This is a genomic window from candidate division WOR-3 bacterium, assembly GCA_016926475.1.
In the GTDB taxonomy this organism is placed as follows: Bacteria; SDB-A; SDB-A; order SDB-A; family SDB-A; genus JAFGIG01.
The window spans coordinates 1-44,634 of sequence record JAFGON010000014.1; the positions used below are offsets into that span (position 1 = coordinate 1).

Here is a 44,634-nt window from a genome sequence, read left to right on the forward strand (position 1 = left end):
AAATTCAATTGTCAAGGTCGAGTAAAGAATTGTTGAAATATATTCGACGATGATATAGAATCTATCACCTAAAAAGATGGAAATATGGATGAAAATGTAATTTCAAGACTTTTGGCGAACAAATTTTTCAGAGGGATAGAAAAGAAAGACATCAAAAGAATACCAAGCGACTATTTTGTTCTGAAAGATTTCAAACCCAATGAAATAATCATTCAAGAGAACTCCAAAGCGGGAAATCTATATCTCATTTTGCAAGGAAGCGTGAAAATAACGAAATCTATGTTGGATAAGGAAGAAATCCATTTAGCTCATAGAGACGAAGGAGAAATTTTTGGAGAACTTGGCGTTTTGGGGGACGACAAAATTACTTCGGCTAATGTCTATGCTGTAAAAGACTCGCAAATAGCGATTTTAAAGCCGGATTATTTGTCGAAAATTTTCGAAGCTTTACCCAAGACGTATTCGAACATTGTCGAAGACATAATAAACAAACTGAAAAGATCAGACGGTGTCAGTGTTATGACCCTGGGGTATTTAAAAAACATAAAAGAGCTTAATAAAAGACTTGAGGGAGCGAAACAAGAACTGGAAAAAAAGAACAAGGATTTGGTAGATATAAACGAAAAGATTGAACATTTGAATTCGGAGCTTCAGAAGAAAAATTCCGAACTTTACAGGACTTCCATCACGGACAGGCTGACAGGGATCCACAACAGAGCTTTCGTAATGGATACGCTTGAAAAGGAATTCAGCAAGGCGAAAAGGCATAATTTGCATTTTTCGTGCGTCATGGTGGATATTGACGATTTCAAAAAATGCAACGACACTTATGGACACCTCGTTGGAGACGAGGTGTTAAAAAGGGTTGCGGGAATAATTTTCGACAACATTAGAAAAGAGGACACAGTAGGCAGATTTGGAGGAGAAGAGTTTCTGATCCTCTTTCCGAGCACCGAAGAAAAAAGCGCAAAGGTAATTGCCGAAAAAATCAGGGAGAAGATAAAAGACATAGAATTCAGCGTCGGTAAAATTAAATTTATGAAAACCATAAGCCTCGGAGTAGCTGAATTATCAAACTCCAAAGGGATAAAAAATGAAGATGAATTGTTGTTTTTCGCCGATAAAGCTATGTACGAAGCCAAAAGACAGGGTAAAAATCGAACTGTCTTGTTCTCAGAAATCAACTGATAATTTGAAATGGAGAAAATACTGGTAGAGTTCACAAATCAAGAAATCCGTTCTATTGTCTCAATCGCTCTTCAGGAGGATATTGGAACAGGCGATTTGACGACCGACGCCGTGATAAACGAAGACTTTCCAGCATACTCGGTCATAGTGACTCGAGAAAATGGAGTTGTTGCCGGCTTGGAATTTGCCAAGGAGGCTTTCAGAATTCTCGATCCGCTTTGTTCTTTTGAAGACATGAAAACAGACGGCGATAAAATAAAAAAAGGAGATGTTTTAATCGGAATCAGAGGGAAAATTAAAGCTATTTTAAAAGGTGAGAGAGTTGCGCTGAACTATCTCCAGAGGATGTCAGGAATAGCGTCTGTCACCGCGGAATTCGTTGAATTGACTTCAGGAAAGACGAAAATTCTCGACACAAGAAAAACTTATCCCGGTATGAGAAAAATTGAGAAATACAGCGTCCTTAAAGGAGGGGGAGAAAATCACAGATCGGGTCTTTACGATCAGGTGATTATAAAAGACAACCACATAGCTGCATGCGGATCCGACCTTTCAAAAGCGATCGAAAGGGTGAAAAATCTTTATCCCATGAAGTTTGTCGAAGTTGAAGTAGTCGGTTTTGAGCAGATCCCGATCGCTTTAAAAGCCGGTGTAAACAGGATTATGCTGGACAATATGGAATTGGGGGATATCGAAAAAGCCGTGAAAATTATTGACGGCAAATGCGAAATAGAAGTCTCGGGTAATATGGACGAGAATAAAATAGCCGCGGTCTCGGCTTTAGGAGTGGATTATATTTCCGTGGGCAAGCTGACTCATTCCTATAAATCGCTTGATATAGCCCTCGATATTGTGAAAAAAGGAGCAAAAAATGGATGAAACCAAGAGAAAGGGCCCTGGATCGAGAGGATCCGCCCACGACGTAGAAGTAAAGACAGAAAATTTCACGACTGTGGAGAAAAGGGAAGAGAATTATTCAAAGAAAGAATCGCAAAACAAACAAGCGTTTCCCGCAAACGCGACAGATGATAAAAACATCACAGAAAAAAAAGAACACACGATATCCATAGAAAACAGGGACAGAACCAACAGAAATTTCAACAAAAACTTTTCAAAAAACGGAGATGGAAAATATAAAAGACAGGACAGCAGAAAAGATTCTTTTCAGTTTAAAAAAAACAGAAAGGATTTTGTAAGAAGTTCCGACAGATTCAAAGGACAGCAGAACTATGAAGCCGGAAAAAAACAAAACGCCAACGACATAAACAGGGAAATTGAAACACTGAAGAGGAAATTTTTAGAACAACAGAATTTGATTTCCGACATTGCGAAACAGAAAAATGACGTCAAACCGCTTATAGCTTCAATTGTTGCCCTTATCGTCTCCATCGTGGCGGTTTTCTTGTCAATATTTCCCGTTATAAAGCATTAAAGGTTCATAGGGGTCAATGCGGCTTAGAATTTCAGTCCTGTTTTCAGGAAGAGGTTCGAACATGCTCGCGATAAAAAACGCGTGTGATTCCTGTTCTATTGATGGAATGATACTCTGCGCGATATCCAATAGAATTGAAGCAAAGGGGATAATTTCAGCCCAGGAAAAGGGTTTGCCGGTTTTTGTTTTCTCAAAAGAGAAATTCCCGAGAAGGCGATATACTCGAATTTCCAGGCTTTTGCTAGATTTGGGCGTGAACATTGTCATTCTCGCGGGTTACGACGAACTGGTAAAAAAACCTCTTTTGTCGGATTTCAAGGGCAGGATTCTGAATATTCATCCCGCCCCCCTACCTCGGTTCGGAGGCAAGGGAATGTACCGCATGGAGGTTCACAAAAAAGTTTTGGAAAGCGGCGTAAAATTTTCAGGTCCCACGATTCATGTTGTCGATGAGAATTACGATTCTGGGAAAATAATTGCCCATGAAAAAGTTACAGTTGTCGATGGTGATACCCCGGAATCTCTGGCTGAAAGGATTTTGGCTGTGGAACACAACCTCTACCCGAAGACCTTGGCGAAAATCAGCAGGGGGGAGATACAACTCTTTTAGAAAGCTAATGGATTTAACTTTCAACCTTCATATTCACACCGACTGCTCTGATGGAGCATATAGCCCCGAAGAGACCGTCGTCAAAGCTCATAAAATTGGATTAAAGACTATATCAATCACTGACCACGACAGCGTCGCCGGAGTTTTACCGGCTCAGAACAAGGCAAAAGAGGTTGGCGTTGAGGTCTTAAGCGGGTTGGAACTCAGCCTTGAAGTTGGAGACCTGGCTACATGCCATTTATTGGGTTACTTAATAGACGTAAACAACAATGTTCTGATAAGCGCTTTGAAAATGATATCCGACTCGAGGAAGGACAGAAATATAAAAATCCTGCGCAAACTTGAAGATTCCGGGTTTTACCTCGATTATGCAGAGTTGAAGGGCTACGCCGGGAAAGAAGAGAATATCGGAAGGCTTCATATAGCGTCTGCTCTCGCGGGAAAAGGTTTTGTTAAGAATCATCATGAAGCTTTCAGCAAGTTTTTAGCTAAAGGCAAAAAAGCCTATTTTGAAAGATACAGGCTTTCAATCGAGCAAGGTATAAACTTGATACACGATGCCGGAGGAATAGCGGTTCTCGCCCATCCTGGAGAAGGATATCCATCAAGAAATATTTACGATAAGATTTTTTTTGAACTGGTCGATAAAGGATTAGACGGCGTGGAAGTATTTTATCCCTCTCACACTCATGAGCAGCGTTTTTTTTTCGCCAGACAGGCAAAGGAATTCGGTCTGATTATGACAGCAGGCACTGATTACCATGGGATCCCGGGAAGAGATATGTTGAAATTAACCTTTGAAGTTGATTATAATGTTTTGGATGAACTCAAAAAAAGAGGAGGACTCTATGCTCATGCCTAATCTGAGAAAAACACTAGTCATGACAAAGACTTCCAAAATTGTCGGTTGGATTGATGAGAATTTCGTCAGGAGCATAGACAAAGGATTTATGTTCAACGGTTCTAATGTCGGTTACAAAGACTACCTGAATTTTTACGGTTCTCCTAACGGTGGGGATGTAGAGGTCGTAGAAATAGTTGTAGAAGGTGAAAACAAATGGGAAAAACCGGTAAAAAGGATTTTCTCAAGCTACCAAATTCCAGCCTCTTCAATACTGTTTCTGTTCGACCTTAAACCAATGATGCCTACAGGCAATAAACCAGAAAAAAGGCTTGTAGAAGAAAGGTCTCAGCTCGCTTCGGTCATGGTGAGATTGGATGATTTCGGAGTGACCATCAAAGGGAAAACGTATCTGCATAAAAGAGCTTACGATCAGAGGATAATCAAGATTGAGGCGAAGGACAACAAATGGTTTATACTCCAATTTCCGGAATTTCCGGACGGATACTCAAACAAATTCAATAAAACTTTGGGACTCACGAAAATAGCCGAAGCAGAAGGTTATCATCTCGACCATATATTGTTCAACATGAGTAACGTAATCGTTTCGATATAGACGGTGATAATCGTGATAATGCTGTTGTTTTCTATACTGATGTTCTCTCTCGAAATACCGGAAAATGCCACCTTAACAGGTTTATCTGTTTTTGAGGGGACAAGAATCGACACTTTCGAGTTGACTTACTTGACGACTGTGAATTCTGGCAGAATCTCAGGTAAAACAATCATCGCAAGATGCGAAGGTGAATTTATGAGAAAAACAGGAGTCCTGTACGGCATGAGCGGGAGCCCTGTTTATTACAACGGAGAACTGATAGGAGCGCTTTCATCAACTTGGTCGGACAGCAAGGAACCGATCGCCGGTATTACTCCCATAGATGAAATGCTGGAAGACGTGAAATACGGCCTTTCTGGTTTTGTTGAGGCTGACGATGATATAAAAAAATACGAAGTATGCCTATCTGGTTCCGGACTCGCTTCGATAGCGGCAAATATTCTCGACAACCATCTGCCTGTTAATTTCCTTTTGACAGACGGTTCAAAACAATCTTTTGACACCACTGAATTCACGCCCGGAAGCGTCTTGAGCGTTGTTCTCGCGGGTGGCGACGCGACCTTAGCAGCGACCGGAACTGTCACTTTCGTCAAGGGGGACACAGTTGTAGGGTTTGGGCATCCATTTTTGGGCGAAGGCGCATGCAGTTATCCTATGGCGGGAGGTTTTGTAAACACAGTTATGCCTCTCACTACTCTCGGTTTCAAGTTGACGACTCCAACTGCTGTTGTCGGAACCATAACAAGTGATGTAAACACAGGAGTCTCCGGAATAATCGGAAAGATACCGGAAACTATACCTGTTAAAGTCGATATATCATCCGAGGGCGTTTTGAAGTCATTTGATTTTTGGGTCTGTAAAAGCGCTGTTTTCACTCCTGTCCTGATTCCGGTGCTTTCCCTGAGCGCCTTCCAGTCAAGCGCTCTTTTTACCGCTACAGGGTATTGTGAAATAAAGACGGATATCTTTCTGTCAAACCAGGAGGAGGTTTCATTTTTTAATTCTTACAACGGGATCGGATCCGTCGGAGAGGCTTGGGCAGGAGATATAATGCTCGCTTTGAACTCGGTTGTTTCAAACACATACGAAAGGACTTATCCAGATTCAATACACGTAGAAATAACATCTTTTAGGGAACCGAGGGTATCTATAATCAAAGATCTGGTTTTAAGCAGATCGAGAATAAATGAGGGCGAGAACTTCACTGTGACTATAATTCTCTCCCAAGAAGGCTCCGGAACTTCGGCTGTCAGCGTCGATGTGACGACTTCAGGAATTTCGGCGCCCGACACTCTCGGGATAATCGCTTGTGACGCCTATAATCTTTCTCTTTTTCTCTTCATGGAGAATCCTCTTTGGTCAAATTACGGAAGCTACGAGGAATTGTTGAATGTTTTGAAAAAGATTCCCTCCAATAATCGCATCTACCTCGTGCTCTACGAGAGAGGAGCGAACCTTACTTCCGGCTCCCGCATACTCGGCAGGACTCCTTTATCGGTGATGAGCGTCATGAAGTACGGTGACATAAACACAGTTCCAAATTTCACCTCGCTAAGGGTGCTCAGGACACAGGAAATTGATTTGAACTCAGTCGTCAGCGGGGCAGTGGTAAACAGAATTGTAGTGGAGGAAAGATGAGAAAGATATTGTCTTCAGTGTTTATTTTCGTTGCCTTTTTAGATTTATCTGCCGGAAAGACAAACAATTTCGTCCTGGATTCTTATTCGGATTTTTACGCCGGCAAATTTGAAAATGTCATGTTGAGCTACACTGGAACTATTGAAGTCTCCAGAGAAATAATCAAGATTATGCAGTCTGACATAACCCACACTATGAAAATGGCGGAATGCGAAGGTAGGTATTATTTCGCTTCGGTTTCTCCGGCGGGAATTTACAGCTGCGATGTCGGGGAAGATGACATAGATACTGTCGCCGCTTTTGAAGACGGCGGAGTATTCGCGCTGGCGACTGACGGCAGGGATGTTTTCGCGGCGGTTTCTCCGAAAGGAGATTTGCTGAAGATCAGCCGAAGTGAAAGAGAAATAATATTTCACAGAGATTCACTTTCTGTCTGGGATATGATTTATATTGGCAACGGCAGAATTGCCTTGGGTACTTCTGATCAAGGAAAAGTTTATATTTTGTCTGTGGAAGGCGAATTTCTGGACAGCTTCGAAACGGGCGATGAATCGGTTGTCAGTCTTGCTTCAAGAGGAGATACTGTTTACGCCGGAACTTCCGGGAAAGGCCTTCTCGTCTCATATTCGATCTCAGGCAAAAAAGTTTATATAGCTGACGATCCGGAAGGTTCCGAGGTCAACAGCATTTTCGCCGGAAAAGATATCCTTGTATATTCCTCAATTTCCGGAGACATTGACCTTACGGGACTGTCTTCGTTGAGGTTCACGGTAGATCCCTACTTTCACATACCCGCATCGTCGTCAGAGATAACTTCAAGAGTTTATAAATACCAAGAGGGTAAATCCGAATTGCTTTTCGTCTCTCCCAACCCGCCGGTCACGTCTCTTTTCATGACATCGGAAAGAGAAGTTTTAGCAATTGGATCTCCGGACGGATCTGTTTTTGTCTATAATCTCGAAAAAGAAGACTTGGAGGTTTTTAAAGCTCCCGAGGAAAAAATACTGACTTCTTGGGTTTTTTCTCCGGATGGCGCTGTGGATGTCCTCGCGGCTAACCCGCTGACCCTTTTTCGAATAAGTCCGAGAAAAGCTGAGGAAGCTTTATTTACAACAAATTGCATATTCGGCGGACAAAATCCGGTCTGGGGTGAGATTTATCTTTCGGGTGAAGGGAGTTGGAGGATACAAGCGAGGACTGGCAACACGTCCTCGCCGGGGGATCTATGGTCGAACTGGTCGAGAGAATTTTCGATTTTTTCTGAAGTAAAAAATGATTTACCTCCGGGCAAAAACATACAGTTCAGGATTTCCTTTGACGGCAGTATAGAAAAAATTGAATTTTTGTTTTCGTCTGAGAACCAAAAGCCCGAAATTGACAGAATCGAAGTTTTCGCTCCCGGTTCGGCTTTTTACGGAGTTTCACAAGTTTTACCGGATTTGAAGACGACATCTTTTTCCGATACTCAAAGAAGAATGCTTTTGGTAGGAGGTTGGAGGATTCCGGAAAACCCTATCGCGATCCAAAACTCTCATCAGGGAATTTACATAGAAGCTTCGGATCCAGAAGACGACAGCCTGGTCTATGATTTTTTCTTGAAAGAGAAAACAAGAACAGAATGGATTAGAATAGGTTGGGTGATAAAAGCCAAAAGTTACGCGTTCAACAGACGATTTTTTTCCGACGGTGAATACCAGATAATGGCAATTGTATCCGACAGCATATCGAATCCTGCTGATAATTTTCTCTCGGACACCGCGTACTCGGAGGATTTTACAATCGACAACACTCCTCCCACTGTGTCAGATTTTAGCGGTTCCAACACTGTCTCGTCTTTCACGGTAAGAGATTCAAGATCGAGGATTATTTCAGCTTCTTACAGTTTTGACGGGATAAACTGGACGAGTATGGAGCCGAAGGACGGGGTCTTTGACTCAAAATCCGAAAGTTTTGATGTTCAAAATATCACAGTTGGCAGTGAATTAATCATGATAAGGGCGGAAGATTCTCATCTAAACCAATCCTACTCATATTTCAGCCTGTGAGAGTCCTCGTCTGCCCCGGTAGTTTCAAAGGTTCTTTGAGCGCGGTAAAAGCCAGCAGAATAATTTCATCACAGTTCAAAAAGCATTTTTTAACTGAGCAATTGCCTCTTGCAGACGGGGGGGACGGTTCACTTGAAGTTTTCAAATATTTCATGGGAGGAATGGAAAAAAAAACGAAAACGGTCGACCCTTTAGGTAAGCCGATTTGGACGCGTTATCTCTGGATTGATTCGAAAACCGCGTTAATCGATCTTTCGCTTTCATCGGCTTTGAAATTGGTAGATGCTTCGTCTAAACCCGCTCTTTTTGGCAATACATACGGCACTGGAGTTGTTATAAAGAAAGCTGTAGAGGAAGGAGCTAAAAAAATCATTCTCTGTCTGGGTGGATCCGCAACTGTTGACGGAGGAACGGGAATTTTACAAGCTCTTGGAGCAATATTCCTCGACGGCCGAGGAAAAAAAATCAACCCGATGGGAGCCAACATATCAAGAATTGGAAAAGTTGACATCGGCGGAATAAACCCCGAAACAACGAGAGTCAAATTTATGCTTTTATCGGATGTAAAAAATCCATTGCTTGGAAAAAATAGCGGCATAAAGCAATTTTCAGCTCAGAAAGGCGCGGATCCAGAAGAAACGAAATCTCTTGTGAATTCATTTAGTAATTACAGGGATGTTTTATTCGGAATTACCGGAAAAGACGTGGGAAATAAAGAGTTTTTAGGTTCGGCGGGAGGCGCGGCGTCCTCGATTTACGCTTTTTTTGACACTGAAATTGAAAGCGGCTCCGATTACGTGGCAAAAATCGCTGGTTTTGAAGTGAAACTCAGGAACAGCGACCTTGCTGTGACGGGTGAAGGTAAAGTGGATTTGACTTCAGGACAAGGAAAAATAACCGGTTTTGTTGCCGAAAAAGCTGCCCAGGCAGGTATTCCATCCATTGTACTGACGGGTTGTTCGTCGAGTAAATTAAAAGGAGCTTCGGTTTTGCCTATTATCCTGAAGCCTATGCTATTCGATGAAGCCTTGGAATCAGCTGAAAACAACCTTCGATACGTCTCTGATCAAATCGCTTTGTTGATCTATCAAATACTTAAAAGAAGGCAATGCAATGTTTGAAAATTTATCCAGAAATTTTTCTGATGTGTTCGGGAAATTGAAGAGAAGAGGGCATCTTACCGAAAAAGATGTCGACGAGGCGTTGCGGGAAATTCGTAAAATCCTTCTCGAAGCGGATGTGAATTACTTAATAGCCAAAAATTTTTGCGAAAATGTAAAAGAAAAGGCTGTTGGAGAAAAGGTTTTAAAAAGCCTTTCACCAGGGGATGTTGTCTCGAAAATCGTCTTTGATGAAATGAAAATACTGTTGGGAAGTTCAAAAAGCGATATCCGCCTGAGCGGGAATCCGTCTGTAATCATGCTCGCCGGTCTGCAGGGAAGCGGCAAGACGACGACATGCGCAAAACTCGGTGTTTTTTTGAAAAATAAAGGGATAGACCCTGTTTTGTCGGCTTGTGACGTGAAAAGACCCGCGGCTTCAAAGCAACTGCAACTACTTTGCGAAAAATATGGTCTTTCATTCTCACCGGTCAATTCGGACAGCGCTGTAAAAAGCGTAGAAGACGCCATGGTCAAGGCGAGAAAAGAAATGAAAGATGCGGTGATTCTGGACACGGCTGGAAGACTTCACATAGACAGTGAGATGATAGAAGAGCTCAAAGAAATAAAAGAGAAATACAAACCAAATGAAATCCTACTTGTAGTGGACGCTATGACGGGTCAAGATGCCTGGGCTGTGTCAAAATCCTTTAAAGAAAACATTGATATAACAGGAATAGTCTTGACAAAAATGGACGGAGACGCGCGCGGAGGAGCGGCGTTGAGCATGAGAGTCATAACGGGAATGCCCGTAAAGTTTGTTGGGACAGGTGAAAAGGCTGAAGATTTTTCAGAGTTCTATCCTGACAGAATGGCTTCGAGAATTACAGGATTCGGGGACATAGTTTCCCTCGTGGAAAAAGTGAAAGAAGCCGCTGACGCCGAAGAAACCAAAAAAATGGCGAAAAAAATGGAGGATTTCTCGTTCACTCTTGAAGATTTTCTGTCTCAGCTTAAAACAATAAAAAAAATGGGACCTCTTGAAAACATTCTGTCCATGATGCCAGGGAATATAGGTCAAAACGTCAAGATAGACGAAAATGAGATTTCGAAAATTGAAGCGATAATATTTTCAATGACCCCGCAGGAGAGAAAAAAACCCGAAATCATAAACGCGAGCAGAAAAAAAAGAATAGCCATGGGCAGCGGAACAAAAGTTGGGGATGTCGCTCAACTCATAAAGCAGTTTGAAACCTCAAAAAAAATGCTCAAGCAGCTGTCCGGAAGAGGAATCTTTTCTAAAATGCCGATGACAAAGAACTTGACAAAGAAAAGCAAGAAAAGATAATATTGAAAATTCATTCGATTATATAATATCACCAACAGGAGGTAGTGAAACTTTGTCAGTCAGAATTCACCTTGCGAGATTTGGGAAAAGAAGTTCGCCTTTTTACCACATAGTCGTCGCGGACAAGAGGCATAGAAGGGACGGAAAATGCCTTGAAAAACTTGGTTATTACGATCCAAGAAGACCGAGCGATTTCAACCTGGATATTGAAAAAATAAACAAATGGATCCAGAAAGGAGCCTCTGTTACCGAAACTGTTTCTTCCTTGATACGCAGACACAAAAAAGAACAACCTCAGTAAGGAGCAGAAAATGAACAATTCAAATCAGACGGTTCAGGACTTGGTAGAGTTCATTGCGAAAAAGCTCGTCGACAATCCCGGCGATGTGAAAGTTACATCGACAGACCATCAGAAAACTGTGTATCTTGAACTGAAAGTCGGCTCGGGCGATCTTGGAAAGATTATTGGTAAAGAGGGAAGAACGGCCAAAGCTCTTAGGCATATAGTTTCAGCGGCTGCTATGAAAACAGGCAAAAGAGCAATTCTCGAGATATTGGACTGACGCCAGACATGTCGCCGGGTTTACGCCTGGCGACTTTTCAAAAAATGAGGATCGATATAGTGACGATATTTCCTAACGCCGTTATGCCGTATTCCGAATACGGGGTTCTTTCGAGGGCGCGAGAAAAGAAGCTCGCGTGTTTGAACTTCGTCAATCTAAGGGACTACACCAAAGATCCCCATGGAAAAGTTGACGACTATCCTTTTGGAGGAGGACCAGGTATGGTTTTTATGGTGCAACCCCTCGCGGACGCGATCGAGTCGCTAAAAACGGATAATACATGGACAATTTTGACCTCACCCCAGGGTTCAGTTTTCGACATGAAAAAAGCGCGAGAACTTTCTGTGAAAGAGCACTTGGTAATTGTCTGCGGAAGGTACAGAGGGGTTGATCAGAGGTTTATTGACAAATACGTGAATGAAGAAATATCGATCGGCGATTATATCCTATCTGGGGGTGAACTCCCCTCTCTTGTGATAGCTGAATCGGTAATTCGGCTATTGCCAGGAGTTCTCAACAATGACGAAAGCCTGGAATTAGATTCATTTTCCGGAGCGGAAGGCCAGCTTGAAGAGGAGCTCTACACAAGACCTTCGGACTATAACGGCATGAAGGTTCCGGATGTTCTTTTGTCAGGAGATCATGGTAAAATTAAAAACTGGCGTAAATCGAGAAGAATAGAGAAGACCGATAAAAAAAAGAAAGGGAAATAAGGTGATATAATGGAAAAGATTAAAACCATTGAAGCGTCTCAAATGACCAATGAAGTACCGCAGTTTTCTGTTGGAGACACTGTCGCGGTAAGAATAAAGATCAAAGAAGGCGATAAGACCTTGATAAGGCTTTTCAAGGGAGCTGTTATTGCCATGAAAAACGGGAAAGGCGCCAGAGGAACTTTTACTGTGAGAAAAATATCCGACGGCGTGGGAGTTGAAAGAGTATTTCCATTGCATTCACCTGTTATTTCGAGCATCAAAGTTTTAAAAAAAGGAAAAGTCAGAAGAGCTAAGCTTTACTATTTAAGACAAAGAACAGGTAAAGCGACCAAGATAAAAGAAAGGCGATAAATTGCCGAACCTCTTCTTTGAGAAAGAAGCGCTGAAAGAAGGGGCTACGATTGTTTGCGGTGTTGACGAAGCGGGGAGAGGTCCAGTAGCCGGACCTGTAGTCGCTGTTGCTTGCGTTATGCCTTTTAGAAGAATTATTAAAGACGTCAAAGACTCCAAGATGCTTTCAAAAAATAAAAGAGAGGAGTTGTTTGACAGGATCAACTGCGTCGCTCATGAAATCGGAGTGGGCTATGTCATGCCAGAAAAGATTGATTTGGTGAACATTTTAAACGCCACGCTCGAAGCGATGAGAAATGCGATTTTAGCCCTTCCAATTTTACCAGATTTTATTCTTGTTGACGGAACTTTTGAAATACCGGTAAACGGAATATTTCAGAAAACTGTGGTAAAAGGAGATTCCAAAAGCTATTCGATTGCGGCGGCTTCAATAATCGCAAAAGTTACGAGAGACAGAATGATGGAAATGTATGATGTTTTGTATCCGGGCTACGATTTTTCCAAAAATGCCGGATACCTTTCAAAAAAACACCTAAAAGCCATAGAAGCGATAGGGCCTTCTCCGATTCACAGGATGAGTTTCAGGCCTTTAAGAAAATAACGGTTTGCAAAAAAGGCATCATAAAATTACTACCGGTTTATTCGGTGAAAATATCGCCGTTGAATATCTCAAAAAAAAAGGCTACAATGTCATAAAACGCAACTTCAGGCAAGGGAAGGCCGAAATAGACATTATCGCGCGCCGCAAGAAGACTGCTGTTTTCGTTGAAGTTAAAACAAGAAGTGGCGAGAGTTGGGACAAAGACCTTGAGGCTTGGAGAGGAAAGCAAAAAATGACTTTTTTACATGCCGTAAAAGCTTATTTGGTGGAAAACAAGCTCTGGGGCAAGGTAGACGTGAGGTTGGATCTTATATGCGTTGACCTCGAATCCGGCAATTTGACTCATATTGAAAACGCGTTATCGGACTGGGCATGACGTTATTAACAGCAATCTTGGTTTCTTTTTTGAATCTGACTGTCCCGTCAGACCTTTTAAAAGCTCAAAAAGAACTCTACGAAGCTTTTGAGACATCCTCCATTGACAGCGTGATGAAAATACCGGGAAGTGAAATTGAAAACCTGCTTCTTGAAGCAGAAAAAAACAATGTATTCAGGGTTTTTGTTTTGGAGGAAAACAGCGAAAAAAAAGCCGATAGCATGGCTTCGAACAATCTTTTTTTGCATTTTTATTTTTTTCAACTTGCAAAAACTGATCAAGTGAAAGACGAAGAACTGCAGTGGATAAGGGATATACTGGCTTCCAAAGGGCTTCGCGGATCGAAACATTTGGGTTCATACTTTTATAAAATATCTCTCCAAGAAGCATCAGAAGAGCAGCAGCTTGTTTTGTTGAACCTTTCGAGAAGTTTTGACCAAGACGAAGATGTAGCAAAAAAAATAATAACAATTCTATGGAAGAAAAGGCGTTTTTCAGAGTTATTTCCTGAAATACTATCTTATTTATACATGTTGAAAAATCCGTGGAGGTTAATCCAATTTGTTTCCTCTCCTCTATACTTCCTCGCCGTGTTTTTCCTTTTCTTCGGTTTCTACATTATTATTTGCGCTTTTTTCAAGAACGCTGCCTATATCTGGCATGCGATTTATCATTTTTCCAGAAAATTTCTGCGCCTTGAATTGTCTTCAAAATTTTCTTCTTCGTTGATACTTGCCTCATTTTTCATTTTAGCGGGAAAACCTTTCTACCTCGGTTCTCTTCTTTTTGGCTTATCTTTTCCTCTCATGAAAAAAAAGGAAAAGGTGATTTTGACTTTTACGGGGATTGGAGCTTTTCTCCTCTCGATTTTATCTGTAGAAATCAGCGCGACTTTGCGCGGTTATGCAGTCCATTCAGATGAGATGGCAGTGTATGAACGTATTCACTGCTTTGAGGGGGGGGGCAATCCTTCCCCGGGAGACAGCGCTTCTGCCGAAGAAGTTTTCGCAAATGCGATTTTGTGCAGAAGAGACAGAGATTTCAACTCTGCCCAGGAACTCTATTCCCGAATAGCAGATTCATTTCCCCGGGAAATGATCCTCAACAACAGGGGCTGTCTATTTTTCGACATGGGGCTGAAAGATTCGGCTTATCAATGTTTTCAGAGCGCGTGGAGAATCGACAGCTTTGAACCGGCGATAAACTACAACCTCTACGTTTATCATTTAAAAAACTTTCAAAGGGAGAGTTCTGAATACTTCAAAACTACTCTTGAAAGAATATCCCCGGATTTCCTCGAAGAAAAAAGTTTTGGGAGACTTTCCCTTCTGCCTACTTCCGAGTTTTTGACGGTGGATATTATTCCTGAGATAAAGCCTAGATATTCGGAATTGATGTCTCAAAAACCTGTATACGATACAAAGTATTCTGCATTTTTCGTCCCGGGTTTGAAGAAAACAGTTTTTTGGATTTTGATTTTTCTCGCTTTGGGTTTTTTTCTTAATTTCCTGGCGTTTAGAAAAATTTCCATAGAATTTTGCAGTCTCTGCGGGATGCCTGTCTGCAATTTGTGCAAAAGGAATCATAAAGGAACCGTTCTATGTTCGACCTGCATCGCGCGAATCGAAAAGTTGGGTAAACTTGCTGATGAAAAACAGCTTGTCAACGAAATTTCCGAATCTTTGCAAAACAAAAGGAAAAAACTGTTTTTTGCCTATTCAATGCTTCTCCCCGGTTTTTTCCATAATTTAAAAGGAAAAGGATTCAGATTTGATTTCGCAGTTTTGACTGCTCTCATCGTGACTTTGTTCTATGTGATTTTTGTTAAATCAAACGGCTTTGAGGGTTCCAAGCCTGTCATTTTTATAGGCGCTTTTGCTCTGATATATATACTTTTCGGATTGTCTTCATATTTAATTTCGAAGGAATGAAAATGAGCATGATACACGACATGATGACAAAAATGAGTAAAGAAGAAAGAAGCGGCATATTGACTATAATCACAGATAAAGGAGACAACATATATCTCGGCCTTTCATCCGGAAAAATAAAAGCCGCTATTTGGCAGACAAAAGAAGGGAAAGCTGTACCCCTATGGTTTTATCTGCAGACGAACAGCGAACTCATAAACGACGAAGAATTCGACGGCCTTGACAAATTGTCGCAGGAAAAGGGACTCAGCCCAGGCGAATTGCTTTCAGGATCGTATAACCTTTCACCCGATAGAAGGATTAAATTCATAAAAGGTAAAATTCGTGAAATAGCTTTCAATGTTTTTTCTCTTAAGGACGAAGAGGTGACAGGAACGACTTTCGCTGAAAACGAATTGCTGTATCCTAGGTCTGATCTTGAATTTGAAGAGGATCTAGATTCTCTTTGGAACGATTATTTGAAATACGTCGAAAACATGGAATTGATAGTTGAGTCTATCGGCGATGAAGAGACTTTGATTTCAGTCAACAGCATATCTCCCGATAAACTAACGAGAGAAGAAAGATTTATTTACAATTTCGTGGGAAACAAGAAATACTTGGACGAAATACTCCGGCTTCCCATACCTTCAAGGGTGAAAATTTATAAGACAATAGCTTCTTTGAATCAAAAAAAGGCGATTTCAATTCTGAAAAAAAAGTCAGATGAAATTCTTCCGGAGAAAAAAATAGATTTTAATTTCCTGTCTTTTTTGTTTTTCGCTATGCTTGTTTTTATAATAGGATCCTCGCTTACCTTGACGGCGGTGTTCTTGTCAAAGGAAGGTTTCGGCGCAAAGAGCAACGTTTCCGGCAGCATGACAGAGAATCGGTTGTTGGAAAAAAATATGATTGGAAGCGTTGTTTCAAACGGGGTCTATCCTTACACGGACAGCCTCCAAACCTCGGATTTCACAATCAAGTTCAGGAGAGTTGGAGGAAAAGTTGTCTACGAAGCATCGTCACGTTGAATTGAACAGAAATCACAAAAAACTCCTTTTTATATCCTATTTCTTCCCTCCGATGGGTCTTTCAGGTGTGCAGCGTCAGACAAAATTCATGAAATACCTGAATTATTTCGGATGGGAAGCCACTGTTCTAACTTCCAAACCACGATGGTATTACGCGTTTGACCAAAGCCTGCTAAAAGAGGTGGAAAATTCTGTGGAAATACACCGTGTTCCTTCTTTGGACCATTTTCATTTTTCCATGACGGAAAATTTGTTTTTAAAAAGAAAAGAAAACAGTCTTTCAAAGTTCGGCAAATCGAGAACTTTCGCATTGCCCGACCCTGAAATAGGATGGGTGCCTCTTTGCGCGGATTACGCTTTAAAACTTTGTTTGAGAACAAAGTTTGACGCTATTATGTGTTCTGTACCGCCTTTCTCTTCTTCGATCGCGGGTTTTATTGTAAGCAAAAGAAGAGGAATTCCTCTCGTCATTGATTTCAGAGACCCATGGATTGATGAAGATCTTTTTCCGAACGCCACGCCTTTTCACAAAAAAATTAATAGCGGACTCGAAAGAGCGATAATCAATCACTCCTCTCTCGTAACAGTCATAAACAGTAAAATCAAGCAAGGTATCGATGAGAGACTGGGAAAAGTCCATTCGGTAGTGATACCGCATGGCTATGACCCAGAAGATTTTCGACAGGATTTAACTGAAAAGAAAGATGGATTCTCGGTGTGTCACATGGGCTCGCTTTGGAGGGGCAGAAGAGCTGATGTCCTGCTTGAAGCCTTGTCGTTAATAAATGATAAAAATGTAAAAGCCGTTTTCGTAGGGAAAAATTCCGGCAGCGCACTCGAAGCGGCTGAAAGATTGGGAATAAAGGACAGGGTTGAAAGCCTCGGTTATCTCGAACACAGAGAGGCTATTCTCGCCGCTCAAAAAGCCGATGCGATGTGGTTATACGTTGACAAGTCAGAGGGGGGATCCGTTTCTACAGGGAAACTCTTTGATTATTTGGGTTTGGGGCTTCCAATTTTGGCATCCGTCTCCGAAATAACGGATGCCGCCGATGTCATCATGAAAACAGGAGCAGGAATTGTGGTACCGCCGGAAGACAGCGAGAAGCTTTCCGAGATCATAACAGATTTGTATGAAAAAAAATTAAAAGGTGAATTATACTCTAAAAAGAGATTTCCCCAATACGAAAGGAAGCACCTTACGGGTGTGCTATGCGCCGAGCTCGATAAGGTTGCGGGTTAAACCACATTTTTTTTTGTTATTGAAAAAACCGGGCTTTCGATGTTAGCGCCGGTCAAGGTGGCTAATTCACCGCCGTAATCCTCGGTAGAAATCAATTGTCTGGTCTTGTTGAGAGCTCCGAAAAACTGAAGGTGAAGAGGAGGCGATGACATGACGATGTCGTGGGGTTCAGTCCTTCTGTAGAGAATCTCCGCTAAGATTTCCCTGGGGTCTTCTGGCTGGATGAAGGAAGCGCTTTTGTAAGGGAATATTTTGAACTCTTCGCAGTATTTAATCAAGGAGAGGGCTGATGACAGGTCGCAAAGGACTCTTTTGACGCTCCAAGAGAGACGCGAAAGTATCATGGAGCGCTTAATTGTCTCCCCGACCGCCACCAAAACCCCTTCAGGGTATTCCTTGGAGATAAATCCTGCCCCGTAAGGAGCCGAAGCCAGACCTATTCCCGGGACTGGAGTCTCATCTAGCGGAATGAGGGCGTCTAGAACTTGAGCGATTTTACGAGCCCCGTAGTCTCTGTTGTCCGCAATTACGGCGAAAGTAAGAGGTCCGAAAGATTTGACAGAAAGGCCTGCTTTTTTTATGTTTTCGATTATTTCGAGGACGCTTGAAAAAAGACCTTCGGTGTCTTCTTCGGATGACGTGTCTATGTCTCCGAAAACCAGGGTTAGTATGGAAGATGAAGATTCGATTTTTTCGTCAATTTCTTTGAAAAGCTGATTGTATTGGTTTCTTTGAAGAACCGCTTGTCCTTGGAGTCCGAACCTGTAAAAATTGTTGTTTTCCACGAGGATGAGCGCTGCATGGTTGGCTATGTCCGATGGCTTCCAGTTTTCACAGAGCTCTTCATCCGGCCATATTTTGGTCGCCTCCATGAAAGATTTAGCCATCATTATAGGTTCAAAAACTCCGATTATTATTGCCCTGACACCGTCAAGGGCTCCTTTTGCGTCAGCGATGTATTTTTTTCCTGCGAGGTTTAGGTTTCTCAAAATTATGATTTCCTGCTCTGATACAGAGTCTTTTTTCTGAATTTTGGAGATGAATTTATACTGTTGTGTCAGTTCGTCTGAAATCAATCCAAGTAGTTCTCCCGGAGGAAAGGCGATGATTTCAAAAAGATTTTCGAATGAATTCATGACGTCGGAAAACGTCAGGGATTGTTTTTCTGTCATCTTCTGCAAACCTTTGCCGATGTCTATCGAATTTCTTTTGGCGGCTTTTTCGATTTTTTTTAAATCTTCTATTGAAATTTCTGAGCCCAATCTTCTGATTCTCTCTTCTAACACGTAGACTTCATCTTGGTTGAACTTAGTCTTTTCTTCAATAAATTTACTTGTCTCTTTTGATATGGCAAATTTGGAGACGAGTTTGTATATCGTTGAAAACAATGTGGGCGGAAGACCGAGTTCGCTTATTATGTTTGAAGTTATCTCAAGGGACATTTCATCCCACACGGGGCCTATGACGGGTAATATCGTCAGGTCAAGCCAGACGTTAAATTGCGCGTTTCTTCCTTTCAAAAGGTTCCTTACAATTCTCAGGGTCTCTCTCAACCTCGATGCTACGGAAGTGGCTTTGCTGACTGCCTCTCTCGGGTTTAGAGAAAGTATTATCGGTGAAACTGCTATTTCAGAAATTTTATAAACAGCAGAATCAAGGACAGGTATTAGGTCAGGATCTTTTTCTGAAATTCTTGAATACAAGTGATAAAGGGATTTTTCCAGTTCAATGTTTCTCTCAAAATTTTTTTTTGTCAAGGTTTTCATCAACATTTCAGAGAGCTCGGTTTTTAAGTTTTTTTCGAAGGTGACTCTTATCACACCTGTCTTTCTGTGTTTCTCTACGAATGCTGTAGCAAATTTGGAATGAGAAGCGCCTGTTACAGATCTTGTCAAACGCAGGGTATGAGATGAAAAAGGTCCGTAACCTTGTTTTTTAAGCCTTTCGGCGTAAAGGGAGTTTGATTCTGCTGAACAAAGAAAATCTGAAAGCTGGATATAAGCGCCCATTACCTTACTATTACGAGCCTTCCCCTCGCTGTCGAATCGCCTGATTTGGAAATTACGAAATATAGACCTGACGCGATTTCATCCAGTGACTGCTCCTGTATGACAAAGTTACCGTTTGCTGAAGATGTTTGAAAGACAAGATTTCCGTCAAGCGAGTAAACGAAAAGATCCCCTGGAGTAGTTTCAATTGTCAATGAACAATCAAGCCTCCATGGATTGGGATAGATGAACATTTCTCCATCGTGCGATGTCTGATCAGCTTCAATAGGGAAGAGGCATAGGCCATTGCTCGTCGGAACGAGGAGTAAGCCTGTGTCCGGCTGATAAAAAAGGCCTCCTCTGTTGTTGCCGACCGGGATTCCGGGAAGAACGTCAGGATATTCGAACTTCTCCCATGTGCTGTCCTCTTTTCTGTGCGACAATCCGGCGTTTTGGCAAAGCGCCCAAAGTCCGTTGCCGGGTATGTGGAGCAATGAGACTACAGAGGATCCTATCAGTCCGCCTTGAGTGCTGGCGCTGGTTATTGTGTCGATTACCTGGTATGCTGACACATCGAATGTGTTGATGCCGCCGTTTGACCCTATAAATATGAGGTCTCCCTTGTAATTGTCGATCGCGTTTATATCGTTTCCTGAAAGCTCGAGCACTTCAGAGGTCACCGAAGAATCCTCGGGATTTAAAATAGCTGTAAAACCGTTTGAGTTGAGATGAGCCGTCCCAAAAGCCACTCGGCCGTCTTTGAGCATACATATTGAGTAGGTGTATATGAAAAGGTTATTGAAAAAAGATTCAACAGAGTTGTCAGGTTTTACCCTGAAAAGATAAGGCGCTTGATTGTCGAAGGAAGCGCACCAGACGTCGCCGTTTGGATCTACGTGCATGGCGCTTATTGGCTGCTGATTTCCAGAAGGAGTATAAGGCAGGAGTAGTTTGTCGTAGTGTAGGCTGTCTTGGCTTGAAGCCCCGGGGTACAAGAAGATCAGGCCGCCGGGTCTTCCCCAGACGCCTATGACAAAAGATGAGTCGTCTCTCACAGATATGAACTTTCCCGCGCCCCAATCTCCGGTAGTGTCGTAATTCAAAGAAGTTATTGTTTTCCATTCTCCGTCCGGGTACCTCAGGGAAACGGCGTCGCTGTAATCGTTGCCGAAATGCACGGCGGCAATAATTCCGTTTGGCAGCATAGCGGCGGCGGAAGCGAGAGGTTTGAAAAGCCCCGGAGGCATATCCTGATTCCAGGAATTCGAACTGTAATAATAATTGGAGGAATTCTCTGTTCCGCAGTATATTTTGCCTTCAGAATCCACTGAAACACTTACTGGTCTTGAAGGCAAGCCAGGTCCGTATTGCTCCCAGGATCCGTTAACCCACCTTCTGACAGCGTAATTGTCGTAGTCGTTGACAAAAAGAGAGTCTTGAAGAGACGACAGCCTCATTCTCCTGGATGAATAATGTCCCGACACGAAACTGTCACCGATTAAAATTTTTATCTGTGAGTTTGTTGATATCCAGATAGTATCCTTGAAAATGACGACGGATAAAATTGTATCCTGGGAGCTCAAACCTTTTGAATATACCGTGTAGGTTGACGTGTCACCGTAAGTGGTCGTGGGTACTTTAACGAGCTGTCCGATGGATCCGACAAAAAGGTTGTTTTCATATAACAAAAGGGAAGAGACATCTTCACCGGATAAAAATTTTGAGGAATTCGCCGATGAAAAGTTAAAAGGTTCTCCTCCGGTGTTCCAAAACCAACAGCCGTTTTCGCTTCCTGCCCAAAGTGAGTCGTTTCTGAGCTCGAGTTCCTTTACACGGCCATGGGGGAGACCTTGAAAATACGATGTCAACTGAAGGTAACGCGAGAGGTCATTTGAAAAAACCGTTATTCCGTTTGAAGAACCTGCAAAAATATTTTCGTCACCGTCCAAAACCACGTCCATAACGTCATTGTCGAGTAAACCGGTGGAATTATTTATCAATATGTTTTGGCCCGAAGAGTCGGTCATGCATATTCCGCCTGAACTCATTGTTATAAGGTTTCCTTTGAGGTAGGAAAGCCTGTTAACCTGAGAGTGAGAGGTGTAAACTGTAACGCCGTTTTGAGATAGCGGTAAAAAGGCGATGAATGCGAAAAAAAACATTTTGCCTCCGTTTTTTTAGTAAGCGCCCATCCCACTGACTATTGCAGGGAACGTCTGTATCATTATTTTAATATCAAGCCACAAAGACCAATTGTCAATGTATTCCAAGTCCATTTTAACCCATTTATCGAAATCAAGTATTTTGTTTCTGCCTCTTATCTGCCATAGGCAGGTCAAACCCGGCTTCATCGATAGTTTTCTTTTCTGCCAGTTTTGATACAAATTTACTTCTTCCGGCAGAGGCGGACGCGGGCCAACAAAACTCATGTCGCCTTTTACGATGTTTATCAACTGTGGAAGCTCGTCAAGGCTCCACCTTCTTAGAAATTTCCCAAGTTTAGTGATTCTCGGGTCTTTGGGATGTTTGAAAGCGAATCCCTTAACGAGGTTTTTTTCAAGAAGAGATGGCAGAAGTTCCTCAGAACCTTCGCGCATAGTTCTGAACTTCAGCATCTTGAATGTTTTCCCGTTTAAACCGCATCGAGTCTGGCTGAATATAGCTTTACCGGGTGAAGACAGCTTTATAGCAAAACCAGTAAGAATCAGCAAAGGTGAAGTCAGAATGAGCCCGAGAATACCGAGTGTTTTATCTATAATATCTTTCATTATCAGTCCCCAGATTCTTCCCGTAGTTGTGTAAAATGTGAAGAACGGTAAGCCTGATATCTCTTCGACTTTAAGCCAGGAAATTTTCGGTTTGACAGATAGATCGATCAATAAGGAGGTTGGGACTCCTTTTTCTTCGCAAAACGTGACCAGGGGTTCTATATGAACACGATTTTCCGGACCCAGTCCCACAACTATCCAGTCGACGGTGCCAAAACTTATTTTTTTGAAAACATTCTGTAAATTTTCAGTGCTCATCCCTTTGGTGACTTTTATGGTTTCAAGGATTTTTTTCCCAACTGAAAGGTTCTTTCTTATTACCTTTTCGAGGTTTCTGTTTTGCAGATCGTCAGTTATTATGATTATGTTCAGTTTTAAAACTTTGTTTCTTATCTTCAACAAAATAAACCTGTTGAATACAATCATCACGATGTTGGCTAAAATAAACAATATAAAAGCCGCTCTGCTTTGAATATAAGATTTGGTCAGGAAGAAAAAAAGGCCCAGTATGCTCCCGGATGTAGCTATTGATTTAAGAACAGGCCCTAAGAGTTCCCATGTTTTGCGTGTCTCGGTATTCGGGTAAGTTCCGAAAGAGTTTAAAAAAAACGCCCACAAAACACAGATCAAGGGAGTGACCCAAGGAAGTCTTTGAAACCGCTGAAGAACTGTCTGATAAGATGTCTCGGCGAAAAACATGTTGACAAAGAATTGAAAGAAAATGAAAAGAGCAAGAGTGGATATTATGTCCCAGAGACAAAAGTATTTGTTGATTTTATCTGTCTTGCTGACAATCATAAGGTTCTGAACAATTTTGCGAGTCTGAGCCTCCAGACCATGAAAATCGCTTCCCAGATGATTTTTTTCGACATCTTGCTTTTTCCTTCTGTCCGGTCTGAAAATATGATCGGAATTTCTTTCACCCTCAAACCTTTTGAATACACCTTGAAGTCAATTTCAATTTGGAAAGAGTATCCATCAGAATGTATTCGGTTTAAGTCAAGCGATTCAAGAGCTTCTTTTCTGAAGCACTTGAACCCTCCGGTCAGATCTTTAATTGGGCATCCGGTCACTAAAGAAGCGTATTTATTTGCGAAATAACTCAAAATCAACCTGCTCATTGGCCAGTTAATGACACTTACGCCTTTTATGTACCTTGAGCCGATCACAAGGTCGTAGTTTTTGATCTCTTCTAAAAAAAAAGGCAACATGGCGGGGTCGTGAGAAAAATCAGCGTCCATTTCGAAAACGCAGTCATAATTATTTTTAATCGCCCATTTAAAGCCTTCGACGTAAGCGGTTCCGAGGCCTAACTTTTCAGGGCGTCTTTTCAGATGGATTCTCGGTTGAGTTTTGCTGAGGTCGAGTACTCTGTCTCCTGTTTTGTCAGGAGAATTATCATCCACGATGAGGATTTCAAGCCTGTTATCCTGCTGGAGAATTCTCTCAATTATTTTTTCAACATTCTCAATCTCGTTGTATGTCGGGACGATTACGAGGGCTTTCATAATTTCTTCCTCCAACTGAAAACCGTGAGAATTGACCAAATAATTACCGCTGTAATAGTTATCGCGTATCCAATTTTAACAGATAGAGGGCTGTAAATCATCAGCAATTCGTGTTCTCCGGCAGAAGGAACAGCGACGGCTCTCAAGGAATAATTCGCCCTGAGAATTGGAGTCTCCTTTCCGTCAATGTAAGCCTTCCAACCCTGCGCATAATTGTCGTTGACTATGAAAACGGAGGGCCCTTGGGTAATAATGTCCGCCCGAATTCTGTCCGGAGAATATTCGGTTATTTGAGCTTTACCTTCGAAACTTTCGGCTATCCCAGGATCTTGCGATAAAATGGCTTTTTGAGAGAAATCTATTGTTTCGTCGTGAACCATAGACAGACATAAATCATCATCTTCTGTTACCGTAAAAGAGCTGACTGAGAAAATTTTCGGTAGAGCCAATGTGTCAACGAGCAGAACCATATTACCCGCGTCGATGATTTTCCCGGTCGACATTCTGATAAGGCCTGTTTTACCTACCCCGAACATGTCAGCAAACTGAGCTGCTTTTGCAGGCTCTTCAGCGATCAGCCTCGATATCTCGTTGAAAACAATTTTGCTTACAGGTTGGAATTTAATTCCGAGAAGCCTGCAGAGGTTTATGTTATCCGACAAAACGCCGCCGTTTTGAAACATTATAGTGGTCGGGAGTCCTATCAAATCCTGGTACCTTTGGATTTGGTTTCCATGGTACCCTCCGGGAGAATACAACCGGTTTGCCATGAGGTAATTATCGGATGAATGATTATCGACTGGGTAGACTCCGTTTTGAGTGATTTTCAGATCAAAATAGGATGTAGGCATCACCCTCGCGAGAGAGTCGATCGCTTTGATGTTTGTGATAATTTGATCTGGACCATAAAGATCTGAACCTTTTAAAAAAAGTCCATCTTCATTTTTTATATGATCGACGAATTTACCGGTCAGTGAAGATAAATCAAAATATACAATCAACGCGAGAATCCCAACAAAGAAAAACTTTTTTTCGCTTTTTTTTACCGCAAAAAAAGCGCAGGAAAACGTGAGAATCAAAGCCATTATTGATAGTATCAAAGATTTTTGGAATTCAGGTTTATAAGAATAGGCAATATCCGATTTTTGGGAATGAGAAGCTAAAATTTGGTAAAATGCGGGTGAAATTAATATCAAAGCGAGAAAAATCAGCGCTGCATAAGTGAGAATGATATGAGCTTTTTTGTTTTCTTTTAGCTGTTTAAATCCAAGCGAGGCAAGTCCTATTAAGCAAACAGTGAACATAAAGAAAGAAATGCTGGGAGCTCTGAAATTCTTAAATCCTGGTATAATAAGATAAAAAGGTTTGTAAAAGGGAGTATGCCCTCCGAAAGACACTAAGAGGAAAAAAATTGCAATGGATAACAGAGTTAAAGCCCTTCGCAGATCTTTTTTCTCTCTAGCAAAAAAAGACAATACAGCTATTAAAAAGACAGAGAAGCCCATATATTCAGTGTGCAGCTTGAACGGATTTTGTCCCCAGTAGTTCTCTTTCAACCCTGAAAAACCTCTGAACATGACGTCAAAAAATTCATTTGGATGCATCGACCAGCTTATTGCAAAATCCCACCCTCTGCCGGCTTGCCGCGGAGAGATTGAGCTGTATTCAAGAAAGGGTATAAATTGAGCCGCGGAAATCGCAAGTCCCAGAGATAGACCTGCGAACGCGAAAGAAAAATCTTTTAAGTATTCTCTCCAATTTTTTCCGTTTGTTCCAATTGATTCAGAAAGAAACCAAACGAAGGATCCCAACATCAGATAATAAGTCAATTGGACATTGGGAGATATCAAGCAAAGCGATAATAATCCTCCGGCAAACAGAAAAGGAAGAATTCTTTTTGTTTTGATTCCTTTTGAGATAAAAAACAAAACTCCAGGAGTCAGTGCCTCTACTATAACTTTTCCATCATGACCTGGATTGACCTGGGATATTATTATCCCGGAAAACATATACATTATTGCGACAACGAGGGATTCAATCCCTCCAGCGCCGAGTTGTTTTGCAAAAAGGTATGAAAAGATACCGGCTATAAAAAAGTGAATAAAGAAAACGAGAGCGATTACGTATTCTGGAGAGAAAATTATTCTTAAAAAAGCGCTCGGAAATAACACGTCTCCGTGCATTCCGCCAATATAAGGAAAACCTCCGAAAAGAAAAGGGTTCCATTTGGGTAAAAAATCACCTGAACGCAGGTTTTCTGCCGCGAAAATCTTGAAAGGTATTCCCATTAGTTGATCTCCGCAGTCGAGGATTCTTCCGGGAATCAGTATTTTCCAAAAAGCAATAAGAAGCAAAATAAACAGAATTGGAAAAGCAATTTTCCAGGATATATCATTGATAATTTTCTTTTTTCCGTTTTTTTTCATGTTTGGCATTTCCCCTCCAATTGATAGCAAGAGCCATTAAAAGGCAGATAAATTCAATGAATGTCAACCATATTCTGTTGAAAATTGTCAAGCCTGATGCTATACCGGTCGGAATCTTCAACAAGCTATTGGTCATTTTCAACATCACACTTTCCCTAATTCCAACTCCACCCGGTGATAATAGAAATAAAAGTCCAATAATATAACTGGAGCTGAAAACAGAAACAGCAAGAGGTAGCGAACGAACACCAATGTCAAAATAGAACGACTTTATAAAAAGAAAAAATCCGAATCCTCTCAAAACCCAGTATATCAGGTAGGATAAAAGTATCAGAAATGAATTAATGGGGCTGATTCCAGGCGCGATAATGCTCTTTCCTCGTTTTTTAGCTAAAAATTGAATAAGTTTTCCAATGATTCTTGGATGCGAGATGAACAGAACAATTAAAATTCCGAAAGATATTAGTGGTATCGAAAGGATTAGTCTTGATTCCCCTAAAAAAGGCATAATCGAAAACGCGGAGATAATGATACCAGGAATAAGCGAGTAAACTTGGACAAAAAAAGACGATGTAATTGCAACTTCGACGGGTATTCCTTCTTTTGAGAGGAGGAACATCATTCCCAATAAATGCCATGCTTTTCCTGGCAAGTACCTCCCGAGAGAAGAGATAAACCATATTTTTAAAGCCTTTTTAAGCACAATGCTGGCTCCCAGTAACTTAATAATTTTGGTCCAGAAAAAAACTCCCATTATTTGAACAAATAATTCTATTGAAAAAGACAGAAACAGGAAAAATAGATTAGGTCTCCAAGAGATATTTCGAATTTGATTCCAATTGCCGTAAACACTTTTCCCAAGGTACAGCATGGAAAGAATTATTACTAAAGTGCCCAAAACACGAAAAGAAATCTTTTTAATATTATTACGCAATAGTTGTCTCTTCATTTCAGTGCGTTTATCTTGGCGTATGTTCTCTCCCATAAATCTATTTGTATATCAAAAGAAAATGAATCTACAGCTTTTTGTCTTCCCTGACGGGCGATTTTTTTTGTGCTTTCTTCATCTAAAATTACATTTTTCAGAACCCGAACACAATCCTGCCAAGAAAACGGATCAAAGAAGTATCCGCACTTTCCATCTTCCACGAAGCCTACAAGAGAGCCTGATTTTGCAACTACTAGCGCTAATCCCGAAAACATAGCTTCTAATGCTGATATGCCAAAACCTTCCTTAAACGAGGGCAAAATAAAAACGTCATTCGCTTTTAAAAAATCTCTAACTCTCTCCCTTTGAACACTGCCTGTAAAAATAACTTCATCACCTAAAGACAGCGATTTCGACAAGTTTTCTAATCTTTGCCTGTCTTCTCCATCGCCTACTATCGTATATTTAAACTCGAAATTTTCCATTTTCAACAAACGCATGGATTTGAGTACGACTTCGACATTTTTTTGTTTTGATAACCTGGAAACTGTCAAAAAATTGACTGGTTTTGTTTTTATCTCTTTTTCAAAATTTATAAAACAATCCAAATTTCCAGTCATTGGAACAACCAATTTTTCCCCGGAATAACCCCATTTGTTTATTTCGTCTCTAAGGAAATCTGATACTGTTGTCGTCAAAAGGTATCTATCAAGAAGGTTTTTTGCGAAAAAAGGGAAAATAGAATTTGAGAGAATTCTCACATCTGTGCCGTGAAGAGTTATTATCTTTTTTTTAGACGGGATTAATGAAGCAATTAATCCTGAGGGCACCATCCAATTCACATGAAGGACATCGCAAGATTGGATTATCCTTCTAGTATGCGAAAATGAACTTTTAAAATACTGTAAGAACTGGCATAGTTTACTGGGATTGAGAATAAGTCCATGCATGTTGCCAGTGTATGCTATATCTTCTTTGTTTCCATAAACAAACCTGATAATATCCACACCCGCAATTTTTTCTTGAAAAGCTGAGCCTTCAGCATGAGGTGTCAAAACTTTGATAACATGTCCTCTCATTGAAAGAGACAAAGCGAGATCTTTAATAAAAAAACCGGAATAGTCACCTTCGTATCTCGGATAATTATGTGTGAGGAAACAAATTTTCATAAAAAAATATCGATTACTTCCAGTACAACTGTTATAATGTCAACCTTTAAAAACTTCCATTATTAGCGTTTTCATAATATCTTAATATTCTGAAAATATGAAGTTGTAAAATAGCATAATTGATTTCTACGGGAAATCATGAAAAGTAATCGCGTTGAAGACGATGTCTGGTTGGGGAAAATTACTTTTTGAGTGTTGGCTTTTGCAAAAGTAAGATTAAAAGTTTTCGATCAGGAGAATAAAATGACGAGGAAAGAAATAAAGGATAGGGTTAATTCGTTGGGATCAAAAACAGAAAACCTGCGGAGGTTTCTTTGATATACCACTTAGAAAAGAAGCTATAGCAGACACGCAGAAAAAGTTGCTCGAACCGGGAGTCTGGAACGACATAAAAAAAGCGAGGGAATTGTCTAAAAAACTAAATTCTGACGATGAGATCGTCAAAAGATTTGAAAAGATTTCAGATGATCTCTGTGCGGTTTCTGAACTCTCAGAATCTCTTGAAGATGAAGATCTTGAAGAGATATCAAACGAGATTGAAAAAATTGAAGAAGAGATAGGCGAGGTTGAAATGGAAAACGCTCTTAACGGGGAGGAGGACCGCCTCGGAGCGATAATGACCGTTCATCCCGGCGCGGGAGGCACTGAATCATGCGATTGGGCTGGAATGCTGTTGAAGATGTATATAAAGTATTTTGAAAAACATGACTGGAAATTTAAAGTAATCGACATTCAGGAAGCCGAAGAAGCGGGAATTAAAGACGCGACTCTGGAGATTGACCATGAGGGTGCGTATGGTTTTTTAAAGTGCGAAAGAGGTATCCACAGGCTGGTCAGAATATCTCCTTTTGACGCCAACCACCGAAGGCACACATCATTTGTCTCGGTTTTTGTCTATCCACTCGCCGACGACGAGATTGAGGTTGAAATATTGGAAAAAGACCTCAAACTCGATTTTTTCAGGAGTTCCGGGCCCGGAGGTCAGAATGTCAACAAAGTCAGCACTGCGGTTAGAATAACTCACATACCGACAGGAATTGTCGTTCAATCACAGAGCGAAAGAAGCCAGATCTTGAACAGACAAAACGCCATGAAAATTTTAAAATCGAAAATTTATCAAAAAATGCTTGAAGAGGAGCAGAAAAAAAAATCTGTTCTCGAAAACCAGAAAACTGATATAGCCTGGGGGCATCAGATTAGAAGTTACGTTTTTACTCCCTACACTCAGGTAAAAGACCACAGGACAGATTTTGAGACTTCGGATGTTCAAAAAGTAATGGACGGAAACATAGACGCTTTTATTAGGAATTACCTGCTCTATACGGGCAAAAAATAACGGAGGAAAACTTGAGCAGCGAATATGACATAAGAGTCGAAAAGAGAGAAGAACTCATCAGGTCTGGTCATGATCCATACCCTTATAGTTTCAATAAAAACAGGGAAGTAAAAGAAGTTTTGGAAAATTTCGAAGACCTCGCTGAAGAAATCATTTCTCTTGCGGGAAGGATAGTTTCGATGAGGGGACACGGTAAAAGTGTCTTTTCGCATTTAAGCGATTCTTCCGGGTCGATGCAACTGTATTTTCAGCTCGATTCTCTAGGCGAAGAAAGTTTCGACCTGGTAAAAAAAATCGACATAGGAGATTTTGTAGGCGTGGAGGGAACATTGATGACGACAAAAACCGGCGAAAAAACTTTAAGGGTGAAGACCTGGCGTTTTTTGGCGAAAGCCCTTATGAATTTACCGGAAAAGTACCACGGCCTGAAAGATCCGGAGACAAGATACAGACAGAGGTACCTGGATTTCATATCAAACCCCGAGTCGAGACGGAAAATTGAAGCCAGAAGCAGAATTGTCAGGACTGTGAGGAGAAAGCTGGACTCGCTCGGTTTTTTGGAAGTCGAGACGCCTGTTCTTCAGCCTGTTTACGGAGGCGCTTTCGCGGAACCCTTTGTTACAAAGTACAATTCTTTAGGAGCGGATTTCTACCTAAGAGTCTCCAACGAACTCTACCTGAAGAGGCTTCTCATCGGCGGCTTTGAAAAGGTATATGAATTCGCCAAAGATTTCAGAAACGAGGGAATGGACAAAGACCACAATCCAGAGTTCACGCAAGTAGAAGCCTACTGGGCTTACGTGGATTACCATGAAATGATGAAATTGACTGAAGACATATTCAGGGAAACGTGCGTTGAACTGCACGGAGAACCTTTTCTTAAAATCAGGGGCGAAGAGCTGGATTTTTCAAAGCCGTGGAAAAGGGTTGACTATTTCGGTTCCCTCGAAGACGCCGCAGGTATAAAACTTAGGAATCTTCCAAAAGAAGACTTAATTCAAATCTGCACAGAAAAGGGGATAGATACCGACAGGAAAAATCATAGGGGAAAAATTATCGACGCGCTTTTTTCTGGACTCGTACAGCCATATCTGATACAGCCTTCCTTCGTGATGGACCATCCCTTGGAGATATCTCCTCTTGCTAAAACTCACAGGAAAGATCCTTCTCTTGTTGAGAGATTTGAACCCATCGTTCTCGGAATGGAACTCGGCAACAGTTTTTCCGAGTTAAACGACCCGATAGAGCAGAGAAAAAGACTTGAGTACCAGAACGAGCTCAGGAAGTCCGGAGAAAAGGAATACGAACCGATCGACGAGGATTTTCTTCTAGCAATGTCATACGGAATGCCCCCCGCTGGAGGTTTGGGTCTGGGAATTGACAGGATGGCAATGCTCTTTACCGCTTCGGACAGCATAAGAGAAGTTATAACTTTTCCTCAATTGAAACCTCTGCAGACCGAGCAAGGAGAATAGCAGTGTTCTACCATCTGATGCTTGCCAAAAGATACCTCAAACCGCCTAAGACAAACAGGTTTCAACTGTTCATAACCGTGTTGTCGATTGGCGGAGTTATGGTTGGGGTCGCCACTCTTATAGCTGTGGTGTCTGTAATGAATGGGCTTCACACAGACATAAAAAAGAAAATAGTCGGCGTGAACGCTCATATTATCATCACCCGAGGCATAAGCGCTCCTGACAGCTGTCTGGAAGAAATTAAAAGGATAATTTATTCGGATGATGTTTTGAAAAATGAAGTGACAGGCGTATCCCCTTTTGTCATTTCAAAGGTGATGGTGAGAAGAAAAAACATCATAGACGGAGTGCTTTTAAGAGGACACGACATGGAGACTGGGAGAGAAGTTACCGATATAGAGGAGAAAATAATCGAAGGGAATTTTCTGCGAGATCCCTTAAACGAAGGGGTGATACCTATCGTCATCGGAAACATGCTGGCTGAAAACCTTGAAGTTAATACAGGGGATGTCATCGAGATCTTTTCTGTTCTTTCGAGCACGATTACCCCCATAGGCCCTGTCCCAAAGACATACAAAGGCGAAGTTGTAGGCATAATAGACGCAGGTCTATACGAATACAACAGCTCTTGGATATTTATGAGGTTGCCAGACGCTCAAAAAATCATGAAACTCGAGAACAATGTCACCGGTTTTCAAATAGCCGTCAAGGATATGATGGAAGTGAGAAGATTGACGAGAAGACTTCAGGACAAACTGGGTTTTTCTTATTCCGTTCAAGATTGGCTCATTTTAAACAAAAACCTCTTCGCGGCTCTTAAACTGGAGAAAACGGCTATGACTCTCGTTCTTTTTATGATTATCGTCGTCGCCGCTTTCAACATTGTTTCAACGCTGATAATGATTGTAATTCAGAAAACAAGGGAGATTGGAATTTTAAGATCCATTGGGATGACGAGATTTGACGTCATGAAGATATTCGTGCTTCAGGGTACTGTCATGGGATTCATAGGAACCGCGCTTGGAGTCGCGGTCGGGCTTGTCATATGTTTCGCTCTGGGCAGGTATGAATTCCCTATAGATACCGACGTATATGTTATTTCATCGCTGCCAATCACGGTCAATCCTCTGGATGTGTTGGTAATCGCTCTATGCTCAATGGGGATATCTTTTCTTTCTGCGATATACCCGGCTTACAGAGCTTCGCGGCTGCTTCCCGTGGAGGCGTTGCGCTATGAATGAAAACATCGTCAAAGCCGAAAAAATCGTAAAAGATTTCGAAAGCGGATCACAGATAATTAAAGTTCTCAACGGGGTAGATTTTGTCCTAAGGAGTGGAGAAATAATTGCTGTCGAAGGTCCTTCAGGAAGCGGAAAAACTACATTTCTACACATACTCGGAACTCTCGAAAGACCTTCTTCGGGAGAGTTGTTTCTCGCTGAAAAAAACGTAAAAGAATTCAGCGACAGAGCCCTGTCTGGCTTGAGAAACAGATCAATAGGCTTTGTGTTTCAATTTCACAACCTCATTTCTGAATTGACCGCGATAGAAAACGCAATGATTCCGATGCTCGTCGCGGGAAAAAAGAAAAATGAAGCCAGGCAAAAAGCCGAGGAAATGCTCGTGAAAGTAGGCCTTTCTCAAAGATTAAACCATCATCCTTCTCAACTTTCAGGCGGTGAGAAACAACGAGTCGCGATAGCGAGAGCCCTGGCAAACTCACCAAAGGTTGTTCTCGCGGATGAACCAACCGGAAACCTCGACGCGATAACCGCTTCCTCGGTTTTGAACATATTTCTCGAATTGGCGAAAAATGACAATTGCGGGGTTATCATAGTCACCCACAACCCCGGTGTTAGTTCCAAATGCGATAAAATCCTGCGTTTAAATCAAGGAATTCTGCAATAGATGAAAATTTCTTCGGTTGGGGATTCGCGTAAATTTATAGAAAAATCAAGACTTAAAGCTCCTGTTTGGTTTAAAGCGGATTCCAGAAAAGTTGTTTTCAGCATTCGTGTGAGGCTTGCGAGAAACTTCAGCGAAAAAAAAATCAAATCTGAGGACAAAATCGAATTGACGGAGAAGGCTCTTTCCGGGAAAGGTCTTCAGAGGATCGATCTTTGGAAAATTGGCGCGCTTTATCGAAGAATACTTGCGGAAAGGCATCTAATAAACACTCCGGTCTACCAGAATCTAAGCCTTTTCGTGAGTCAGGACGAAAGGGTTTCAGTTCTCGTGAATGATGAAGACGACATCAGAATTCAAGTGATCTCAACTCCCGGAGACGGAGTGTTTTGCCTTGAGAAGGCGAAGTCAACAGCAAGCGACATTGATGAATTTATTCCTTTTGCCAGGTCCCAAGAAGGGGTTTACGAGACCTCATGCCCATCGAACAGGGGCACAGGAATGAGGTATTCCTATCTTTTACACCTGCCTTGCATTTTTTTAACCGGCAAAGACAGGCAAGTGTTCCGATCGGCGAAAGCATGCGGTCAAACACTTAGAGGAATTTTTGGAGAAGGGACAAAAACAGCCGGATCTTTTTGTCAGGTTTCAAATTCTTCGGCGATGAAAGATGAAAGACAGACAATGTCGGAAGTTGATTATTTTACCCAACGCCTTTCGGTTTACGAATTGTTTGCTAGAGAAAATCTGTTAATGTATAATGGTGAAGTCGTAAAGAACTATCTTAAAAGGGGTTTTGAAAGCCATAAAAACAGAAAAATCAAAACAATGAGCTTTTCTGAATACTCCCAGGTTGCCTCGGCACTAAAGCTCGCTCTTGATTTGGGCATAGAAAGCGGGTTTTCTGAAGATGCAGTCTCAAGGGTTTTCTTTCTTTTGAGAAGGGGACACAGGGATGCTATAATAAACCAAATTGAGGGGGGGCAGGATATTAGTCTTTCTGACTTTATAAAGATGACTGTGAGAAAAAAATGAACAGCGAAAATTTTACACTTAGATACAGGAAAATTGTAATGGCCGCACAGAGAAATTCAAAACTCCACAAAAGGGGATATTACACCACACTAGACATTCTTTACGGAATTCTCACGGAGACAAATTGTTTCGCTGTGAAAATACTTCAGAAAATGGGCGTGGATATTTCTTTGATGAAAAAAATAATCGCCGCGAGGATATACAAAGACGATTTTTACAAGGAAACTCCAAGGTATCCTTCGAATCTAAAAGAACCGGTTCCGACCATAGAAGTCGAGAGCGTCATCCAGGGATCAATAAAAAAAGCCGAGGATTTATCTCACATGTTCATCGGAACGGAGCACCTCATACTTTCCGTTCTCGACAATATAAACACTGCCGCCGGAGAGATATTGAAAAGTCTTGATATCACCTACGAGCAGTTCAACTTGAATCTGCAGAACCTTGTAGACGAAACCGATTTATCCGTGAGGGAAGAAGAGAGAAAAAAAATAGGGAGACCAAAGGAAAATTTCGACGACGAAGAGGACGACAAATTTGTCATAGAGGATTTTTGCAGAGATCTCACTTCCTTGGCGGAAGAAGGAAAGCTGGACCCGATTATAGGGAGGGACCTTGAAATAGAAAGGGTGGTTCAAATTCTGTCGAGGAGAAGGAAAAACAATCCGGTTTTGATAGGAGAAGCGGGTGTCGGCAAAACAGCTATAGTTGAAGGTCTCGCTCAGCGTGTCGTTCAAGGCCATGTTCCGCCTTCTCTAATCGGAAAAAAATTCTATCAGCTCAACCTTGCCTCGGTTGTGGCGGGTACAAAATACAGAGGACAATTCGAAAGCAGGATGAAGTCTATAATAGAGACCATAAAAAACAGAGAAGACATAGTACTTTTCATAGATGAACTGCATACCATAGTAGGGGCGGGTTCTGCCGAAGGATCGCTGGATGCCTCGCACATACTTAAACCTTCTCTGGCCAGAGGAGAGATAAAATGCATAGGCGCTTCGACCGTCGCAGAATACCACAGGCATATTGAGAAGGATGGTTCTCTGAAGAGGAGGTTTCAGGCGATTTTGGTTGACTCTCCCGGAATACCGGAAGCTATAGACATACTAAAAGGACTCAAGGAAAAATACGAGGAACATCACGGGGTCGTCTACGAAGAAAGCGCCTTGAAATCAGCGGTTATTTTGGCAGACAGATACATAACCGACAGGCATCTTCCGGATAAAGCCATCGACGTGATCGACGAAACCGGTGCGAGAGTGAAATTGTCCTCCATGCCTCCTTACCCTGATCTGGCAGAAGACGAGGTAAAACTTAAGAAGATCCTCGATTCAAAAATCAAATTTGTCTCTGAGCAGCAGTATGAAAAAGCCGCGGAATATCGGGACAAAGAATCGAAAATAAGAGCCGAGATTGACTTGAAGCAGAAAAATTGGCTTAAAATCTCAGATAAAGTCACTCCGGTGGTGACCGACGAGGACATCCGGGAAGTCATCAGCATGTGGACTAACATACCAATACAAAAGCTTCAGGAAAAGGAACAGGACAAACTCGTTAACCTCGAAAACCTGCTCTCGAAAAAAGTTATAAGTCAAAACGAAGCCATTAAAGCTGTCAGCAGGGCAATAAGAAGAGGCAGAATGGGTCTGAAAGATCCAAAAAGACCTCTCGGCTCTTTTCTATTTCTTGGACCTACGGGCGTTGGTAAAACAGAACTCGCCAGGTCCCTCGCGGAAATTCTCTTCGGAAGCAAGAGAAACTTGGTCCGAATTGACATGAGCGAATACATCGAGAGGTATTCGGTCGCAAGGCTCATTGGTTCGCCTCCTGGATACGTCGGATACGGTGAACAAAATCCAGTCATAGAAGAAATAAGGGTAAAACCCTATTCCGTGGTGCTTTTCGACGAGATAGAAAAGGCTCACATAGATGTCTTGAACATAATGCTTCAGCTTCTTGAAGAGGGTGAAATAACGGACAGCCTCGGCAGAAAGATAAGTTTCAAACAATCCGTCGTGATAATGACTTCGAACATAGGCACGAAAGACATAACGAGATCAAAACCTCTTGGTTTTGGTTCGACTCCTGAAAACGTGGATTATGTTAAAATGAAAGAAAACATTTTATCCGAACTCAAAAGGATAATCAATCCTGAGATAATAAATAGAATTGACGAGGTCGTCGTGTTCAGAAGGCTGACAAAAGAAGACATGAAAAAAATCATTGAACTCGTCTTTGAAGAAGTTAGGGATAGAATTAAAGAGAAAGAAATTGAAATCGACCTATCAGATGGAGCAAAAGAATTGCTTGTCGAAGAAGGCTATGATCCCGCCTTCGGCGCACGTCCTCTTCGAAGGGCTTTCAGGCGTTACATCGAAGACCCTCTCGTCGAAGAATTTTTGCAGGGGACGGTGAAGGTAAACGATAAAGTGACAGTGGAGAGATCTGGAAAAGAGCTGAGATTTGTGGTCAAAGGAACTGAGAATATGCTCAACATCCCTTTTGAAAGCAATGTGTCTCAAAAAATTCCGGGAGAAACTTCTGCCGACTGAACTGGTTGGCGAAAAAATTTAGCAGGGGCGTGATTAAACAGATGAAAATGATAATACTTTTCCTGAGTTTTATTCCGTGCGTAATTCGGACGGAAGCTCTGAATAGAATCATTGTCGAGGGCAACGACAGAGCCAGCAATGACCAAGTTATTCAAATGGCTGGAATATCTCCTGGAGACGAATTTTCGCCTTTCGTTTCCGCTTCCGTCATCAAAAACCTTTTCTCCACCGATCTATTCAGAGATGTTTCCCTTGACACTTTTTACGATGCCATAGAAGGATTGACCCTGGTCATTGAAGTAGAAGAAAACCCGGTTCTCGACACTTTAATAATAAACGGAAGCGGTAGAATTTCAGAAGCAAATCTGAGGGAATGGCTTTCGAGAGGTTCCTCAGACACTGCAATTGTCCGCGGGTGGCCGGAAGCCCCTTTTAAAGGCAGAACAGTGACGGATAGAAAACTCTCAATTTGGAAGAAATTTATTCTCGATTCCTACGCTGGAGAAGGTTACATAGGGACAGCCGTGGATATTTCGGTCTCTTTACCGGACGATCAGAACAGGATTGAAGTGACGGTGGATATCAAAGAAGGCAGAAAAATAACTATAGCCGCTATCAACCTCAACGGCTTGATTTCGTTGAATTCTAAAATCGTCAAATCAAGGCTGCAGAACAGAGAGTGGGGATTTTACGGCTGGAGGGGTTTTAAAGAATTTTATTGGTTTGGCCTCTTCAGGAAAGGCGGGTTCAATCAAAACGTATTTGAAGGTCATGACGTGGAATCAATAGAGAGAACTCTGAGAAGCAGAGGATTTCCTGACGCGGAAGTTGACAGCCTGAATTATATTTTCAATCAAGAATCCACATTGGTTGTGATAGAAGTCTTCATAGATGAAGGAGATAAGAAATATTTCGGCGAGACAGTTTTCGAAGGCAACGTTTTTTTCGAAACAGGACATCTTGAAAAATACGTCTCCTATGATCCGGGACAACCCTACGATATTGAAAAAATTGAAAAGACCCAGAGACTTTTAAGCGAACTATACGCGGACAGCGGTTTTATCTACGTTCAGTTCAATCCCGTCCAGACAAGAAAAGACAGCACTGTCGACATTACTTGGCAGATGAGGGAAGGGCCGAGGGTGAAAATAAGACTTGTCGAGATAATGGGCAACTACAGGACGCGCGACAGGGTAATCCGAAGAGAGATAACTCAATTTCCCGGAGAATATTTCTCCATTTCAGGGCTCAGGTTGACCTCGCAAAAAATATTCAACCTCGGTTTTTTCGACAACATCATTCCTGATATTGCCCCTGTCGACAGCTCAAACGACAGCATAGCATACGCGGATCTCATCATAGAAGTCTTCGAGAAAAAAGCTGGAGAGATCAGAGGAGGAGCGACCTATTCGCACTACGGTGGAGTAGGAGCTTACGCGAAATTTGCCGTGCCGAACCTTTTGGGCAAAGGCGAGACTTTTGATCTGGAATTCGACATAAATTCAAAAATGTGGAACTTTGACATAGGGTATTTTGAACCGTGGGTTTTAGGGACCGATTGGGCTGCAGGGGCAAGACTTTTCGCTACTACCTACGAAATGGATTATTACAAGTACAGAAAAGAAGGATTCCAAATAAACACCGCAAGAGCCCTCCCTTGGATAGATTTTACCAAAATCTATAATTCTTACACGTTAGAGAGGGTTGAAGTTGAAATATTCGACCCTGACAGCGCCAGCGATTACCTGAAATCTCAAGAAGGCTTGAAATATATAAGCAAACTGGGAATAACTTTTGTCAGGGACGCCAGAGACAAATACTTCAACACTTCCCGAGGGACTTATTTTTCTTTGGCGACAAACTTGACGGGTGGTTTCATGCAAGGAGACGTGAATTTCAGAGAACACGTTTTCGAGTATAAGTATTTTCTGCCGGTGACTACAAAAAAACCTTCTTCAAACATTCCTTCTTCTTCTCTGATGTTCAGAAACAAAACGGGTGTAATTTCCGATTTTTATTCAACCGGCAGCGGAGACGTACCCGTTTATGAACTTTACAGACTTGGAGGAATAGGAGAGTGGGGACTTAGAGGATACGATGAATACAGCATAGGTCCGGTGCAGGAAGGCGATGTCATTGGAGGCGCGACGGCGATACTACTCAACGCGCAGTATTCAGTACACCTCGGCGAAATGGCGAATTTTTCGATTTTCGCGGACGCCGGCAACGTATGGGAAACTCCATACTCCCTTGAAGGATCGAGTGGTTTTAACGACCTGTACAAAAGCGCGGGGTTGGGTTTCAGAATTAATCTTCCCATGTTGGGCATTATGGGGATTGACTACGCCTACGGATTTTCGACCGGCGACTGGAAACCTCATGTCCAGTTCGGAACAAACTTTTAGAACAGGGGATTTTATGAAAGTGTTGAAATCTCTAATGATTTTATTTTTCGCGTCCCAAGCGCTTTTTGCCGGAGGCATGGGTTACGTCAATATCGAGAGGATATTCAATGAATACTCGGCAATGAACGACCTCAGATCCCAGTTGCAGTTGCTTGAAAACAACTGGACCAACGAAGCTGAAACCAAAAAAAGGGAATGGCAGTCTCTTCAGTCTCAGCTTGAGACGGAAGCAGTGACTCTTTCCGAAGAGGAAATTTCAAGGCGACGGGATATCATAAGCCAGAAGAAAAACGAATACGAATCTTTTGTACAGTCAGTCTGGGGCGATAACGGACTATTGGAAAACAAAACCCAAGAATTGACCGAATCTCCGGTAGCTCAAATAAACAAGACGATTGAAGAAGTATCGGAATTAAAAGACATTTCAATAGTTCTCGACGTCTCGTCAGGAGTCGTCCTCTACGCTGAACCTGGTCTGGACATCACTTCAGAAGTCTTGACGAGGCTCAATTCCGAGTATATCACCGTCCAGGACACGACCCCCGAAGAGAAAATAACCATCGCCTTCCTGTCGGTTGTTCCAATAACTGCCGACGCGAAAGCTTCCGGTATCGCGCAGACAGCTTCTTCCATTGTCAATACAGCTCTCATGAACATTCAAAATGTAGAAATGTCGGAAGGGAGCGATGTATCGCAGGGAATGACTCAAAACGGTATAACTTCAGTTGAATCTGTTACGGGATCACAACTTTCCGGCTTGGCGACTTATCTCTTAGCCGATTATATTGTCAGAGGACAAATCAGCCAGACCGGAGAACAATTCAACCTAAAAATAATTGTGTTCTCGGCGGAAATATTCAGCGACTATCTGACCTTCGAAGAGAGTTTTGAGAAGGTTGATAATCTGGAACAGACAATCGAATCCATAGTGTCGGAAATAGCGGCAGAACTTTAAAGGAGAAAGATTGAAACTGTCCGAAGCGGCGAAAATTTCAGGAGGTAAACTTGTAGGAGATCCAGAATTTTCGATCCAACGGCTTTCGTCTCTGGGTAAAGCTTCATGCGGTTGTTTGACATTTGACGACAAAATAAACCTGGAAGCAATAAAAAGGGCTCGAGAAAAAGGAGCCGCTGTTATCTGCAGACCTGGATTAGACCTTGATCTCGGCATAGAATCCGAAAAACCTTACTTAGCTTTCGTAAAAGTGATGAAAGAGATGTCTCAAAAAGAATCCTTTCAGCCTCATGTCCACAGAACAGCCGTCGTATCCGAGAGTTCTAGAATAGGTAAAGATGTTTACATAGGCCCTGGAGCGGTTGTGTCCGACGGAGCCGAGGTAGGTGACGAATGCGTCATAGAAGCCAATTGCTACATAGGTAAATTTACAAGGATAGGTTCTTTTTGCAGGTTGTATCCCAACGTAACCGTTTTAAACGGCTGTGAAATCGGCAATAGAGTGGTGATACATCCCGGAGCGGTGGTAGGCGGAGATGGATTCGGCTATCTCAGAGAAGGCGGAGAAATCATGAAAATTCCCCAGTTGGGCAAAGTCGTGATTGAGGACGATGTCGAGATAGGCGCGAATTCGGCTGTAGACAGGGCTATGCTCGATGCCACGGTGATAAAAAAAGGCACAAAAATTGACAATCTGGTTCAAGTGGCTCACAACGTCGTAATAGGAGAGAATTGCCTCATCGCTTCTCAAACTGGCATAAGCGGAAGTGTAGAGGTAGGTCCCGATACTCTGATGGCAGGCCAGGTCGGAATCGCCGATCACGCGAAAATAGGAAAAAATGTAGTGATAATGGCAAAGAGCGGAGTGGCGGGTGACATTCCCGATAATTCCGTGTTTTTTTGGATACCGGCAATGGAAGCCTCGAAAGCAAAAAGAATAGTAGCCTCTCTGAAATTTTTGCCGGAGATGGCAAAAAAATTGAGAAAGATTGGCAAATAGAAAGACTATAAAGAACCCATTCTCACTGAAAGGTGTCGGTTTGCATGGAGGGAAAAACTGCGAAATATCTGTTTTTCCACACGATGAAGAAGGCATACTATTTATCTCCAAAAGAGAGAAAATTAAAGCTTCTTTTAAAAGGGCTGACACTTCGAGAAGATGCACGAGCTTGTTAGGAAAAAACACTCGCGTGGAAGTAGTCGAACACCTTATGTCCTCTTTTTTTTTAACAGGGGTAACGGATGCCGTTGTCGAGGTCAAAGGAGAAGAGATCCCTTTTCTCGATGGTAGCGCGGCTCATTTCGTAGAGGCGATTGAGGTGGCAGGTGTAGAAGACAAAAAGGTCTTCTGGGAGGAATTGGAAGGTAAATGCCATACCCGAGTTGCAAACGGCGTATCGGAAGTGTTCTATTCCCCTTGGAAGGATGAGAGCCTTTTGATCACGGTTCTTTTGTCTTTTCCCGAAGAGGGAGTCAAATGCCGCCATCTAACATTTGAGGCTTATTCCAAAGACTTGAAAACAACAATAGCGAGAGCGAGAACTTTCGCCTTCGAGGGCTGGGTAGAAGATCTGAAGACAAGGGGTTTGATCGAAGGGGGATCCCTCGAAAACGCCCTTGTATTGAAGTATGGAGGCGAACCGGTTGAAGGCAGTTCATGTAGATTCGAAGACGAGTTTGTCTCACATAAAGCGCTTGATTTACTAGGGGATTTGATGTTGTCGCCTAAAAGGTTAAAGGGGAGGATTTTTGCCGTTTGCCCTGGCCATAAAATTCACTTGGATTTTCTGAGAGAAATATTTTCTCCCGAATGATTTTTGGGTAAAGATGAAAGGAGGGCTTATATGCCGGAAGTCAGATCTTTGATGATAGATGAAATAATGAGGCTCATTCCACACCGATACCCTTTTTTACTCGTCGACAGGATATTGGAATTATCCGACGATAGGATTGTTGGCATAAAAAACGTCACGATAAACGAACCTTTTTTTCAGGGACACTTTCCCGGAAACCCTATCATGCCGGGTGTTTTGATAATCGAATCAATGGCGCAGACCGGCGGATTCATGCTCATGTCAAGATTGGAAAAACCGGAGAAAAAACTTCTGCTATTTCTCGGCGTTGACAGGGTCAAATTCAGGAGAGCAATTCTCCCCGGCGACACACTCAGGCACGAACTTTTTCTCGAAAGCTACAAACATGGTGTATGCGTAATGAACGCCAAGAGCACCGTTGACGGAGAACTTGCCTGCGAAGGGATTTTAAAGGCTAAATTGGCGGACAGATGAATATTCATGGAAGCGCAATTATCTCGGAAAATGCGAAAATAGGTAATAACGTCGTTATATCGCCGTTTGTGATAATACACGAAGACGTAGAAATTGGTAGAGGAAGTTCCGTAGGTTCTTGCGCCGAGATATTTCCCGGCACAAAAATAGGCAATAACTGCAGTATAGGAAAGGGTTGCCTCGTCGGCGGTGATCCCCAGCATTTAAAGGATTTGGGGGAAGGCTGTCAAACAATAATAGGCGACAACACTGTCTTGAGGGAATATGTCACTGTTCACCGAGGTACGAATTTAGGGTACAAAAAAACAGTCATTGGCAAAAACTGTTTTTTGATGGGTTTTGTCCATGTGGCTCACGACTGCATCCTGGGAGACAACATAACCATAGCAAACGAGGCTGCTCTTTCAGGACATGTCATCGTTGAGGACAATGCTTTTATAAGCGGTCTTTGTCCCATTCACCAGTTCACGAGAATAGGCAGGTATTCTTTCGTCGGTGGAGGATATAGAATTAACAAAGATGTATTACCGTACGGAAAAGCTGTCGGAGAACCCATCGGAATGCTGGGGCTGAATCTTGTTGCCCTCAGAAGGGCAAATTTCCCGAAAGAAACCATTGAAGAGCTAAAAAAAGCGTATAATTTTCTTTTCTCCGGAAAAATCCCGCTTTTTGACTCCAGAGTAAAAAAAATAGAAGAGAAATGCAGGAAAATCCCCGAGATTGAAAATCTTCTCTTGTTTATTGGGGCAGAAAGCAAAATGGGACTTGCAGGCAGGACGAGAAGGTGAGAACTGTATAAATTAAACCGGCAAAAATGTGTTTGACTTATTATTTGGAGAGTGGTTTAATTAATACCTAAATGGCAAAAACGGTATTTATACAATTGCAATCGTCTGGTTTTTCAGTTTTGTTAACCCCAATTAAGGAGGCATGCTAATGAGAAAGCTATTGGTTTTGGCTTTTGCGGCGATGCTTGTTTCGGCGTGTTTGTTCGCGTCGAATGCTGATCAGAATAACAGCGGGAACGCCCGCACGATGACTGTGTCATCTCCGGGTGTCTCGACGTACGGAACAAGAATGGAATTTACAGGCAACAGAGCTGTCTTGTGGGCTCAGGTTCCAGACTCTGTAGCCGGCGCGGGTATTTCCTGTCAAATGGACTCAGTTTATCCTTTCGAATCTGAACTCGCTGACGACGTCGAGAACAACAGCGGCGGTACGTGGAACATAGATTCGATTCACACGTATTGGGCGAACTGGAACGGATTTTCTTCGTGGGCTCTCGTTCCCAACTTTCGCGTTATGCTTTACGAAGACAGCGGAACTCTGACAATGCCGAAAATGAATCCGTCTCAGACTGTCATAGTCGAGGCCGCAAACTACACAGCATACGGTTCCGGCCCCTATCAGGTAACCCTGGACATGACAGGTCTTGGTTTTACAGTACCTGCGGGCAGATGGTGGCTGGTCGTACAGCCTTCGACTTCGTTCTCAGCCAACGGCCAGACCGGATGGCAGACAACAGTCGGCATAGGCAACGGCCAGGAATGGTATCAGGTTTTTGAGCTTCTTGGCATAGTGAGGTGGACTTCCGCCAGTGCTCAGGGTTACACAGGTTCCGAAGCCGGATTTATTCTCTACGGCGAAGAAGCTTCTTCTGGAACTACGTGGGATTTTGAGGACGGATGGCAGGGATGGACCCACACGGGACCCGCTTATCCCGGCGGATGGGGAATCGGAGCATGGAACCTGAACGGAACGACATGGATAGCTCCCGATCACGGTGACAGCTCTCTCTGGGTGGACTCAGACGCCGCCGGTAGCGCTGGTTCTATACGCGACACGGCTATATCTCCAGTATTCACAGATGTCCCCGGCGGATGGCTAAAATGGGGAATTGCCTTCAACTTCATAAGTGCCAACGAGAGGCTATATTTGATTATGAGAGGCCATAACGGAACGTCTTGGGGCGCTTGGGACACTCTTTACTACTACCCCGACGGAGTTGATGTCTCTTCGAGATGGGATTCCACGGATGTTTCTGCTTGGCTGACATACGACTCGCTCCAGATGGGAATTTACTACAGCGACTCTTCAAGGTGGGCATGGTACGGAGTTTTCGACAACATAGGTCCCGTCGTACTTCCTCCAGTAACATTCCACGACGTCGCGAGCTTTGAGTTCCTCTCTCCCGCGGCGATGGTCGCTCCTTCGGCTCAGGATATAATCGGAGTAGTCAGAAACCTCGGCGGATTTGACGAGACGTTTGACGTCCATCTCGTAGTGA

39 protein-coding genes are annotated in these 44,634 nt (G+C 42.3%); 32 read left to right on the forward strand and 7 right to left on the reverse strand.

The features are described 5' to 3' along the window. Positions 1-84: 84 nt before the first annotated feature. The 19 genes from JXA84_00990 to JXA84_01080 are packed head-to-tail and all read left to right on the forward strand — an operon-like array spanning position 85 to position 17,609. Positions 85-1,188 (forward strand): GGDEF domain-containing protein, encoded by a 1,104-nt coding sequence (locus tag JXA84_00990; GenBank protein ID MBN1149777.1) that lies wholly within the window; start codon positions 85-87, stop codon positions 1,186-1,188. A 9-nt stretch (positions 1,189-1,197) separates the two neighbouring features. After that, entirely contained in the window at positions 1,198-2,067 is an 870-nt protein-coding gene (gene nadC, locus JXA84_00995) for a carboxylating nicotinate-nucleotide diphosphorylase (GenBank protein ID MBN1149778.1), read from the forward strand. Next, entirely contained in the window at positions 2,060-2,620 is a 561-nt protein-coding gene (locus JXA84_01000; GenBank protein MBN1149779.1) for a hypothetical protein, read from the forward strand. The genes nadC and JXA84_01000 overlap by 8 nt, the downstream gene beginning before the upstream one ends. A gap of 16 nt (positions 2,621-2,636) precedes the next feature. Beyond that, positions 2,637-3,230 carry a phosphoribosylglycinamide formyltransferase gene (purN, locus tag JXA84_01005; GenBank protein MBN1149780.1) on the forward strand — a complete coding sequence of 198 codons (594 nt, stop codon included), beginning with the start codon at positions 2,637-2,639 and terminating at the stop codon, positions 3,228-3,230. A gap of 7 nt (positions 3,231-3,237) precedes the next feature. Next, positions 3,238-4,092 (forward strand): PHP domain-containing protein, encoded by an 855-nt coding sequence (locus JXA84_01010; protein ID MBN1149781.1) that lies wholly within the window; start codon positions 3,238-3,240, stop codon positions 4,090-4,092. Beyond that, the gene (locus JXA84_01015; protein MBN1149782.1) at positions 4,079-4,687 is read left to right on the forward strand and encodes a hypothetical protein; all 609 of its coding nucleotides are present in this window, start codon (positions 4,079-4,081) and stop codon (positions 4,685-4,687) included. Before JXA84_01010 ends, JXA84_01015 begins: the two co-directional genes overlap by 14 nt. A gap of 12 nt (positions 4,688-4,699) precedes the next feature. Beyond that, positions 4,700-6,325, forward strand: a complete 1,626-nt coding sequence (locus tag JXA84_01020) for a hypothetical protein (GenBank protein ID MBN1149783.1) — start codon at positions 4,700-4,702, stop codon at positions 6,323-6,325. Then, a complete protein-coding gene (locus JXA84_01025; GenBank protein MBN1149784.1) occupies positions 6,322-8,370 on the forward strand; it encodes a hypothetical protein in 2,049 nt (682 codons plus the stop codon). Before JXA84_01020 ends, JXA84_01025 begins: the two co-directional genes overlap by 4 nt. Beyond that, entirely contained in the window at positions 8,367-9,491 is a 1,125-nt protein-coding gene (locus JXA84_01030) for a glycerate kinase (GenBank protein ID MBN1149785.1), read from the forward strand. Before JXA84_01025 ends, JXA84_01030 begins: the two co-directional genes overlap by 4 nt. Further along, a complete protein-coding gene (gene ffh, locus JXA84_01035; protein MBN1149786.1) occupies positions 9,484-10,818 on the forward strand; it encodes a signal recognition particle protein in 1,335 nt (444 codons plus the stop codon). The genes JXA84_01030 and ffh overlap by 8 nt, the downstream gene beginning before the upstream one ends. Positions 10,819-10,870: 52 nt before the next feature. Continuing rightward, positions 10,871-11,119: a 30S ribosomal protein S16 gene (gene rpsP / locus JXA84_01040; GenBank protein MBN1149787.1), complete on the forward strand. Its 249-nt coding sequence runs from the start codon at positions 10,871-10,873 to the stop codon at positions 11,117-11,119. A 10-nt stretch (positions 11,120-11,129) separates the two neighbouring features. After that, positions 11,130-11,381, forward strand: a complete 252-nt coding sequence (locus JXA84_01045) for a KH domain-containing protein (protein ID MBN1149788.1) — start codon at positions 11,130-11,132, stop codon at positions 11,379-11,381. A 44-nt stretch (positions 11,382-11,425) separates the two neighbouring features. Beyond that, on the forward strand, positions 11,426-12,094 hold the full coding sequence (gene trmD / locus JXA84_01050; protein ID MBN1149789.1) for a tRNA (guanosine(37)-N1)-methyltransferase TrmD: 669 nt from the start codon (positions 11,426-11,428) through the stop codon (positions 12,092-12,094). A 9-nt stretch (positions 12,095-12,103) separates the two neighbouring features. After that, a complete protein-coding gene (rplS, locus tag JXA84_01055; protein MBN1149790.1) occupies positions 12,104-12,448 on the forward strand; it encodes a 50S ribosomal protein L19 in 345 nt (114 codons plus the stop codon). 1 nt (position 12,449) lies between these two features. Further along, positions 12,450-13,049 carry a ribonuclease HII gene (locus JXA84_01060; protein MBN1149791.1) on the forward strand — a complete coding sequence of 200 codons (600 nt, stop codon included), beginning with the start codon at positions 12,450-12,452 and terminating at the stop codon, positions 13,047-13,049. A 4-nt stretch (positions 13,050-13,053) separates the two neighbouring features. Further along, positions 13,054-13,425: a YraN family protein gene (locus tag JXA84_01065; protein ID MBN1149792.1), complete on the forward strand. Its 372-nt coding sequence runs from the start codon at positions 13,054-13,056 to the stop codon at positions 13,423-13,425. Beyond that, positions 13,422-15,356 (forward strand): hypothetical protein, encoded by a 1,935-nt coding sequence (locus JXA84_01070; protein MBN1149793.1) that lies wholly within the window; start codon positions 13,422-13,424, stop codon positions 15,354-15,356. Before JXA84_01065 ends, JXA84_01070 begins: the two co-directional genes overlap by 4 nt. A 2-nt stretch (positions 15,357-15,358) precedes the next feature. Next, positions 15,359-16,366 carry a hypothetical protein gene (locus JXA84_01075; protein ID MBN1149794.1) on the forward strand — a complete coding sequence of 336 codons (1,008 nt, stop codon included), beginning with the start codon at positions 15,359-15,361 and terminating at the stop codon, positions 16,364-16,366. Then, complete coding sequence (locus JXA84_01080) at positions 16,341-17,609, forward strand: glycosyltransferase family 4 protein (protein ID MBN1149795.1); 1,269 nt, start codon at positions 16,341-16,343, stop codon at positions 17,607-17,609. The genes JXA84_01075 and JXA84_01080 overlap by 26 nt, the downstream gene beginning before the upstream one ends. Here the strand turns inward: JXA84_01080 and JXA84_01085 are convergent. From JXA84_01085 to JXA84_01115, 7 genes are all read right to left on the reverse strand, one after another. After that, complete coding sequence (locus JXA84_01085; protein MBN1149796.1) at positions 17,606-19,618, reverse strand: hypothetical protein; 2,013 nt, start codon at positions 19,616-19,618, stop codon at positions 17,606-17,608. The genes JXA84_01080 and JXA84_01085 overlap by 4 nt on opposite strands. Then, positions 19,618-21,759 (reverse strand): T9SS type A sorting domain-containing protein, encoded by a 2,142-nt coding sequence (locus JXA84_01090; GenBank protein ID MBN1149797.1) that lies wholly within the window; start codon positions 21,757-21,759, stop codon positions 19,618-19,620. Before JXA84_01090 ends, JXA84_01085 begins: the two co-directional genes overlap by 1 nt. Before the next feature lie 15 nt (positions 21,760-21,774). Then, entirely contained in the window at positions 21,775-23,064 is a 1,290-nt protein-coding gene (locus JXA84_01095) for a sugar transferase (protein MBN1149798.1), read from the reverse strand. A 95-nt stretch (positions 23,065-23,159) separates the two neighbouring features. Beyond that, positions 23,160-23,873, reverse strand: a complete 714-nt coding sequence (locus tag JXA84_01100) for a polyprenol monophosphomannose synthase (protein MBN1149799.1) — start codon at positions 23,871-23,873, stop codon at positions 23,160-23,162. Beyond that, positions 23,870-26,308, reverse strand: a complete 2,439-nt coding sequence (locus tag JXA84_01105) for a YfhO family protein (protein MBN1149800.1) — start codon at positions 26,306-26,308, stop codon at positions 23,870-23,872. The genes JXA84_01100 and JXA84_01105 overlap by 4 nt, the downstream gene beginning before the upstream one ends. Further along, on the reverse strand, positions 26,265-27,053 hold the full coding sequence (locus tag JXA84_01110) for a hypothetical protein (protein ID MBN1149801.1): 789 nt from the start codon (positions 27,051-27,053) through the stop codon (positions 26,265-26,267). The genes JXA84_01105 and JXA84_01110 overlap by 44 nt, the downstream gene beginning before the upstream one ends. Positions 27,054-27,244: 191 nt before the next feature. Next, positions 27,245-28,396 (reverse strand): glycosyltransferase family 4 protein, encoded by a 1,152-nt coding sequence (locus tag JXA84_01115; protein ID MBN1149802.1) that lies wholly within the window; start codon positions 28,394-28,396, stop codon positions 27,245-27,247. 243 nt (positions 28,397-28,639) lie between these two features. Here JXA84_01115 and prfB point away from each other — a divergent pair. From prfB to JXA84_01180, 13 genes are all read left to right on the forward strand, one after another. Beyond that, positions 28,640-29,732 (forward strand): peptide chain release factor 2 gene (gene prfB, locus JXA84_01120; GenBank protein MBN1149803.1). Its coding sequence is split into 2 segments (ribosomal slippage): positions 28,640-28,696 and positions 28,698-29,732, totalling 1,092 coding nucleotides; the frame shifts between segments, so codons are not numbered across the junction. Positions 29,733-29,743: 11 nt separating this feature from the next. After that, positions 29,744-31,207: a lysine--tRNA ligase gene (gene lysS / locus JXA84_01125; GenBank protein ID MBN1149804.1), complete on the forward strand. Its 1,464-nt coding sequence runs from the start codon at positions 29,744-29,746 to the stop codon at positions 31,205-31,207. 2 nt (positions 31,208-31,209) lie between these two features. Further along, entirely contained in the window at positions 31,210-32,448 is a 1,239-nt protein-coding gene (locus JXA84_01130) for an FtsX-like permease family protein (protein ID MBN1149805.1), read from the forward strand. Beyond that, entirely contained in the window at positions 32,441-33,115 is a 675-nt protein-coding gene (locus JXA84_01135; GenBank protein ID MBN1149806.1) for an ABC transporter ATP-binding protein, read from the forward strand. Before JXA84_01130 ends, JXA84_01135 begins: the two co-directional genes overlap by 8 nt. Continuing rightward, positions 33,116-34,147, forward strand: a complete 1,032-nt coding sequence (locus JXA84_01140) for a hypothetical protein (GenBank protein MBN1149807.1) — start codon at positions 33,116-33,118, stop codon at positions 34,145-34,147. Further along, entirely contained in the window at positions 34,144-36,699 is a 2,556-nt protein-coding gene (locus JXA84_01145) for an ATP-dependent Clp protease ATP-binding subunit (GenBank protein ID MBN1149808.1), read from the forward strand. The genes JXA84_01140 and JXA84_01145 overlap by 4 nt, the downstream gene beginning before the upstream one ends. A gap of 41 nt (positions 36,700-36,740) precedes the next feature. After that, complete coding sequence (gene bamA / locus JXA84_01150) at positions 36,741-39,104, forward strand: outer membrane protein assembly factor BamA (protein ID MBN1149809.1); 2,364 nt, start codon at positions 36,741-36,743, stop codon at positions 39,102-39,104. Positions 39,105-39,117: 13 nt separating this feature from the next. After that, positions 39,118-40,059 (forward strand): OmpH family outer membrane protein, encoded by a 942-nt coding sequence (locus tag JXA84_01155; protein ID MBN1149810.1) that lies wholly within the window; start codon positions 39,118-39,120, stop codon positions 40,057-40,059. 10 nt (positions 40,060-40,069) lie between these two features. Then, complete coding sequence (gene lpxD, locus JXA84_01160) at positions 40,070-41,059, forward strand: UDP-3-O-(3-hydroxymyristoyl)glucosamine N-acyltransferase (GenBank protein MBN1149811.1); 990 nt, start codon at positions 40,070-40,072, stop codon at positions 41,057-41,059. Next, positions 41,049-41,873 carry a UDP-3-O-acyl-N-acetylglucosamine deacetylase gene (locus JXA84_01165; protein ID MBN1149812.1) on the forward strand — a complete coding sequence of 275 codons (825 nt, stop codon included), beginning with the start codon at positions 41,049-41,051 and terminating at the stop codon, positions 41,871-41,873. The genes lpxD and JXA84_01165 overlap by 11 nt, the downstream gene beginning before the upstream one ends. Before the next feature lie 51 nt (positions 41,874-41,924). Then, positions 41,925-42,347, forward strand: a complete 423-nt coding sequence (gene fabZ, locus JXA84_01170; GenBank protein ID MBN1149813.1) for a 3-hydroxyacyl-ACP dehydratase FabZ — start codon at positions 41,925-41,927, stop codon at positions 42,345-42,347. Beyond that, positions 42,344-43,135 carry an acyl-ACP--UDP-N-acetylglucosamine O-acyltransferase gene (gene lpxA / locus JXA84_01175; protein ID MBN1149814.1) on the forward strand — a complete coding sequence of 264 codons (792 nt, stop codon included), beginning with the start codon at positions 42,344-42,346 and terminating at the stop codon, positions 43,133-43,135. Before fabZ ends, lpxA begins: the two co-directional genes overlap by 4 nt. Before the next feature lie 148 nt (positions 43,136-43,283). Next, positions 43,284-44,634, forward strand: a 1,351-nt coding sequence (locus JXA84_01180) for a hypothetical protein (GenBank protein MBN1149815.1), incomplete at its 3' end; no start/stop codon positions are given.

Coding starts and splice junctions, on each gene's coding strand:
- JXA84_00990 (MBN1149777.1), top strand. CDS start 85: ATGGATGAAAATGTAATTTCAAGACTTTTGGCGAACAAATTTTTCAGA.
- nadC (MBN1149778.1), top strand. CDS start 1,198: ATGGAGAAAATACTGGTAGAGTTCACAAATCAAGAAATCCGTTCTATT.
- JXA84_01000 (MBN1149779.1), top strand. CDS start 2,060: ATGGATGAAACCAAGAGAAAGGGCCCTGGATCGAGAGGATCCGCCCAC.
- purN (MBN1149780.1), top strand. CDS start 2,637: ATGCGGCTTAGAATTTCAGTCCTGTTTTCAGGAAGAGGTTCGAACATG.
- JXA84_01010 (MBN1149781.1), top strand. CDS start 3,238: ATGGATTTAACTTTCAACCTTCATATTCACACCGACTGCTCTGATGGA.
- JXA84_01015 (MBN1149782.1), top strand. CDS start 4,079: ATGCTCATGCCTAATCTGAGAAAAACACTAGTCATGACAAAGACTTCC.
- JXA84_01025 (MBN1149784.1), top strand. CDS start 6,322: ATGAGAAAGATATTGTCTTCAGTGTTTATTTTCGTTGCCTTTTTAGAT.
- ffh (MBN1149786.1), top strand. CDS start 9,484: ATGTTTGAAAATTTATCCAGAAATTTTTCTGATGTGTTCGGGAAATTG.
- JXA84_01045 (MBN1149788.1), top strand. CDS start 11,130: ATGAACAATTCAAATCAGACGGTTCAGGACTTGGTAGAGTTCATTGCG.
- trmD (MBN1149789.1), top strand. CDS start 11,426: ATGAGGATCGATATAGTGACGATATTTCCTAACGCCGTTATGCCGTAT.
- rplS (MBN1149790.1), top strand. CDS start 12,104: ATGGAAAAGATTAAAACCATTGAAGCGTCTCAAATGACCAATGAAGTA.
- JXA84_01070 (MBN1149793.1), top strand. CDS start 13,422: ATGACGTTATTAACAGCAATCTTGGTTTCTTTTTTGAATCTGACTGTC.
- JXA84_01075 (MBN1149794.1), top strand. CDS start 15,359: ATGAGCATGATACACGACATGATGACAAAAATGAGTAAAGAAGAAAGA.
- JXA84_01085 (MBN1149796.1), bottom strand. CDS start 19,618: ATGGGCGCTTATATCCAGCTTTCAGATTTTCTTTGTTCAGCAGAATCA.
- JXA84_01090 (MBN1149797.1), bottom strand. CDS start 21,759: ATGTTTTTTTTCGCATTCATCGCCTTTTTACCGCTATCTCAAAACGGC.
- JXA84_01095 (MBN1149798.1), bottom strand. CDS start 23,064: ATGTTTTTCGCCGAGACATCTTATCAGACAGTTCTTCAGCGGTTTCAA.
- JXA84_01100 (MBN1149799.1), bottom strand. CDS start 23,873: ATGAAAGCCCTCGTAATCGTCCCGACATACAACGAGATTGAGAATGTT.
- JXA84_01105 (MBN1149800.1), bottom strand. CDS start 26,308: ATGCCAAACATGAAAAAAAACGGAAAAAAGAAAATTATCAATGATATA.
- JXA84_01110 (MBN1149801.1), bottom strand. CDS start 27,053: ATGGGAGTTTTTTTCTGGACCAAAATTATTAAGTTACTGGGAGCCAGC.
- JXA84_01115 (MBN1149802.1), bottom strand. CDS start 28,396: ATGAAAATTTGTTTCCTCACACATAATTATCCGAGATACGAAGGTGAC.
- JXA84_01135 (MBN1149806.1), top strand. CDS start 32,441: ATGAATGAAAACATCGTCAAAGCCGAAAAAATCGTAAAAGATTTCGAA.
- JXA84_01140 (MBN1149807.1), top strand. CDS start 33,116: ATGAAAATTTCTTCGGTTGGGGATTCGCGTAAATTTATAGAAAAATCA.
- JXA84_01145 (MBN1149808.1), top strand. CDS start 34,144: ATGAACAGCGAAAATTTTACACTTAGATACAGGAAAATTGTAATGGCC.
- bamA (MBN1149809.1), top strand. CDS start 36,741: ATGAAAATGATAATACTTTTCCTGAGTTTTATTCCGTGCGTAATTCGG.
- JXA84_01155 (MBN1149810.1), top strand. CDS start 39,118: ATGAAAGTGTTGAAATCTCTAATGATTTTATTTTTCGCGTCCCAAGCG.
- fabZ (MBN1149813.1), top strand. CDS start 41,925: ATGATAGATGAAATAATGAGGCTCATTCCACACCGATACCCTTTTTTA.
- lpxA (MBN1149814.1), top strand. CDS start 42,344: ATGAATATTCATGGAAGCGCAATTATCTCGGAAAATGCGAAAATAGGT.